We start from the raw sequence: 57,671 nt of genomic DNA on the forward strand, positions 1-57,671 counted from the left end.
GGATGGAACGTGGATTCGACCCCCCGGGCGGCGGCCCGGCGCGCCACGCTGTTGAGGTTGGCCACCAGGTTCTTTCGCCGGGCGGCGACATCGTGGCGGCCCGCCGGCTCGTGGACCAGGCACAGCAGGGCGCCCGGGAACTTCGAGGTTAATTCAATAATCTCGTCGGCTTTTTTTATTTCCTCCTCTGTTTCCTGCGGGTGGTTCCACGGCAGGGTCAGAGCGATGGCGGCCAGCTCAATGCCGTGCTCCTCCAGGGTGGCGGCCAGCTTCTGCGGGTCGGCCAGCTCCCCCATCCAGTAGGCGATCGGCTCGATCCCGTCAAACCCCGCCCGGGCCGTCACCTCGATCATATGGCCCAGTTCACCTTCGTGCGCCTCCCCGTTGCCATCCATAAACCACGTGTACACTTCCGCTCCAAATCGAAATGGTAGGTCTGTCATAATGTTAAAGTTTGGTTGAATTAAAAATAGTTTTACTCAGTTTCACTAATGATCTCTTCGTAAAAAGGTTTATTTATCGATATCTGTTAACTCATTATATGTCATGAGATATGTCATGAGCTGTTAATTAAAGCTTAAAATATGCCCGGGAGCTGTTCCTGAACAAAAAGCCGGGCAGTTCAACGTTTAAAAAATCAGAACCACTCAGGATAAAATTTGGAAAGGACAAGGTTATCCCCTGTCTCCTCCTGCAGTTCTGAAAGCTGCTTCATGAGCCGTTTAATAATTGGCGTTGAATCTTCCTGCCCAGCCAAATCCTCTGTTTCATATGGATCCTCTTCCAGATTATATAATCGGACCTTCGGAATATCGGGATACAAAATAAGCTTGTGAGGCCATTCAATGACGGATCGCTGCTTGTCCAGGTAAGCCCCGTATATCGCCGGATGAAGCTCCGTTTCTTCACCACGAATAAGTGGTAACAGAGATCGAAACTGATAGGAGTGGGGCACCGCGCCACCGGCCAGCTCAATCGTCGTGGGAACGGCATCCTGCAGGTATATAGATGCATCGAATACCTCTCCCGCGGGAAGACCCGGTCCCTTTATAATAAAAGGAACTTTCAGGGAATGCTCATACATATTCTGCTTTCCCATAAATCCATGCTGTCCTGCTGCAAGGCCGTGGTCCGAGGTAAACACGAAAATCGTTTGTTCCAACTCACCTCTCTTCTCCAGTTGGTCCAGAATATACCCGATCTGTTCATCCATATGTGAAATAATCGCGTAGTACTCCTGCCGGTGTACGCTGACGGCGTATTCGGTACGGGGAAACGGAGCCAGGCGTTCATCACGAAGGTATGGACTCGACTCTATCAATTCCCGTGGTGTTCCTGGAGGATGCGGGCGATTCCGTTCATTGACGCGTCCGGCTCCAATCGGATTTTTAAAAGGGTATTCCGGAAGATAGTTTTCAGGGATTTCCAATTCATCCGGATTGTAGGATTCAACAAATTTTTTGGGCGACTGCCGGGGATCATGCGGGGCGTTAAAGGCCAGGTACATGAAGAACGGCTTGTTGCGTTCTGAGGCGTCGTCGATAAAATTAATGGCATCATCGGCCAGTACCTCCGACCAGTGTTTGCCTCCCTCCCAGAATCCACCGAATGTTGTGTCATAAGGACTCCAGGGATCTTCTTCCCCCTCATGAGGACGGTCGTACCCGGCCTCGGTCTGATCCGGCATTCCCGGACGAACGTGGACCACATGGTCAAACAGATCCCCGGGATCAAGACCCGGGACGTGCCACTTCCCCGTAAAATAGGTCTCATAACCTGCCGCTTTCAGCCTTTGACTCCAAAAATCACCGGACTGGCGAATCTGCCGGTAATCTTCGCTACGCGCTTCTTCAGCGTTCCAAAGATATCGTCCGGTGTTGAGCATCGTGCGGCTGGGCATGCAAACGGCCGGGGACCATGATCCCATATTGTAGGCGCGGGTGAACCTGATGCCCTCTTTCGCCAGTGCATCAATATGAGGGGTTCGAACCTCGCTGTTTCCATAGGCGCCGACGTCATGATAGCTGAGATCATCCGCAAATATGAATACAATATTAGGCTGCTGTGCCTTCCCAACTTGTGTTAAGAGCAGCAGGCACAGCGCCATTACTATGTTAATGCCCCATGATCTCAACATATCTTGTTCGCCCAATTAAAACCCATGAATTTATCTGGTCATTTCATATCAATTATATCTTGGCGCGGCATCACTCCTCAAGAGGATGCTCGTTCAACAACTCCTCCGGGGTATAAAAACCCGATTTATCCTGAACGGAGGCCCGCACCTCTTTTACCTTTTCCGGGGAAACGGGCGCGGCCTCGTTCCCGAATGCATTCCTGACGTAGGTAAGCACGGCAGCGACCTCCTCGTCATTCAGCATGCCGCCAAAGGGTGTCATCGGGACCTGCCCGGGATATTCTTCGCCCAGCACCTCTATGGGACCCTGCAGTCCCTTCAACACCAGTTTTATCAGCCGCTCCTCGTCTCCAAGGACCCACTGCGTACCCGCGAGGGGCGGAAATCCGGAGGCAGCCAGCCCTTTGCCGTTGGGCTGGTGGCAGGTCTCGCAGCTGCCATCGCGGCTATAGATCTTCTCGCCCAACTCATACAGCTCCCGGTCGGCCCCTTCCAAGTCAGTCTGGGCCATCTCCTCACCTTGTTCGGCCGGGATGTAGGATTCGCCCTGGATATGGGCCATCGCCGCATTAAAGGTGGGGGCGATCCAGCGGTCGAGCGGTTTCTTGCTGGCTTCGGCCAGGATCGGCAGCCCTTCCTCTTCGTCCAGCCATGAGGCGGCCACAATCGCTTCCAGACGTACCCGCCCGTGATCATCGCCTGCGGCCTGCATCAGCAGTTCTTGCTGATCCTCAACCTGATGCCCAGAGTAGCGCAGTACGCGTACCGCTGCTGCGCGCACCCGATGGTCACTGGATTCCATCAGCTCCCGAAGCAGCGTTTCATCTACGTCGTTGAGTCCCCATGTGACCCACAGTGCCTCCAGCAGGTGATGCTCGTATTGCGGATCTTCCTGGTCCAGGTCCGCAGTCCATTCTGTAATATGCGAACGGACCTCGGCAGCGTCCCGGCCACGCAGTTCGCGGCGGGTGCGATAGCGCGTCCGGTACTCGGGCAGCTTGAGATTATCGAGCAGCTGTTCAATAGATGCACCGGCGATCTCGGCCGGTTCCACCAGCGGTCGTGATGGATAGGTGATGCGATAGATCCGCCCGTGCTTGTGGTCGCGCAGCGGGTCACGCGCATTATGCTGCATATGCCCGACCAACACGTTGTGCCAGTCGACCAGGTAGAGCGAACCGTCCGGGGCAAATTCCATATCCACCGGCCGAAAATTCCCGTCGGATGACTTTACCAGATCCAGGCGGTGCCGGGTGGTGTACCCGGTTCCGTCTTCCATCACCTGGTGCTGCTTGGTTCCCAGGAAACCGATGGTATTGTTGATCAGCATGTCGCCCTGAACCTCTTCGGGGAAGTGGCGGCTGGAGACAAATTCCAGGCCGGAGGTGGGCCGGACCATGTGATCCTGCTCGATCAGTTGCTCCGATTTGGGAGAAAACTCACCGTACAACGGTTTAATGCTACCGGGCATCATCCAGCGTACGTTCGGGCTGGAAGTCTCGGCAAAAAAGTTTTGTCCCCACCGGTCAAAGGCGATACCCCAGGGATTGGGAATCGAAAGCTGGGCGGTACGTTCCAGGTGGCGGCGTTGCGGGTTATAGCGGTAAAATCCGCCGTTGGTCCCCCGGACCGTTCCATACGAGGTCTCCACATTGGTCCGCAGGAAGACCCCTTCTCCCATATAGACTGCCCCGGAGGGATCGGCCGTATAGGCACTGTGGGCATGGTGAGTGTCGTGATCATCAAAACCGCTCAAGACGATCTCCACGCTGTCAGCCTGGCTGTCTCCGTCGGTGTCAAAATACTGTTTCAGGTTTGTTCCCTGAGAGACCAGCACGCCATCAGAGGTTATTTCAAAACCAACCGGCAGGTGCAGGCTGTCGGCAAAGGTAGTCTGTTTATCGGCACGTCCATCCCCATCCGTATCTTCAAGAATAAGCAGCTTATCGTTTGGCTTACCATCACCTGGTTTCCAATGCGGGTAGCTGGGCATAACCGCCACCCACAGCCGCCCCCGGTTGTCAAAGGAGAGCTGCACCGGGTTGGCCAGGTCAGCAAACTGCTCCTCGGAGGCAAACAGCTCAATTTCATATCCGGGGGCCATATCGAAGGTTTCTAGCGCCTCTTCCCCGTAAAGGTACCGGGTATCACCGGGTCCGTCCGGCTCATCTTCATAGTTGGTTTCTACCTCGGGGAGCTCCAGGGTATGGGCATCCGCGGCCGCCAGATCCGTCGTTTCTCCCCGAACTGCCTTCCAAATAGCCGTGTCCCGAATAGCGGTCATCTGGCGAATCTTCTCAATTTCGTAGGGATAATTGTCGGGTCCGAACGGCTTGTAACGCCGCCCGTATGCGTGGACCCCGTTGGGAATCTTGTAGTCGTTGTGCCAGGTCCAGTTTTTTTCCATCACCGCGTCATGGACCAACTCCTTGTGTTCTTCGGCCCTGGGCTCGACTTCGCCAAAGACCCGGTCGGCCAGCAGTTTTGAAAACCGCTTGTACCCCTCACCGGAGAGTTGGAACCCGTCGATCGTCAGGGGCTTTTCACTCTGTTCAAACCAGGCTTTCGTTGGCGTAAACGCATCTACAAAGTGCACATCGTCATACGCGGCGGTGACCTCTTCCATCGCTTCGGTGTACATCTGCAGGTTTGCGTTTTCCTGCTCCCCGTCGGGCAGGTCTTTACGGTCGGAAAGGTCTTCAAAGGCGATGGGAGAGACAATGGCCAGTTTGGGGGGCGTTTGCCCATTATAGGTCTGGCTCAGGGTGTGCTCGATAAACGCCTCGAGCTCCGCCTTGTAGGTTTCCAGTCCCTCTTCGCCCCGGAAAGACTCATTGTACCCAAAAAAAGCGATGATGATATCGGCTTCCAGCTGGGTCAGCCACTCGTCAGGTGTCGGGAAGTGGCCGATACTGGGAGCCTGGAATGCCCGGGCACTGTCCGCAATAAACGACAGATCATCAATAAACTGTTCGGCTCCCGGAAACGCCCACGGTGAATTTCGTGCCGCATGCGGCCTGAAAACGGGGGTATTTCCGGGATCCGACATATTCCGGATGTACAGCGTGCTGTCGGGATAGCGCAGATGCATCTCGGTTTCGAAATGACCGAAGTTTAACATACGCGAGCCGAGATTATTTCCCAGCAGGACAATATGGGAATCTTTATTTAAATCGACCCTGGGTTGATCCGAACAGCTGGCCAGAAATGTTGCCAGCCCGAGTGAAACTGCGAGCAAATGTATTATTCGCGATGAAAAATTATTCATAAAACGAACCTTTCGATAGTATTGATGGCTTTTAGTGATAGAATGAAAGATGGAGCCCACATTAAAGCAGACCCCATCCTGACATTCCTCATGTATTATAGTAGGTTATTATGATAAAGCCCAGAATTTTATCCCATTAATAACCGGGGTTTTGAGTGAGGTTCTCGTTGTTGCGTCGTTCGGGGGCCGGTATCGGAAACAGCAGCTCCCGCTCCGAAAGCGTCGGGCCATAAACAAAAGTATGTCCGACATAATCCTCGAATTTTTCTCCATTTCCCAGGTTATAGGCCTTGCGCAGGCGAACCATGTCGAACCATGCTTTATTTTCGAAGCTGAGTTCGTGGAATTTCTCCTCCCAGACCTCTTCCCTGAATTCCTCCTGGGAAAGCCCGGAAAGATCCGGGATATCGGCCCGGTCCCGAATGGCGTTCACCGCATCGTAGGCGTCCTGTGTAGGTCCGCCGTTGACCTCGTTTTCTGCTTCCGCAAAAATAAGCAATACTTCCGCGTAGCGAAACAGCGGCCAGTTCATCCCGGAGACGGCAGTCTCAACATTAGCCTCCTCGTCAAAGAATTTCCAGAGATACCAACCGCCCAGGTTCTTGGTCACACTGCGGTCGGATGCCGGTGAAAACTCACTATAGTAGAACCCTTTTTCTTCGGCTCGCTTGTCACCGGATTCGTATGACTCCACAAACTCTTCCTGTGCAAAGATACCCCCTGTCTCAGCAGAGAACACCGATATATCCTGGTTGTAGGGAAGGGTTACATACTGCAGACCGTTGTGATCAACAATATCGGCATCGAACTGCACCATAAAAATGTGCTCTCCCGTATTTTCCAGGCTCTCCTGTTTGAGTTCTTCATAGGTATCAAACAGGCGGTATTCGCCGGAATCGATAACCTCTTTTGCTTTGTCCCTGGCAAGCTGGTAATACTGGTCGCCCCCCTGTAACGGGTAACCCGCCATCGTCAGGTAGACGCTGGACAGCAGGGTTTTAACGGCTCCCATTGTAGCTCTTCCGGTTTCATTATTAAAAGGCAACCCGGAGTTAGACTCCACCCAGGTTAAATCACTGACTATTGCGTCGTACACGTCAGCAACCGGGGCCCGTTCCGGAGCCAGGTTTTCCGAATCTAAACCGACAGGCTCCAGAATAAGGGGGACATCCCCGAAAATCCTGACAAGATTATAATAGTAGTACGCACGCAGGAATCGTGCCTCTCCCAGCAACCTGTTTTCCGTGGCTTCATCCAGCTGCTCAATATTGGGAATATTGGCCAGGGCCTCGTTGGCATTGGCGATACCCCGATAATGGCTGTTCCAGTAGGTTTGGCCATAACCGTTATCGGCACTGTTGTCCAGGGCCCGGATATCAAGGCTATTCGTCGCCTGGCCGAGTTCCGTGTTTGCCAACCCGGTTTGAAACTCCGTCATAAGCCAGGGAGCGCCCCCGAACCCTCCTCCTCTGACTGCTCTCAAGTCTTCATAAATAGCATTGACTGCAGCTTCAGCGTGGGCCGGTTCGGTATAATAGTTGTTTTTTGTAAAGCTTGTAGGATCCGAATGCGACAAGAAGCTGTCACAGCCAGAAGCTACAAGTGCAATAAAACTACCAAGTATTAAATATGAAGTTAACTTTCTCATAGGTATGGAAATAAAATTTTATAGTTAAAAAGGCGCATCATTTTATAATCCAAGGTTGACACCCAAAATAAATGTTCTGGATTTTGGGTATTCAAAGTACTGTGCCCTACCTCTGGAAAATGGCGCACCTGAAGTCGATATTTCAGGATCATATCCCCGGAATTCCGTAATAGTGAACAGATTCTGCGCGGTGGCATAAACCCTCAGATTACGTATGCTCAGGGGACTCAAAATGTCCTGGGGAAGATTGTATGACAACGTAAAGTTTCTGCCCCGGATGAACGAACCGTCTTGCATCCTGTGGGTGTCGTTGTCGGTATCATACCCCGCCTGTGTAGGCCGCAACTGTGCAATCGGGGTGTCCTGGTTATCCGGCGTCCAGGCGTTCAGTACGGAGCCCAGGCTGTTGGCGATTCCCACCCGGTCTTCCGTTGAGTGCACTGCTTCCCACATAATATCGTTACCATACATGAATTGGATATCAGCGGAGAACTCAAAGTTTTTGTATGTAAAGGTGTTGATAAGGCTTCCGTACCCATCGGGCACACCGTTTCCGATCGGAACACGGTCGTCCTGGTTGATAGCCCCGTCGTTGTTTACATCTTTATATTTCACATCTCCCGGAAGGCGATTATACTGGGCTGCTTCCTGAGCTTCATCGGTATTCCAGGTACCCAGGGAGATATAGCCCATAAATGTATTTACAGGCAACCCTTCGCGGATAATGCTTCCCGCACCGCCGCCGTGCACGCCGCCGCCGGTCTCGATATCGGATCCACCGTGAAGCTTGAGGACCTCGTTTTCATTAATTGAGATGTTGAAGTCCGTGCTCCAGGAAAAGTCGTTGCCCTGGACATTATACGTTGTTAATGCCAGCTCAATACCCCTGTTTTCCATGCTGCCTATGTTTTCAAACACGGTAGCATACCCACTTGTGCGGGGCAGAGGTCGTTCCAGAAGCATATCCTCCGATTTTCTGCGGTACACATCCGCTTCAACCGAGATCCTGTCATTAAAGAGTCCCAGTTCAATTCCCAGGTCAATCTGTTTGTTAACCTCCCATTTCAGGTCGGGATTGGCCAACCGCTGAACACCGACACCGATATTCCGGCTTCCGCCAAATATAGCGGTATAGGTTCCCAGGCCAGCCTCATACTGGTAGTTGGAAATTTCCGAATTCCCGGTCAACCCGTAGCTGGTTCGAATCTTCAGGTTGGATATCACCGAGTTGTTCCGCAGGAAATCCTCCTCGGATACTCTCCATCCCAGTGCAGCTGAAGGGAAAAATGCGTATCGATTGTTTGAACCGAACTTTGAGGATCCGTCCACACGACCCGTCACCGTAAACAGGTACTTGTCGTTGTAGGTGTAGTTGATTCTGCTGAATACCGATGACATCGAGTATTCGCTGGTAGACGAATTGGGCGGGCGTGGATTGTCGGCTATGCCCAGGTTGTTGTATTCAAAATAATCATCGATAAAACCCCAGGCCTCAGCTGTGGAGCTGGAGCTGTGAGAAGTTTGAATCGACTGACCCAGCATGGCATTGAGTGAATGCACTTCACCAAAGTCATTACTGTAGTTCAGGATGTTTTCAAATTGCCAATTGGCATTTTGCGATGGCGAAATACTTGCAATACCGTTTTGGTCGCGTGACAGGAATGGAAGCGTGCGACCAGAATACCGATCCTGTTCCTGGGTAATCACATTTGTACCCAGCATCGTTCTCAGCTCCAAGTTGTCGGTAAAGGTGATATTGGTATGGATGTTGGCAAGTATATTCTGGGTATTCAGCAGGTGAATACTCTCCTCGGATACTCTCCGCTGGTTGGGTCCACCTTCCATCCCGGGATAATCTTCATTACCGGCCCATGTTCCGTCCGGGTATTTAACCGGTACAATCGGAATGGACTCATACAACATTCGCATGGACCAGGGATGAAGCTCTTTTTGTGATTGGTTGCTGTACGTGAGGCTACCTCCCGCGCTCAACCATCCTGCAATTTCTGTTTCCACATTAAATCGACCGGAATAGCGCTCTAACCAGGAATCCTTCATCACACCCTGCTCATCGTCATACGACAAGTAGAGTCCGTAGGTGGTTCCCTCGTCTCCCCCGGCAACCGAAAGGTTATGCCTGTGGGTTATCGCCTGTCGGAAGGCTTCATCCTGCCAGTCGGTATCATACAGCGGATTTCCACTTGAATCGAACAGGCGGGGATCGGTTCTCTTGTCCACCGGGTTGGTGTACTTGCCCGACGCAAAACCTGCGGGATCATATTTTTCCGCATTGGAGTAGGCGATCTCTTCAACCCTGAGAAACTCCTCGGCATTCAACACATCAATCTTTTTGGCTACCGTACCGGTACTGACAGATGCATCGTAATTCACACGCGGGCCTTCACGGGTTCCTTTTTTGGTCGTGATCAGAACGACACCATTGGCCCCCCGTGCCCCGTAAATTGCCGTAGCGGAAGCATCTTTGAGCACCTCAATGGACTCAATGCTGCTTGGAGGAATGGAATTGATTGCGTGTGTTCCACTCTGCATGCGTTCTACATTCAGCATCACTCCGTCAACAACATACAACGGGTCGTTCGTATTGCTTACTGAGCTGCTGCCGCGAATACGAATAGTGGGAGAACCACCTGGTTCACCGGAATTCAGAGAGACATCAACCCCGGAAACGCGACCTGCCAATGCCTGAGAGACGTTGGTGGAGGGCCGCTCCTGGAGAACCTCCTCATCTACCGTTCCCACGGAACCGGTCAAGTCGGATTTCTGCTGGGTACCATACCCCACGACCACGATATCCTCACCCATAATGGCTTCGCTGGTCATGCTTACATCAATGGTAGTACGACCATCGATCGGAACCTCCTGTATCTCAAATCCGATGAATGAGAACACCAACGTATCTTGGAGAGAAGGTACATTTAACGAATAGGTGCCATCACCAGCGGTGGCGGTTCCCGTCGAGGTTCCTTTTACCGTAACGTTCACGCCCGGCATGGTGTCGCCGGTCTCGGCGTCTGTTACCGTTCCGCTGACGGATTCAATTTGGGTGGTTTTCTTGAAATCGTTTCCTCGAAGCACAACATAACCACCATCGAAAGCAAAATACTTGATATTTGTCTGCTCAAATATCTTGTCGAGAGCCTCACCCAGCGATACCTGTTCGAGGTTCACCGTAACGCGGGGATTCTCAGCCAACAGCTGCTTGTTGTATGAAAATTGGATCTCTTTTTTTTGCTCCAGGTAAGCCAGAAGTTTCTCAACAGTAACCTCGTGATATTTCAGCGTTACCTTCTGTTGTAGCAGTTCTGAGCTCGAACGCTCCAGGTTCAACTCCTGGACCCGGGCATCAGTGTACAGGTTCATCCTGTCCTGTGCCTCTGCTGTTCCACTCAACCCAACCGTGAGTATGAAGCAAAAAATCATTGCCCATATCGGTCGTTCCGATATTCGCATATTCCTATGGTATTTTTTTGTCATTGGTTCTATCCCTTTAGTTAGAATTAAATACTACTGTGTTTTCGCGTATTTCATAATCTATATCGAGAGAGAAAGCAATAATTCCAAGCACCTTCTCCACTCGTTCTCTTTTAAAAGAAGCTTTTAGCCGTTTTGTCAGCAGCGTGGAATCCGCCACTTCAAAGTTCATATTATATGCCCGTTGCAACCGTTTCATAACGGTTCGCATCGGGGTCCCGTCAAATATCATCTCTCCATTTACCCAGGCCAGGTGCGGGGCAAGCGACACATTTTCGGGAGTGGCAGGCCGGCCTCCCGGGACAACCGTTGTGCGTTGTCCTTTGTTCAGAATAACGCGATCGTCTTCTGGGGCGACTTCCGGTACCTGCTGCCTGCCCGTTGATTCGCCATCAGTCCTTACGGAATTGACCGCTACCGTCCCGTCTCGCACCACTACTTCAACCGCTTCATTTTCCTGGTAGCTGTTGACATTAAACTCGGTGCCCAACACGTTGACCTCGACCCCATTGGCATGCACCACGAAGGGGCGCTCCACGTTGTGAGCAACCTGGAAAAAGGCTTCGCCCTCCAGGTACAACTCCCGGCTGGTTCCCTCAAAAGCTTTTGGGAAACGCAACGTACTCATGGAATTCAGCGTCACCTTGCTTCCGTCACTAAATTCCATGCTGGCGCGTTCTCCGCGGGCCGTCTGAATATTCTGCATGGCAACTTCGGTTTCAGCTGTAGTTTCCGGGACTGTACCTTCTGACGCGATAAAATAGTAGGCGGGTATTGCAATCAGCAACAAAATGGCCGCTACCCGCAGCAACTGGCGTACCGGGTGGCTTTTTGAACGTGGATGGGTACGAATTTTGGGGCGGGACGACTCAACTGACGAAGATGCCGTTTCTTCAAATTCTATTCCCAGGCGCTCGCTGAACCGCTTCCAGTCCTCGTCAAAATCGACCTCTACATTGTAGAGCGGGCTGATGCGCCATACTTTCTTTATTGCGTCAAAAAATTCCTGGTGAGCCGGATTTTCTGCCAGCCAGTTATGCAGCCGCCGCTCTTCCCGCGGTGAGCATTCCCCCGATAGATAGCGGTGAATCAAATTCCAAATTCTCTGATCTTGCATATAATAACAGCACGATTATGGGTTCTCAGTCTCTGCTTAGTCCTGCCAGGCAGATTATACATGATTTCCACTCAACAGAAACCGTTCAGTAACTAAGATCCACGCCAGTCCGGGCACCCTGTAATTTTTTTTGAAAAAAATTTTAAGAGACGACTGTTACCATTAAGTCATGGAAGGGATAGGCTGCAAAAAACACACTCACGCCGTTCAAACATACTTTTCAACAAAAAATATACTCTGCAACCGTCATCAAAAGAAGGGTGGGAAGGTAGTTGGCAAGCCGTTCACGCAGTATACGGAGAGCCCTGCTCATCTGAGATTCCACCGTTTTGTGCGAAACATCCATCACCTGGGCGATCTCCTTGTAGGTCAGCCCGTCCCTGCGGTGCAACTGATAGGTCATTCGGGCACGCTCGGGGAGCGACTGTATCGCCTGTTGGGCCGCCTCCTGGAATTCCCGCTCTTCACTAATCTCCATTTGTTCCGGGTATATTTTCGCCTCGCCCCTCTCTTCCAGGTAAGACTCAATATATTTGCGTTCGGTTTTGCGATTGCGCAACAATTTTAACGCTTCATTTTTAACCGATTGATACAGATACATTTTCAACGAACGGTCGGGTGACCAGCTGCTTCGCCTTTCCCAGATATTCGCAAATACATCCTGCACAACATCCTTGGCCAGGTACGACGATTTCACATAGTGATGGGCAAAATCAATCAGCTCGCGATAGTAGGTTCTCATCACATTCTTAAATGCCCGTACGTTGCCCTCCTGAATTTCCCGTACCAGCAGTTTTTCACTCTGATTCTCCGGACATCTCCCGTCACTGCTGTTATCCTTTTTACGTATGGAAAAACTGACTGTACCGTTGTCCATTCCTAAATTCATATTTAATTATTCCCATCCTGAAAAGTCAGTTTCATCAAGGCTTGCTCGTTAAGATGCAAAGCAAAGGATCTCGCATGCTAAAAATTCAGATTGGAGTTGGAATTTCGCGAGATCTACTGATCACTTCTAACTTGTAAGAGACGGCGGGGATTCAGTTCTACTGCTTTTTCTTTGTCAAAAGGAAAATTCTTTTCAGTTGCAACATTTAGAACGGAGAACTAAACTGGATGAAGGGCCACTTTGACAAATAATCAGGGCTTCTCTCAAAAAGCCGCGAATCTCTTTTCTTGCCGGGGGCTTGCGAGTCAGCTTGTCTTGTTCATTTTTTGTACGGCCAAAAAATGAACCAAAAAAGCCGCTGGGGAATGGAAGATATTCGCCTTACCGGGTCGGTTCCGGTCAGTTGCTTTCAAGCGCCGGTCACTTCTCTGCCGTTGCGTGCCGCCATTCCCCAGACCCCGACGGCGGCTTGCTACTGGCCAACCCTGTCCACTGATAACCAGTCAATCAATAACTCCCCCCTTCGTTGTGTTTGCCCGGGCGGGGCACAATTTCATCGACCGGGAGGAGAGCATCTAACTTCTCTGGTAACCCCAAGTCCTGAAAATTCCGGCAGCTGATCCCGGTGGGGATGGTACGAGTGGACGCCCTCAACAGTATTAGTTTCCCAGCGGATTGCGTTCAATGGGTTTGTCGCAGGCGCAGTTTAGTTATTTGAGGACTGGTTATTAGTTAATTGTTAAGTAATAAGGACATTGCTGACAACCAGTAACTAATTCCTAATAACAAATAACTAATCTCCTGCGGTGGTTGTTGCGGTTCATTTTTTTTATCACTCAAAATGAACTAGCCTGCTACGGAAAAAGAGTGACCATGATTTTTATAGAGGCCCTAAATAGTCGTTTCGTCCTTTGAACGTCTTGGACAGCCCCTTTTGGCATATCGGATTTACCGCACCTGTTCCCTCCACTGCTTCCATTTGTCGCGCATCTGTTGTAGCAGGTCTGCATGCTCCGGGTCACCGGCCAGGTTCTCCGACTCGTCCGGGTCCTCCCGCAGGTCATACAGCTCCTCGTACAGCGGCTCGCTGTCCAGGTAGCGCAGGTACTTGTAGTGTTCGGTGCGGACGCCCTCCGTGCGCGGGATCCGGTCCGGGAAGCTGTGGTGCTCGTAAAAGAACTCGCTGCGCCAGTCTTCGGGACTCTGTCCAGCCACGATAGGAGCAAATGATCGACCCTGCACCTTCTCCGGAACCGGCAGGCCCGCCCAGTCCAGGAATGTCGGCAACAGGTCGATCATTAGCACCATCTGCTGGCGTTCAGTACCCGTCTCGGCCGCCCGCAGGCCCGGATGCCGGACAACCAGTGGAATGCGTATTGAGGTATCGTGGCCCAGCCACTTGCCGGCAAACCCGCGATCCCCCAGGTACATCCCGTGATCGGCGGTAACCACAACAATGGTATTCTCCAGGCGACCGGTCTCGCGAAGTGCTTGCATTATCTTTCCTACCTGCCGGTCCACCCCGGTGACCATCCGGTAGTAGCGACGCATCGAGCGCTGGAAGTTCAGCGACTCCGGCGGCCCCAGCCGGTAGTCCCAGCGCACCCGGTTCAGCGACTGTTGTAAAAAGTCGGGCTGGGATTCAAAAAAACCGGGATCCGACAGTGGCGGGGCCGGTATTTCATCCCGCTCGTACAGCACTGCCGTGGCGGGAGAGGCCGGGTAGGGTTCGATCGGGTGGAACCCGTCCTGCACGTGCGGGGCCTTGAAGCCGACTGTCATCGCAAACGGCTTGCCGGCCGGCGCGTCGTGGATCATATCCACCGCCTGGTTGCCCAGCCGGTCGGTCAGGTGGGAGCCCCGCTCGGGGGGATACTCCTCCGACCAGAACTGCCCCTGTCCGTCATAGGCCCGGTCATCATCAAACAATCCCTCCCGGTACGTACCCAGGTGCCACTTGCCAACGTAGCCGGTGTGGTAGCCGTCCTGGCGCAACAGGGCCGGGAGGCTGGTGGATGCCTGCCCGGGGGTCAGCTGGTCGAACTGGTCAAAATAGATGCCGGTACGCGCCGCGTACTGTCCGGTCATCAGCGTCCCGCGGCTCGTAATACAGGTGGCCGTGGTGGCAAATGCGTTGCGGAAGACGACCCCGTCGGCCGCCAACTGGTCGATATGCGGGGTCTGAATGATTTCATTGCCCATAAACCCCAGCGGCTCATGGTCCAGGTCGTCCACAAACACCAACAGAATATTTGGCCGATCCTCTGCGCTGTCTTGAGCAGATACCGTAGCCCCTCCCGTGATATCGATTAATAGTAACGAAAACGTAAAAATATACAGGTATAGTAGTTGTCGCATCTCAGGTTAATTTATTGTTAACGAATATCTCCGGCTTTTCTCGCAATACTAAAATTCGGGGCTCCACCAGTTGTTTAATCGCTGAGTCAGTTCCCTGACAATTTCCGGGTGCTCCGAAGCCACATCATTCCGCTCATGCGGGTCGTTTACAATATGGTAGAGTTCCGGTTCTTCAATCATATCTATGAACCGCCCACCGCCGGATAGTTCTTCCTCCGGGGAGGTTCCCTCCTCTTTGGGTACGATCAGCTTCCAGGGCCGCTTCAAGACCACCCGGTGCTCCAGGCTTTTGGTGGGTTCATGAACATCGGCAATATCATGATTAAAATCCTCGCTATACACGGCCTCCCGTGCTTGAAGCTGCTCCTGGTCCAACACATTGATTCCCGGCAGGGTACGTTCCGGTTCAATATCAAGGATATCCAGCACTGTTGCGGCAATGTCGTTACTGCTGACAAACGTGCTCGTATCCATCCGGGCCGGTATTTCCCCCGGCCACTTGTAGGTGATGGGCGTGCGTATTCCGTCATCGTAGGGCGACTGCTTGGAAGGCCAGATAAACTGGTTCTCTGTCTCCGGGTTTTGAACCCATCCATTATCCGTTACATACACCACCAGGGTATTGTCCTCGAGGCCCCGGTCCTCAATCGAGCCCAGCAACTGCCCGACCGTTATATCGAACCAGTCAATCATGGCCCAATACTTTGCAATCGGTTCACTCGGTGCATCGGGCAGATATTTATTTAACAATGAATCAGGGGGGGTATGCGGGGTATGGGGCATAAAGGGGGCGTACCAAAGAAAAAAGGGCTTGTTTTCCTGTTGCGCCTGGTCCATGAAGTCCTCAATAGGCTGCATACCCTCCCGGCCTATGGTTAAACCCTCATCGCCGTGCCGGCCTCCGCGGGCCGGATCCCCGTGGGTCATCCCATGGGTAAAGCCGCCGTCTTTCCAGCTGCCTTCCCACCATTTGCCGGTTTGCAGGGAAAGGTAGCCCAGCTCCGACAGGTAATCGGTAAGAGAGGGCAGCTCATTAAACCGGTTGGTGACCACATCATTCACCTCTTTTCGCGCCTGCAGCCACTCCGTACGGGAATTCGATTCCCGGTCAAACTCGAACGCCGGATCGTTACCCGTAACCCCGTGTTGATGCGGGTACAGCCCGGTAATCAAAGAAGCCAGGGACGGCCGGCACACCGGGGCCGGCAGGTACCCGCGCGTAAACGTCAGCCCTTCCGATGCCAGGTTATCGATGTTGGGCGTTTCAATATGGGGATGTCCCATGAAACTATAATCGGTCCACGCCTGGTCGTCCGATATTATGAATACAATGTTGGGATGCCCTTGACTTGCATCCGCCGGCTCCTTCTCACCGGAACCCGAACAACCAATAAGTAAAACAACAATTAAGAGATAACTTTGACTAAAATATTTCATGATTCCTGATTTAAATAATCTTCAATTCTCCTACCAACCCGGATTCTGTGCCAAGTCTGCGTTTAATGTTCGTTCCCTTTCCGGTATTGGATAGAGTAATTTGTACTCTTCAATAATATATACCGGTTCAGTGAAGTGCGGCTGGATATCCTTAACATCCGGTGCATGCTGCTGCATAACCTCCATGGCTCTTCCCTGTCTTAACAGATTATACCACCGATGATTTTCAAAAGCCAATTCAACGCGTTGTTCATGGTAGACCGCGTCCCTGAAATCAGCCTTTGACAAACCGGCGGTCAAAGGATCAAGACCCGCTCTCTGGCGAACTTCATCGATATAACCGTACGCCTCACTGGTGGGACCCTCAATTTCATTAATGACTTCAGCCATCATCAATATCACGTGGGCATAACGATAAACCGGTATATTGTCATTGGTTCTTCCAAGAACCGAATGATCGGAGGCATATTTATTCACATACAGTATTGTATCCCCTATCGCAATACCAAATTCAGTATTACCCGGATCCACGTAATACCCTATGGAAGCGTCTTTTCTTAAATCGTCCTGCTCGTAGGCATTTAGGATATCCCTGGTGGGTATATTTAGCCCCTGGGGAGTGCCCCCGTTGTCACCGGTAACAGCGGACCCGGAATTATGGGGGGCAAATTGATAAATTAAATTATTACCCAGCTCCCTGTTACTTTCCAATTCCGCATAACTGACATCAAATATATACTCCTCGTGATACTTATTCGCCGGATCAAAAATATCTTCATAATTATCCACCAGCTCATAGCCAAGCTGCATTACGCTTTCCAGTTCAGTACGAGCGGAAGCATACTCTCCCTGGGTTAAGTACACCTCTGCCAATAATGTCCTGGCAGCTCCTTCCGTGGCCCTGCCGTTATTTTCACCAGAGTAGCTTTGGGGCAACACCTGGGCAGCATCGCTGGCATCCTGGATGATCTGGTCATAAACGGCCTGGGCATCAGCTCTGGATCCAATTACATCGAAGGCCTGCGACGGAGATTCTACCTGGTCCAACACAAGAGGGACTCCTCCAAACAGCCTTACCAGGTGGAAATAGTAAAAGGCTCTCAAAAATTTGACCTCGGCCGTAAGCTGTTCTTTAAGCCCATCGGTCTCAAACCCGGCCCTGTCAATATTATTTAGAACAGCGTTGCATTTTTGAATTCCCTGGTAAACATCGCCCCAATACGGTTCGATATTGGTATTTGTGGATGTCATCGTGAATTCATCTATTAACCAAATGGGGTGAGGACCAAAATTCCCAACATTATACTGAACGATGGTATTATCAGAACGCAACTCCGAAAATTTCCACTGGTTTCCATACATATCCTGCAGCTTGGAATAGGCCCCGATCACCGCCTGCTCAACCTGCCCTTCATTTTGGAAGAATTCTGTCGAGCTTATGGCGTCTTCCGGGGAAGTCGTCAAAATATTATCACAAGCCGCAAAAGCAATACACAGAAATAAAACTACGCCAGGTAATACTATACCTTTAAACTTTTTCATGATATAAAACATGTAATTACCCAATTAAAAATTAATATTGATACCCAATGTGAATACCCTGGAAATAGGATAATTTGAATTTCGTGTTTCACCCGGTCGAAGTGGATTACCGGATAACAGTTGCACTTCGGGATTCTGAAGATTTGTATTTGATATCCAGGCATTATGCACATTTACATAAAGTCTCGCTTCATTAGCTCCGACAGTACTTAAGAATCCATGATTAGCAGAACTGAAGGTATGTCCCAGCGTTACATCCCGGATCCAGATGTGTGAGTTATCAACGATCCAGGTACTTTGTGCATACCGGTGGATCACTCTGGACATGGCTCTCGGGATCAGTCCATCACCGGGATTTTCAGGCGACATCCATCGATCATTGGCTTCCGCGGATACGTTAAAAACGCCATCCAAATTCCAGAAATCCTCACGACCAGCCTGCATGGTTTCGCCTCCATGAGAACCCGTCATGGAGATGCTTAGATCAAAGCCTTTATAGTTCAGGGTATTGGTCAATCCCCAGGTGAAATCGGGATATGGATCCCCGATCCTGGCGAAATCGTCTATGGGCGTTATTTGACCGTCCCCATTAACATCCTTGTGCTTATAGGCACCAGGAATAAACAAACGATTGGTATTGGGAGCAGGACCATTCGGGATATGTTCAGCTATCTCTTCATTGCTGCTGTAAAGTCCTTCAACTACATACCCGTAGAATTGCCCAATGGGATACCCTTCCTCGGTAATGTGCTTAGCGACCGAGACGGGAGATATAATTGGGGCATCCAGTTCTGTAACTTTGTTGGCGTTATGATCGATATTAAAATTCAGATCCCAATTAAATAATGAATTACTGACAACGGTTGATTGTATGGCTAATTCAATTCCTTTATTGGTTACCTCCCCCCTGTTGACGAGGGCGTTACTAAAGCCGGAAGTAATGGGAGTTTCCACATTCAACAGCATGTTGCTGGTAACCTTGTTGTAGTAATCTACAGTGACATTTAACCGGTTCGCCAATAAACTGACGTCCAGCCCAACATTCAGCTGTTCAACTTCTTCCCATCCCAAATTGGGATTTCCCATGTTGGTAATGCTCCTGCCGGCAGCCTCTTGACTATTTAACGCGTAATCAGTTGATTCAACAACCCCCAAATGGGCATAATTGCCAATGTTGAAGTTTCCTGACTTCCCGTAACCCGCTCTTATCATCAGGTTGTCAATTTTATCTGCTCCGCTGAGGAACGCTTCCTCAGACAGCCGCCAGCCAAGAGAAAAGGAAGGGAAGGTCCCCCATCGATTATCGGATCCAAATCTTGAGGAGCCGTCTCTTCGTATCGTAGCTGTGACCAGGTACTTATCCTGGTAATCATAGTTGACCCTTGCCAGGGTAGACACCAGTCCCCACTCGGCCGTATTTGTTGCGCCGCTTTGGGTCGGGGCAGCTCCCAGCGTTCTAATTTCATCATCCGCAAATCCACGACCCGTGACGTTTGCAAAATCTGTAGTTTCCTGTTGAACCGAAAGCCCGAGGACGGCATCAACACTGTGGTTTCTCCCGAAATCCGCATTATAATTAAGGGTGTTTTCGCTTAGCCAGTTAATGGAATTCGATGAATTAACATATCCCACCGCCTCGGTTGGGGGATATGTGTTAAACGATCCAACAGTGGTGGGCTTGTAGTACTCAGTCCTTGTATCGGACCAGTCAAAGTTGATGGTGGAATTAAATTCAAGTCCGTCAATCAACTCATACTCTACAAACGCATTCCCAATAGCTCTGCCCCTTCGCAGGGTATTCTCCACCTGCTTTGCCTGTAAAACAGGGTTGGGGAATGCGAGCATGCCATCTCCGTCGACCATGGGATTCAAGTTCCCATTCTCATCTCTGACGTCGGCTATCGGATTTACGAGATAGGCACTTGCATAATCCCCTGTTCGATATCCATCCGTGTCTCCCAGTTCTTGTTTCTCCAGAGATGGCGCGAGACGTAATCCCACGTCCAGCTTGTCACTCAATGTGGCATTCACATTTACTCGAAAATTGTATCGTTTGTACCCTGTTTCCAACAGCGTTCCCTCCTGGTCCAGGAAGTTTACAGAAACCATCGATCTGATGGCCTCATTACCACCTCTTATGGTAATGTTTTGATTATGCATAAGCGCGTCCTCATGAATAAGGCTGGGCCAGTCGGTTCCCTCCCCATATTGTTCCGGGTTCCGATACATTTCAGGAATGTCTGACGGTTGGGGTTCCCTGTTTTCCCGCCATCGAATTAAATCCGAAGTCCTGTCATTCACAAGCTGAGCCCACTCCCGGGCATCAAGAACCTCGACCATGCCTCGCTCTCTTACACTTTGCAACCCGACAGAGCTGTTGATTTCAATCTGTGTCTCGGGAGTTCCACTTTTGGTAGTCACCAAAATCACGCCATTCGCTCCCCTGGAACCATAAATTGCTGTTGCTGAAGCATCTTTCAAGACTTCAATTGATTCAATCTGGTTTGGAGCAATGCTATTCAGCGGATTTGACTGTTGACTCGCTGAATTTGGAATGGGAAATCCATCTACTACATACAGCGGGTCATTCCCAGCACCAATTGAACCTATACCTCTGATGCGAATAGTGGGTCCCGCACCCGGGGTTCCGCTGTAATTATTTACCTGGACTCCTGCCACTTTTCCGGTAATCGCCTGGTCGAGGCCCGTTATCGGTTGTGAATCCAGATCCTCCATCGGTACTGAGGCTACAGAACCCGTCACATCTTTGCTCCTTTGGGTGCCATATCCCACGACCACCAATTCCTCCCCGCTCAATGCCTGCGGAGTTAATGCCACATCTAAACTCGTCCGACCATTAATTGGAACCTCATTCGTCTCGTAACCGATAAATGAAAACACCAGCGTGTCCTGCAGGCTCTCTACCGGCAGATCGTATTGGCCGTCAGAATTTGTGGCGGTTCCCTGGGTAGTGCCTTTAATTATGACGTTCACCCCGGGCAGCGGGTTCCCGGTTTGAGCTTCTGTCACCGTACCGCTGACACTTTCAAACGCTTTTTTAAAACTCTCCTCCAGCTTTTTACGAACGATTAAAACATCCCTGCTTGGAGGAAGCACAGCTTCCAAACTGGTTCCCTCAAGCAGTAAATCCAATGCTTCAAAAACAGATACTTCATTTACATTGACAGTAACTGTTTTATCGGGAATAGAACTCGTTTGCAGCGCCAGCCCGACATTGACCTCATCAGCCAGCATTTTGAGCGCAGTAACCAGTTTTACTCCGCTAAACTCAAGGGAAACGCTTTTTTCGTTTTCTGATGAAGATTCATTCGCTACCCACTGCTTGTCATAGCTATGTTCTTGTTTCTCTGCTACCTGTAGATGAAGAGCAGTCACATTACCCACCCAACATATTAAAAATGAACAAAGAACAAGTGCAGAAATACTTTTTTTCCCAATCCCTAACACTTTAAGTAGATTTGTAAGTTTATTAACCATATTCATAGGTTCTTAATTTTATTTAGGTGTGTTTTCCATTGTCTTTGCATTTTCTACCACTGTGGTCTTGTAAGTTACATTTCCCATCCATTGTCGCTGTCTCAAAACCAATTTTCAACCATTAAGAGCTTTGGAAAAAGATTTTCCCCGGTATATACATTCACCTTGACTCTGTCCTCTATTACTTAGTACGTATCTGAAGGAGAGAAGTATTAAAGTTTTTTTAAATCATTTTACTTTGGAACGTGAGTTCGATATAGCGATCTCAACCAAAATGCCTGTTTGTCTTGAAATGGCAAGAAAACAGTCCCTCCTCGAGGAGGGTGGGCCAATCGCGTGGGTTTCGCGATTGGGTCGGGAGGTGCAGGCCTAACATAGAATAACACCCCTCCCGCCTCCGGCGGGACTCCCCTCAAGGGGAGATTAAAGTCCAGCCCCCCAAGAAATTAAAAAACAATTTTAAAGTTGGACGTTATATTGAACTCAGGTTTTTGGAGGAAGCGTCATTCCGTGATTCCCCTTTTTTTTAAAAACATTTCACTTCTGGGAACCTTTGCAGAACCCTCTATATTTTGCTGGAAGATGGTTGTACCACCGACCTTGTTGATCGCTAAAACGGGAGTACAACTCCCTGAAAACGAAAAATTGAGGGTTTTGTAAAGCCATCTGTTAAATAATACCTCAAGGATGGAACATCCCTGTCTTGAAGAGAAAATGGACTCCTCCACTGTCCCGTTGACTGCACTGAAGAGATCAGCCCATTTGTTTATCAGGAAAAAACGGGTAACCCTTTGACCCGGATTATTCACGAAATAGAACAAATTACGGCTTAAGCCAATAATATTATTATATCTAGCGGAAGTACCCGGTAGCTCAAATTTGGGTATCCTCACAAATAGTTGCGAAATTTGGTGAATAATCCGGGTTAAATTAATCCTCTGGTTCCCACCACTGGTTAAGCCGGGCCTGCAGCCGGTCGACTAACTCAGGATGTTCGTCTGCCAGGTTTTGGGTTTCTCCCGGGTCATCCATCACGTTAAACAGTTCCAGTGGTTTGTCCGGCAACTGTTCATCGCCGGGAACAATCAATTTCCAGGGACGCTGAAGGATCACCCGATGCTCCAGGCTCTTTCCCGGGACTTTCGGATCAATCATATCATGGGTGAAATCTTCACTGTATACGGTAGTTCGGTCGCGGCGATCTGGGGAGTTAAGGATATTAATGCCGGGAAGGTTCGATGGTCCCTCCACTCCGGCAGCCGCGAGAATGGTGGGGACAATATCCGTGCTGCTGACGAAGCTCGTCGTGTCCATACGCGCGTTGGTATGGCCCGGCCATTTGTACATAATCGGGGTGCGGATGCCCAATTCGTAGGGTGCCTGCTTGGAACCGGTCAGGTACCGGTTGGCCTCCTCAGGATTCTGTGCCCAACCGTTATCGGCTACGTATACGATCAGCGTATTTTCAGTTAACCCGCGCTGATCCAGTATATTCTGCAGTTCACCAACGGTCTGGTCAAACCACTCACACATCGCCCAGTAGCGGGCTACCGGCTCACTGGGAGCCCTGTCTATATATTTTTCAAGGAGTGAATCCGGGGGCGTATGCGGTGTATGTGGCATAAACGGGGCATACCACAGGAAAAACGGCTGCTCCGCCTCCATGGATGTGTCTATAAAGTTGGAAATTGGCTCCATCCCCTCACGCCCGATGTCGAGGCCATCGTCCCCGTGGCGGCCACCCCGGGAGGGATCCCCGTGGGTCATCCCCTCGGTAAATCCTGCATCTTTCCAGCTTCCTTCCCACCACTTGCCGGTCTGGAACGAGCGGTACCCGGCCTGGCCCAGAAGGGTCGGCAGGTTAGGAATTTCCAAAAAATTTTGGGTGATCGGTTTATTTTGTTCTGCGCGCTCCAGCATCCACTCCTGGCCATATCGCTGCCCGTCAAAAGAGAATTCCGGGTCGTTGCCCGTTACCCTGTGCTGATGGGGAAACAGTCCTGTAGCCAGTGTTGCCAGCGAGGGACGGCACAACGGGGCCGCCAGGTATCCACGAGTAAAGGTCAGGCTCTCCTCGGCCAGCCCGTCGATGTTGGGGGTCTCGATGTGCGGATGCCCCATAAAGCTGTAATCCGTCCAAGACTGGTCGTCGGAGATGATGAGCACGATGTTGGGCGGCGTCTCATCAATCTCCTCCTGACTTCTGGACTCCTCATTTGAACTACATCCCACGAAAAGGAGCGAAAGTAAAACTACTCCCAAAAAGTTTTTTAACAGCATATAGTTAAGCTTCCCCATGCTAGTATCCCGGATTTTGTTCCATGTTGGGATTCAGAATTAACTCATTCTCCGGAATAGGATATAAGGTCATGTGAGATTCTACATTGAAAGCATTCTCATCCAGAGGGGTCGTTTCGGTAAAGGGCGTAGATGGATTTTCAACGGCCTCCTCACCATGGGCTCGCATGGTCTCCACCGCAGTGCCTGATCGAACCAGGTCATACCATCGTTTATTCTCAAACGCCAGTTCAAACCTCCTTTCGTTCAGTAATGCCTGCCGAAAGGATTCCTGGTCAGGTAAATCGACCGGTGTTAATGCCGACAATCCCGCCCGGTCTCTTATCTCGTTGAGCAGATCAAAGGGCTCTCCCGTGTCGTATCCTTGTTCATTAATAGCCTCTGCGAGCATGAGCTTAACATCGGCGTAGCGGATCAGCGGCCAGTTGTGATTGGTGCGGGGAAAATTCTCATCGGTGGCCTCATCCCATTTTTTGATATATGGAACATTGGCTCCACCGGGATCGAAATAACCAATTGAGACCTCCTTTCTCTCGTCATCTTCATCATAGGCATCAACCAATTGCCATGTAGGTAAATTTTTGCCCCATGTTCCATCGCCAACCAGGGTTGGAATTACTTCCGGAAATCCTCCCACGGGAGAGAACTGAAACAGAAAGTTACTGGATTCCCCTTCGGACCCCTCTTTAAACGGGACTTCATGAATCATTTCCGAATTAAATTTATTTTGGGGATCAAAAATATCAGAATAGTCAGCTAGCAGAGAATACCGATTTGAATTTATAATCTCTCTCAATTTTGTCTCGGCATCTGCGTAGTTACCTCGCCACAGGTGGACCTTGGCTAACACCGCTTTCGCTGCTCCACTTGTGGCCCGTCCCAGATTGGCGTTATCGTAGCCAGCCGGCAATAGCGATTCCGCATCCTGCAGGTCCTGAATTATAGCATCATACACTTCATCTGTTGGGCTTTGGGTAATCTCAAAGGTATTTAACCCACTGTTGAAAGGCTCTAAAATTAACGGAATATTGCCCCACAGCCGTACGGCTGTAAAATAGAAATAGGCTCTCAAAAATTTTAACTCGCCTTCCAGTCGCTGTCCCAGATCGGAATCAATGGCTCCATTTTGAATTCCATCCTCTAATTTTGACAACGGTAAATTCGCATCTTTTATGCCCGTAAACAGGGTATTCCACGCATTCTCGATTTCCGGTTCATCCGAGACCAACACGAACCAGTCTATACGAACCAGCGACCGCAACACGCCGCGATTTAGCCCGTTATCAAAATGGGTGTTGTCACTTCTCGCCTCCTCCAGTACATGGGCCTGGAGCACCCACTGTTGCAGCTGGTTATAGGCTGCATCGGTTGCCTGGATAAACTGGTCGTCATTCTGAAAAAAGGTTTCACTCGTTGCAATGGATTCAGGTTCCGGCTGCAAAAAATTCTCGCAACCCACCATTGAAACACCTGCCAGCCAAATTACTATTATCTTCAAATATATCATCCTTAAACCATCCATAATAAATCCCCTTTAAGTCTAAAACTTTAAGTTAATTCCAAGTGAATACGAGCGAGCCAACGGATTAACATAACTGTCAATTCCGGGTTGTACAGGATCACTGCTGGCCGAAACCTCAGGGTTAAACCCGGAATAATTATCGAACCGAGCAACATTGTCAATTGTAAATATGAAGCGAACCTGGCTCGTCCCTATTTTTTGTGAAATCTGGCTGGGCAAGCTGTAACTCAGCTTTATATTTTTAATCCAAAGATGATCGCCCGGCTCCAGCCAGTCATCCATCCATTCCCGAGAATTTGCATTAACCTCAGACCTTGGTACAAATCCGTTGCCCGGATTTTCAGGAGATTGCCATCTATCGAGAACCAATGTGCTGACATTCCAGCGAGCTACCTGGTTTAGGTCTACATCCCGGATTGTTGGCATAATTTGATATCCGAGCATGCTGGACAGCAATACGGAAAAGGAAAAATTCCGGTATGACAGTTGATTGTTAAAACCCAAAATCACATCTGGAGTCGGGTCTCCGATAACCGTCATATCATTTGTGCGATCGATAACTCCATCTCCATTCAAATCTTTATAATGGTTGGTTCCCGGCACTTTGGGGAGTCCTGCAAAATTAGCCGTATTTGGATCATTTGCTGTTTCCTCATTGAATAATCCCACACGCACCAGGCCCCACAGGGCTCCCACTTCGTCCCCTACTTGCACGACGTTGGTACCGCCACGTCCTCCAAAACGCAGCCGGTCGATTTGTGCCGGCATCTTGGTAACTTCGTTTGTAGTCCACGAAATGTTTAAATTACTATTCCACTGTACTCCCCCGTTAAAATCCTTAAAGGCATTAATGGAAGCGTCAACGCCTTTATTGACCATTTCACCGATATTAACTCTGGTACTTTGGAACCCTGAAGCTCCGGGTGTATTAACATTAAACAGCATGTTTTTTGTGGTCTTATTCCAGTATTCAACCTCCATGGTAATACTATTATTCAGCATGCGGAGGGTGGTCCCTATTTGCCACTGTTCGGCTGTTTCCCATTGCAGGTCTTCATTACTTATGGCCGATAGTGATTTGGCTTCGCGCACATTATCCCCAAATACCGCCCGCACGGAGGCAAGTCTTCCCAGGGCATCAAAATTGCCGATGGCATTGTTGCCCGTCTTGCCGTAACTCCCTCTCAACAGTATTTCATCAATGAAAGCGTCATCAGGATAAAAATTTTCATTGGAAATTCGCCATCCCAGGGCCCCCGACGGAAAATTTCCATACCTGTTGTTTGCCCCCAGCCGGGATGACCCCTCGCGTCTAAAATTAAGTTCTGCCAAATATTTGTCCTGATAGTCATATTTTATTTGGCCAAAGACCGCCAGCAGCGACCATTCATAATCACTGCTAAAACCATTCAGCTCTGCGGCCTCGGCAAAGTTTACGATCTCATCGGAGGGGAAGATGGCTCCATTCATTTGATCTGTAACGCCGGTCTCCTTTTGTGCGGTCTGTCCCAGTGTAACATTAAAGTCGTGCGCTCCCATAGATCTGGTGTAACGGAGTATGTTATCGATGCCCCAATTCTCTAATTTGAATATTTGGTTCGTCGCATTGTTATTCTGTGGAGGCCCGCCCCTGGAAAGATCACCCGGACCAGCGATACTGATTTGGCCTATGGTCGTAGGTTGGAATTGTTCGGTTTCACTGGTGAGCTGTCGCACATAAATGCGTGGCGCATAATGCAGGTTGTCCGTTATCCCCACATCAAAGTCTAAATTAGCTTGTAAGTCCCGGTTAATAACCCTGTCGAGTTCTTCTTTAGCCTGAAATATCGGGTTAGGTCTGGCAAAAAAGCCCGGAGCGTCTCCCGGAACGAAAGGGATAAGATTACCATCCTCGTCATATGGAGATATGAGTGGGCTCCCTGTTATTGCAGCCCATAATCCACTCCTGTGTCCATCTGAAGGGATCCTGTTATTTTCCGTTCGCATACCATTTAAATTTAGTCCCATTTGTATGCTTTCAGAGAGATCCGCATCGATATTTGAACGCAAAGAAAAACGTTGGAAATCATCTGAAGGCAGCAGGCTCTTTTCTTCCAGATAACCGCCCGAAATAAAGGCCCTCAGATTTTCATTACCCCCTCGATAATTGAAATTGTGATTATGAGAGAACGAAGAACGGCCTTCCTGGATAAATTCATCGAGCCAGTCGGTCCCTTCCGGACTTAACTCACCGCGTTCCAGGGCTTCCTGTGCGTCAAGAAACCGCTGAGGTATTGGTGTGGGAGTGGAAACATTATTAAACTCATCGAGCTCCCGGATACGCTCTATATTAAATTGAACAGCCTCTTCAGCGTTTAACATCTGAGGCCTCCAGCTCTCCGGAAGCTCTTTAATTAGAAGGGATGAGCTATAGGTAAATTCGCTCATCCCGGAAGCAGCATTTTTAGTTTCAACAAGAACAACTCCATTGGATCCTCTGGCACCATAGATAGCCGTTGCTGCCGCATCCTTCAAGACTGTAATACTCCCAATGTCATCAGGATTCAGCGTCTGCGGGAAACCTGTTCCTACGGGAAACCCATCAACCACAATTAATGGTTCTACTCCGGCATTGACCGAGCTCGTTCCCCGAACTCTAATAATTGGAGGAGAACCGGCAGCACCGGTACCATCCTGAATACGAACACCGGAAACGCGGCCTTTTAATAAATCTCCCGCTTGTGGAGTATTTTGATCACTCAAATTCAAATTATCCGTATTAACCGTGGAAATACCTGAAACTACATCTTCCCTTCTCTGCGTGCCGTAACCCACAACCACCAGCTCTTCACCGGAAATGGCCTGGGATTGCAACGCCACATCAATATCCGTGCGTCCATTTATTGGCACTTCCTGTGTCTGGTACCCGATAAAGGAAAACACGAGCGTATCCTGCAGCGAAGGTACATTCAGCTCAAATCCCCCCTCACTGTCGGTAGAAGTTCCCGTGGTGGTTCCTTTGACCAGTACATTCACCCCGGGCAATGTCTCCCCGGTACCGGCATCCGTCACCGTTCCCCGTACCGTTTCCATCTGTTTTACCCTCTTGTTGTCAAGTATCCGTCGAATTACCAGGACATCACGGCTGGAGGGAAGCACGGCCTCCAATCCCGTTCCGGAGAGCAGGGTATGCAACGCTTTAAAAACGGAAACGTTCTCAAAGTCAGCGTTGACCTTTTTGTTCGGTACATGTCGAACTTCAAGCGCCAATCCCACATTTACCTCGTCCGCCAACAACTGAAGTGCCGAAACAAGCGTAACCTCATGCAGTTTTAGCGAAACCTTTCGTTGTGAATTGGAGGCAGGTTCATTCGCGACCAGCTGTGGCTGATGACGTTCATCCTCATCCGAAGTCTGCAGATAGGAACCTGAGGCAAAGCCCGCTTGGGCGAGCATGCAGAAACAAAGCAAAAACAGGGCCATCTCTTTGATCCAAATTCCAAGCCTGTCCAGTACTGTCACCGTTCTATTATATCTATCCATATCATCCCGTTATTTTTATTTACAGATCAAGATTTTACGTTATCTTTTACCCAAATTACGCTGTTGTCTTTTCTCTCATAATCTATGTGAAGCGTCATGGAGACCACCTCCAATACCTTTTCTACAGACCCATACTGGAAATCCGTCGAGAGAGTCAGCCTTTTCAACTCTTCATCCGAATAGTTAAATGAAAGGTCAAATATTCGACTCAACTGCAGGCTTACCTTGTCAAGCGGGGCCTCATTAAACTCGAGTCGTTTGTTCATCCAGCTCAAATAGTTGTTCACGCCAAATTCATCAACCTGGATCGTGCGCTGTTCCAGATCGATATAGCCAAATTGTCCCGGTACCAGCTCGGTGGCCTCCTCCTCATTCTGTCGCTCTGTCCACATCGAAACTTTTCCTTCTGTTACAGCTACTTGCACGTTATCTTCATCAGGATCCGCTTTGACGTTAAATGCGGTACCTAAATCCTTGATGGAAGCACCCGGCGTGTGAATTACAAAAGGCCGTGTTTCATCATGAATCACTTCAAAGTACGCTTCACCAGTCAGTGTCACCTCTCGCTCGGATCGCCCGTAGCCCTCTGATATTTGAATCTGGGCATTGCTGTTTAACCGGATCTTCGTCCCATCACTTAAGGAGAGAAGCTTGTGCTGATCTTCTCCCGCCTTATACAGTACAGGTTGTTCGGCGACCTGGGATTGCTGATTCATATCTGCCCAGTTGCTAAAAACTACAACGCTTGAGACCAGTACTACGAGAGCGACGGCTGCGACTTGCCAGTAGTAATTCGATTTTCTGCCCGAAGGAGTAAGATATCTGTCAGCTGGAGGGGCTTCGATTCCACTTTCAATTGTATCCCACATCTTCTCCGACCGTATTTCTGACATCAGCGGCGTAATACGTTCATCCTTGAGGAGATCAATATCCTGGTCCAATTTCTTTTTCAGAAATGCTTTACCCTCCGGCTTGCTGAACCAGTCCAGAACCTTCCCGGCCTCCTCGGCAGAACAAGTATTCCTAAAAAATCTTTCTACTTTTTCAAGATCCATATTAATTGTTACTTGGCTCTTTATTACTTAGTACGTTTTCACAAAGGGAAAGTATTAGATCGATTTCAAATAAATTTTAAAACGGGCTGCAGCTTACTTCTCTATGTTCCATACATTTCCGCTTCTGTTCTGTATCCTATCATAAATTCATGAGGGAGGGGAGATCAACTGGGAGAAGCCCGACAAGAGGGCAAAACAAGTTTAGGATGTCTCCTCGTTAAAGGCTGGGCTATTCTTGGCGATAGAATTGTTTAAATCCTTTTTTAAAAGCCATGAACGGCTTTTTGTATGAACACAAACGAATCCTAACCACGGGCGATTAGGTATCGGTTATCGGGAATTAGTTATTGGTTTTTACCAATTAACGAAACACGCCTGCGTTGTGTTTGTTGGTACAGCTTGCATACGAATCAATGTAGTTTGGGAAGAATGCAGACTAGGAGTCCGACAGACTCCTAGATTATGTCTCTCTTTCCCAGGTATTCCCGAATAAATTTTGAGCTGCGATAATATTGTGTTTTTACCGTATGGATTGACACGTTGTTTTTTTCAGCTATTTCAGCATTTGTAAGTCCCTCAAAACTGCGCATTTTGAACACTTTCCGTTGAGCGGGGGTCAGTTTTTTGAGAGCTTGAATCACCAAGTCTTTATATTCGGCCAGGATGAGTTCTTCAATAGTGGAATTGCGAAGGCGATTATCTTCTGAGAGCTTTTTATACCCGTCTTTGACTTTATTTCTGGTCTTTCTCTTTCGAATCATGTCAATAACATGATTTTTCAACATGGAAAAAAGCAGTCCCTTGATGGAGCGAGCCGGATCCAGCTCTTTCCTCTTTTTCCATAATTTCAGGAAAATATCCTGTATTGCGTCCTCGGCAAAGGCTTCATCCTTCAGGTAGCGTTTTGCCACGTAATAGAGCTGCTCATGATATCGTTCATAGATTTCTCTAAGTGCATGTTTCTTACCCTTCCGAATTTTTTTGACCAGTTCGCTGTCACTCATATTATTGATACTCATCCCATTCACCTTAACCAAATGAGTTCATCTCGAAAAATTCGGCAAGTCCCATTTATCTTCTGGAAAGACATGGAATCGCAAAATCCCCACCTACCTCTACACTGTATAAGAGACGACAGAGATGGGCTTCTACTCCTTTTACCGAATACAGCAGGACAAATAGCGGGATAAGCCTCTCTTGATGGCTTACTTAGAAGCACTCAACAAGTTACTATCTGAGGACGTTGCAAAACCCTTAATTCCTTGTTCTGAGGGAGTTGAACTCCCGTTTACAAGGGCGTTGGCAAATCCCCTCCCAACAAAATAGCAGGTTCTGCAAAGATCCCTGTCATTTAGTTCAACCTCTTAATCCTGAAATTTCGGTATTCCACCTTCATGGGAGGGCCAACATGTACCTGGACGCCAAGCCGACCATCAAACCGGCGGTTAACCGTATCCCGATCGGTCGCGTCGCTCATCAACGCGCCATTGACGTAATGTTGCAGATGATTTCCCCTTGCTATTATGTGGTACTCATTCCAGTTGCCATTATTTATATTGGCCTTCAGAGAATCCACATTTCCCAAAGAGCCAACGACATTTCTTGCAGTCCACTGATTATTCTGAATGTAGGTCTCCAGGGAGTCTGTTTCGGGCATCGGCGGGAGGATCACCTTTTCACCAATCGCCGCCAGTGTGGTACGCCTGCGCTCTTCATAATTCATCCCGGTGTACCGGTTCTGGCCGTCCAGGTCTGCCTGGTATCCTCGCAGGGCATAGGGCACTCCCTCAACCCGTTCACTCCGGTAATTGATTCCGCTGTTTCCATCCGCCGAGATCCGGTACTCAACCTTAAGCTCAAAGTCAGATGGCATATCTCCCTGCCAGATGATAAAGCTGTTTCGGTCAAGTAGTGTACTGGGGGTCACCTCTCCGACCAATGCGCCATCTTCGACACGCCAGTAGGTTGGATCACCTTCCCATCCATCTAGCGTTTTTCCGTTGAATATTTTCTTAAATCCGTCTTCTGCTGGAGTTGCCTCATCGGGTTCGCCGCAACCAACAACAGCAGTAAGCAATATGGTCCAAAGGAAGCAATGAGCAAACATATTATGAGCGAACTTCGATATCTCTTCATTAATTCTTGTATACATGAGCTTCCTCAATCAAAAATTTCAATTAAAACAATTGTCTTGGGTAAAAAAATAGGGAGAGCTTTTGCAAGCCCTCCCTTTAAAAGATCTACATGTTAATTATTGGTTTAGATCACTTATTGATAGAAACTATTTTGTGTGATCTGACCCTGGGTATTCTGAATCTCACCTACTGGTATAGGCAGAACCAGTTCAGCTGGAGAAGAAATATCAATGTTGCTAATTCCTTCAACATTGCCCTCTTTTGCTATACGATCATCATGGAAGGTAACCAAAACATCATGAGCAAAGGAGAGCGTACCATCATTATAATGTGAAAATCGGAACAGGTCCATTATACTATGCCCCTCGGCCAACAGCTCCACAGTCCGTTCCATAAAGATAGCTCGGCCCAAATTATCACTATCCAAAAAGGTTCCTTCAAGGATAAATGGTACAGGATAATCGGTATCAAGTGTCGCAATACTGGTAGGAGCCATACCTGCACGCTCACGGATATCATTGATATACCCAATAGCAGCAACGTCATCGCCCCCATCTCCTCGCTGCCAGTGCGCCTCTGCCAAAGCTAACAAAGCATCAGCATACCGAAATATTACAAGATTACCATCCTGTTCACCGTCACTAGCAATCTGACTCGGCCAATAGTACTTTTTAATTGTGGCAATAGAGTCACTTGACACAGAAAAAGGCGTGTGTGCTACACCTCCGAATGTTGCATTGGACGGGTCAGCTGTCCAATAGAACATATCCGTGTATCGTTCATCATTGGCGGTATCAAAGAAATCCCAAACCTGGTATGAAGGATATATCCCCTCGTTAGATCCATCTACCGTTGTTGGCATACCGGGAAAATTATCCTGCATAATGCCGTTGTCAGCGTAATGATGAGGAATAACCATATCCAAAAAATCTGCATCAGGCTGACCGGCCACACTATTTGAGTACTCGAGCTCAAAAATGGACTCGTCGTTATAATTATTATCAGGATTAAAGATATCGATATATTCACCCTGTGGCAGAAGCGAATATTCGCCAGCCAATGATTCCAGGGCAGAAATCGCACCTGTATAATCACCTGTTAATAACCGTGTTTTACCCAATAGGAAGTTTGCCGCCCCGGCAGTAGCACGTCCAAGATCGGTGCTACCTTTAGAGGGTAGTGAAGTAGCATCCTCAAGGTCACTGATAATTTGTGCATATACTTCACTTTCTGAAGCACGCACTTTATCAAGAGCTGCTGCAGGAGAAGAAGTCTCCTCCGTCACAAGCGGTACGCCTGTGCCGTCTACATCACTCCAGAGCTGAACCAGGTTGAAATATGATACAGCACGAATAAATTTGGCTTCGTTCAAGATCCGATCACGCTGATTGCTATTTTCCCATTCTATATCATCTATTCGGGTAATAACAGTGTTTGCAGTATTGACCGTCTCGTAAAATCCCCCCCAAATTTGTTCGGGTATGGTATTACTGGGGTTTACAAACCAGCCCATTACGTTCTGGGCATCAATACCCGGAAGATTGGGATCAAACATCCGGTTGGTCGCATAGCCACGGGTCTCTTTCAACAGTAAATTTGTGTTAACACCATCACCAAGTCCCAACACTCCTCTCAAATCAGTATAAGCAGCTGCTAAGGCCGCCTCAAAGTGAGAGGGTTGTTCAAAATAATTGGCTGTGGTAGTAAACGAAGCCGGGTCCGGACTTAAATAGTTGTCTGTATCGCACCCGGTCCAAAGGAACATGACCGCGCAGAGCATCACAGCCGCTGGCCACACCCTCAGAATTCGGTATCGAACTTTATTAGTTTTATTAGATAATTCCATAGTGATTATTCCATAATTTTTTTTGCAATTAGAAAACACCCTCTTACAGGCCTATTTCTAGACCTAATGAAAACGTTGTTGCAAGCGGATAAGAAGAAAAATCTCGTCCGAGAGAAAGGTTTCCGGTCTGCCCATTATCCTGTGCTTCGGGATTACCCGGATATGAGGTTATGATCCAGGGGTTATCCACCGACATGTACACATTAGAGTTTTTGGTGCCGGCAAATCCAGATGGCAGGTTATACCGGAGCGTTACATTACGCACCCACACATTCGTACCATCATAAATGTTGAGCGTATGCTGACCACGATAGCGCGTACGAGCCTCTGACGGTCCTAGAGGAGTTGGATGCCTTCCATCACCAGGTTCTGCTTCAGAACGGTAGAAATTATTGGCATAATCCGCGGCTACATTGAACAATCCATCGATGTTAAGAGCAGTACGGAAGTACTCTCTGCGATTGATATCATGGCCTATGCTACCGGTAACATTAAAACGGAAATCCCAGTTTTTATATCGTATGGTATTCACCATTCCAAATGTCCAATCGGGATGTGGATTACCAATCACAGCAAAATCACCTTCAGGAGGTGGACCAGGGGTAATCTGACCGTCCCCATTTACATCCAAAAATATCAAGTTCCCCGGAATCGCTCCTGAATATTTGGGCACATTGGAATCTGCTATCTGCTCTGGAGTGTACAGGGCATATCCATCGGGTACTACATGTCCGAGGTGTAACGCCATAGGATCACCCACGCGTGTAATGTGGGCAGGCTGTCCTTCTGCTCCTGCACCATAAATTGGAGCTCCATTTGGCAATGAAGTAATCTCATTGCGATACATTGACCAGTTCAGGTCTGTTAACCATGAAAAATCATCGCGTTCGACGTTAACAGTATTGAGAGTAACCTCAAGCCCCCAGGTTTCCATATCACCCAGGTTCTCGGTTACTGAGCCAAATCCGGAACTTGTCGGCAGGTTGCGGTTCAAAAGCATATCGGAGTTAGTCCGATTGAAATATTCGACGGTAAGATTCATCCGATAATTCAGTAAAGAAGCATCCACACCAACATTAACCTCCTTTAAACGCTCCCACGTCAGGTTGGGATTGGCAAGTGAAACAATTTTCCGTCCACCTGCAACCGAGCCATTGTTAAACATATAGTCCGCTTGCTCAACGGTTCCCAACGCAGAGTAATTACCTATTTGGTTATTACCACTGAATCCGTATGAACCACGCATACGCAATTCATCGAAGGTCTCGGAATTAAAAAATTCCTCGTTGTGCACATTCCATGCAACCGCAGCTGAAGGGAAATTGCCCCAGCGATTTTCACTACCAAAGCGTGAAGAACCGTCAGCGCGGAAGGTGGCAGTAAATATGTACCGGTCTAACAGGTTATAGTTTGCCCGCCCCAGCCAAGACATCATTGACCACTCTGATTCTAAACTATTACCGGTAAGATCAGAAGCAACGTTCAATGTACGTATCTCATCATCGGGAAACTCTCCATTAAATTGGGAGGTGTATCTGTATCCAGTCTGAACACTATATCCTGCTAATGCGTCCAATGTACCGGGACCAAGTTCCCTGTTAAAGTTGACGGTTATTTCACCCAACAGGCTGTTGTCTCTAGAATCGTTGATATATCCTATAGGCGTTACCGGTGGGTTACTATTAATTCCACCAAAAGTTGATGGCCTGAAGTACTCTTCTGTAGAAAGACCCCAATCCACGTTCCCACTGGCACGTGCGGTCAGCCCTTCCATAAACTCATAGTTCATAAAGGCGGTACCAATTCCTCGTATACCATCAAAGCTTTGATCAAGATTTTCAAGTACGTAGAGTGGGTTCGGATGTTGCCAGGTTCCCGGACTTCGTACATGTTGCTGAGGATAAACAGTAAGTTCACCGTCGACATAAGCAGGTCCAAGAGGACTCATCATCATAGGAGAACCTTGTACTGAACCACGGCCCTCTTCAGCGACATCGGGAAGATTTCTTTTCGTATAACTGGGAGCTAGTTTTAGTCCAACAGTAAGTTTGTCTGACAGCGATGCCTCCAGGTTCGCACGAAGGCTTACCCTGTCAAACGAAGTATGTTTAATAACACCTTGGTCGCTACGAACATTAGCAGAAAAATAGGAGCGAATGGATTCGTTACCGCCACTGATAGAAACGTTAGCATCATAACTTATTGCATTGTCCTGGCGGACGGTCTCAAACCATTCGGTATCATTGTAGTTCTGCGGATTGGCATACACATCAGGTAAAGGCGTACCTGCACCCATTCTATCTTCCCAGATAAAACGCCAAAAGGATGCGTACTCTTCAGCATTGGCCATATCGAATTTCATCCGTTCAATATCTTGTGAAACTGAAGTAGAGACATTCACATTGACCTGTCGTGCACCGGCAGATCCGCCTTTCGTTTCAATTACAACTACCCCATTGGAAGCACGAGAACCATATATAGCGGTAGCAGAAGCATCTTTTAATACCGTAATAGATTCTATATCCGAAGCTGGAATATCAGAGAGCGGGCTCCTGTAGTTCGCTGCTTGTTCTTGGTCTGGATTGGGTTGCGGCAGCGCAAAACCATCAACTACATACAGAGGAACCACTCCTGAGCCAGCACTACTGACACCACGAATCCGAACCTGAGCTCCAGACCCGGGAACACCCGTGGTCTTCTGAACGGTAACTCCGGCAATCTGTCCTTGCAGGACCTGTTCCGGACTGCTTACAGACAAACTCGATATATTTGCATTGTCTACAACTCCTACTGATCCAGTTACATCCTCACTTCGCTGGGTACCATATCCAACTACTACGACATCTTCACCCATCACAGCCGCTGGAGTCATTTCTATATTGACGGTTTGACGACCGTTAATCGGTTCATTGACGGTTTCATACCCCACAAATGAAAAGACGAGTGTAGCGTCCAGTGAAGGTACATCTAGTGAATACTCACCATCTGCATCGCTAGAAGTACCAATCTGGGTGCCCTGAACTGAAATATTTACTCCCGGCATAGTGACACCGGTTTCAGCGTCTGTGACTGTTCCGGTAACTGTCTGGCCAAATGCAACAGAGGTCAAGAACATCAGTGATATCCCCAACATCCAGAAAGCCTTCAGCCTTATCCTGAATTGATTTAACATATATAACATGTTTATTTCCCTATTTTTTATGTTAATAGTATATAAAAAAGAATACGGTATTAGATTAGGCCTTTATCCCCCCCTTACCCCTTTGATTTGTTATTATTTAAAATGAATCTACACTTTTTAAATCCTATTAAGTGCAAGCAGATTTCCCTAATTAACCTTATTATCTATATAGATAGAGGGCCCCATTATTAATTACTACTCTTTTTAAAAAAATTATTTTTTCCCGTCAATACCTTCCCTACTTAATTTGTTTACGACACGTTTAGAGAGTAGCCTTTAAATACAAGGGGCCATTCAAGCTAGTGGTATACCAGGTAAAGGGGGGGCTTTAAAAAGCCTGACTATCCATGACACTAAAACCGACTTCGACAAAATTTTATCATCCGTAAAAATATTCCAACCAATCAGCTTACTGTTTAGGGCAAGCTACATTTTCTCTGTGAACAACTTTAACGGTTATCACATTATTGGCTTAGTCCTGTTCTGGGCATCGACAGCGAATCCTGGTTATAGAGTAAGCTTAACGCGGATTACGAGGCTGACTTTTCCAACCTTTCTACCTGAACTGCATTACCTGCTGCGGAGTATATCAGAACATAGATCTGGCCAAAGCCAGTATACATAACGTCTATTTTTGCAAGGTGTGAAACAGAGCTGGCACCCCAAATCGGTATTTTTAAATTTATTCAATCCTAAACACCTGGAGTCTATCATCATTGTTGGCAACCAATAACAGTTTATATTCAGGTGTATTAATAATTTTCAAAGTTTTCACATCTCCCGAGGCCCACAACCCACTTCTAAAGGGAGGAATGGATTCAAAATTGCCATCTCCATCTCCTTTTAATAATAACCCATTACCGGCATCAGCTCTTGAAATATCAGGATGGGTGGCAAAAATATTGCCAGCTATAATCAAATCAAGGTTTCCGTCCTGGTCAACATCTTCTGATACAATTCCGTTAATCGGAGAGATCTGAGCATAATCCGGGAGTGTATTCATCGAGTACCCGCCTTCTTCTTTACTCAGGAGCACCATGCTGGCAAAGGTATCAGCCTGAAATTTTAGTGATTCATTTAAATCCCGCTCTTCGAAAATATCGGACATTGACTCTCCTTTCATTGATGAAAAAGTTGGATATTGCTCATGTATAAATCTCTGTTTCCCAAGCAATAATCTGCCCTTCCCAAAAAAAGGATAGTAAAGGCTATCTCTCTGTACAGTATAAATTAGATCTGTCGTCAGATCATTATTAAAATCGTTTGCAAACAGCCCGAACTTCTGTTCTCTTGAGGTACTAAAAGTGTGATTAAGCCCCAGATTACCCGCTACGATGTCCGGTTTTCCATCCTTGTTAAAGTCACCGGTTTCCAGGCTATACCACCAACCCCTAAGTGGCTGTTCTATGACTTCATCTGTTACTTCCTCCAGCTGGCCACTGCTACTCATTTGATAAAACTGAATCGGGAGCCAGGTACCGGCCATAACCAGATCTAGCTGACCGTCTCCATTGAAATCTATCCACTCTGCGTCGGTAATCATACCCGGTTCAACTAAACCGGGAGCCACATCTTTCGTTACATCCCGAAAAGTCCCCCCCTCGTTTAGAAGGAGGTAACTTCGTGCTGGGTAAGGATACTTTTGGGGGAATAGTCTCCCTCCGACAAATAGGTCCATCGACCCATCCCCGTTGAAATCTCCCGGAGTTACCACTGAACTGCTCGTATACATTCTGGGGAGTGCGGATTCATCTTTAATGAAGCGCCCCTCTCCCGTGTTGATATATAGGCGGTCGAGCATGTTATCTTCATGGGAAAAAAATTCATATCCACCACTTGCCACGTACAGATCGAGCGAGCCATCTCCATTTGCATCAAAGAAAACTGCTCCCATATCTTCGCTAGATGCATCCGCCAACCAAGGCTGATTGTCATTCGCTTCTTCAAACTGCCCCGGTGCCTGCTGCAAATATAATACGCCGGCCGAATTAGCTGCCCCTCCCACATATAGATCTTCCAGTCCGTCACCATTTACATCACCGGTAGCTATCCTGGGCCCCAATCTTGACATTTGCTGCATAAGTAACGGCTGTACCTGGTAATCAATAAAATTATTTTCATTGTGTTCATAGACCAAACCCGTTTCACTTGTCACTTCTTTAAATAAATAGTCAATATTCTCTAGTGGCCTGTCAGGATCTCCAGGATCTGATGCGTTATTATAATCAAGGGTTAATTGTTGATTTGCCTCTATCCCGGTCAACAACTGATAACTTCCATCCGGCCAAAACACTTCAAGTGAATCAATAAGGTTCTCTTTCTCTAATCCGAAATGAAGACGAGTATCAACAGATGACTGGTATCCACGGTAAGGCGATTGGTACAAATACTGTTTTTCTTCTCCTAATGTGATAACAACCTCCGTTCCAATCCCTATACTATTTTGTCTTGGCCCATTCAATTGAATAGTCAGGTAATGATTACCGGATTGTTCTATGGTATTATTCTTGTAAATCGAGGCGGGTTCATTCAGATTGTTAATTATCAGTTCAAGATCACCATCGTTATCCAGGTCGCCATGGGCCGCTCCATAAGAATAGGTGGAATCACCAAAGCCCCAAGATTTGGTTACATCACTGAACTGCATTGTACCATTGTTTTGAAACAGATAGTTGGGTATCCGAATATTCTTTAGATTTTCTAAAACCTGGGATCGTTTGTCTTGGTCTGATGTATTGTGCATTTCGACGATGAAATCGAAATCGTTGGTCGCTTTCGGATACCCATTCGTTACCATGAGATCTTTATGGCCATCATTGTCATAATCACCAAAGAGTGTTGCCCAGCTCCAGTCGGTGTATGCCACTCCAGCTATACGAGCCACTTCACTAAATTTGAGATGTCCAGAAGGATCGATCCCATTGTTCAACTGTAATGCATTGAGGTTATAGGAATAGTTATAGCCCTGGTCAATTACCAGGTTGTTAAATTGCTCAAAGCTGGTACCGTAACTCATTCCCTTTCTTTCTTCAAGATCCTCCGGCATCATTCCGGTCTGAAAAATATCGGGCCATCCATCGTTATTAAAATCAGCTATATCCACCCCCATCCCGGCATAGGTAGTATGCTTTAAATACGACCTTGATTGATCGGTGAACGTTCCGTCTCCATTATTCATATACAGCACATCGTCCGGTGCAATATCGTTTGATATATATATGTCAGGCCATCCATCACGATTAAGATCTCCTACAGCTACCCCGAGTCCATATCCCTTTCTTTCCAGGATACCCGCTTCCCTGGATACTTCGGTAAAGGTACCATTCCCATTATTCCTGTATAACTGATCAAAACTTATATTCAAGCTATCCGCTGAAGGGTTTTGGGAGATGGCAATGCTCTGGCCCATTTCCCTCGAAAATGTGCCCGGAGAGTGATTCAACAAAAATAAATCCAACAAACCATCCCGATTATAATCTAAAAAAGCTGCATGTGTTGTAAATCGGGTAGATGCAATACCATATTCCACAGCCGCCTCTGTAAATGTATTGTCCCCATTATTTAAGTAGAGTAAATTGGCTCTCTGGTTTTCCGGGTCTTCTTCCCTGCTGGCTACTGAAAGATAGATATCAATATAACCGTTGCCATCAATATCTACCATAGAGGCCCCAGTAATCCATCTCTCTGTCGTGATCCCTGCTGATTCTGTGATATCTTCAAATTCCAGTTCACCTTTGTTCAGATACAATCTGCTGGAAACCATATTACCCGTGAAAAAAATATCGGATAGCCCATCATTATTAATATCTGCTATAGCAACACCGCCTCCATTATACAACAAAGAAAAATCCAGCACATTTTCTCCGTCTCTTTCATCAATAACGTTGGAAAAGGTGATCCCGGTCTCAGAGGAGGGCAGTTTACTGAAAATACCGGTAACAGGTTCACTATCGGCCGAGGTTGACGAGTTTGGTGCAGGCTGTTTTTGCTGCTCCCCTGAGCAACTGCCCAGGCACACCAATACCAACAGTGCCACCAAAAGTTTCCTGCCATCCATCATATAGCCTGCCGTTTAAAATCCCGGGTCCGATTTAGAATTGTAGAAGGCTTTGAAATTCGCACACATTATTAATGTATTCGAGTTAAGTTGGTAAATTACGGTTTATGCATCTGTAGACCAATATTGCTGTCCAACAAAATCAGAGGCCGTTGTAAAACCGTTGTTTTGGCAAAACCCGGCATTGTTGCAAATTCGAAATCCTCATTAATGGGATAGAAACTGCGGTTTCGAATGCACTCAGGGGTTGGCCCTGGACAAAATCCCTGGTTTTTCAAAGGCTTCTATAAGAACTCAAGGATTTGACCTGCCGGCCCGGCCTAGTCTAACAACTTGAGTTCCACGTTTCGAATCTCCACCCGCATCGGAGGGCCGACATGCAGCTGAAATGCGAGCACGCCCTTCTCCAGGTTTTCTCCCGAATGATCGATCACTTCGTGCATTAACTGATTATTGATGGAGGCGCGCATGGTGTCGCCGTTGGCATACACGTGATACTTGTTCCACTCGTCGTGGACAATGTACTTTCCGAGCTCCGCCTCTTCAGCAAACCGTTCCTCTTCTTTTTCGCCCTCGCTGTCGATCACAACCCGCTGTCCGCGGCGTGCCAGGATACCCCGTTTTTTCTCCTCGTAGTGCAGGCCCGGAATCCAGTCGCTGACTGCAAAATCTCCCTGGTTCCCGCGGACTCTATACTTAAGATCGGGCTTGTCTTCGGTTGTAAACCGTTCCGAACGATACTGGAAACCGGAATTCCCCGACAATTCGCCCCCCGTTTCAACAAAACGATATTCAAAACGGGCTTCAAAATTAGCCGGTTCCCCCTCTTCCCAGATAAGGAAGGTATTCTCTTCAATGTTATTTTCTTCGGAGGTCTCTCCGACGATAACGCCCTCTTCAACGCTCCACAAACGGGGATCGCCCTCCCACCCGTCCAGGTTTTCACCGTTGAATATGGATTTGAAGCCAGATTCAGCATTTTCCTGCACGGCAGCTGTTTCGGAGTCCGCCTGCTCTGCTTCTTGACCTTCTTGTGCACAACCCATAACCAAACCCAGTATCAATACTGTTAAGAGCTTTTTAGATAATGAAGTACCTGTCTGCATCGAGATCATATTTTCTTCCATAAGATTGAATATTGAATGATTCTTTTTTACTGCTTCCATATCCCTGCCTACTTATTCTCTAAAATAGCAGAGCCCGTCCCATGCAGCCAACAGTGCCGGCAGATGGAACGGGCGGGGCTATTATCTGCTACCTCATGTGTAATGAGTTTTTTTAATTATTCCGCGCTTTCTTCAGTGTTCTCCTCCGATTCCTCTTCACTTTCATAGATCTCGTCTTCCGGATTTCCTCCCGATTCAATATATCCCATCAGGTCGCGAAGCTCAGCGGGATTCAGCGTATTGATCAGGCCCGGCGGCATCTGTGAGATATCGACCGGCTCTATCGAAACCACTTCAGAACTGTTCACAACCGTGGGTGGTTCGTCCGGGTCGCGGGTATAAATTTTGATGCTTTCTCCCTCTTCGACGACCAGTCCCGTAACGGATTCTCCATTTTCAAGCGTAACTTCGGAGCTGCTGTACTGGTCGGAGATCAGCGTGTTTGGATTGATCGTTTTTTCAATCACCCCGTCGATACCGAAGCGCCGGGCCACGCTGTTCAGATCGGGACCGATGTTTCCACCGTAACCACCGAGCCGGTGACAGGATGCACAGCCTATTGCGTGAAACAGGCTGCGTCCGCGTTCGAAATCCAGCTCGCCCTGGATCTCTCGTCCCCATCCCTCCTGGTCGCCGTAGATCGCGTCCAGCGCACCGTTAACCGTCCACTCGCGCCCGGGACCTTCCGGGGGATGGATCTCGAAATCAGGTTCCTGTGCAAGGCTGACCCCCGTCAGGTCTGATACGGCTTCAATCTCTTCTTCACTGGCATTGGCCAGCGCCTCGGTGCGCATCCGCTCGAGGAAGCCGGTATAGCTGGCACCCCCCATAGCATCGGAGGCATTATTGATAAAAGTAAAGTATTCGCGCCGTTGCTCTATCGTCCAACCGTTTTCCATATTCCTGAGCATAAACGCATACTCAAGCTTGTTGGTAGGCGGCGGATTTTCAATCATGTCGTTAATCGTTCCGCCGTAGCGCTCGTTCCGCTCCAACAGGCTTTTATTCCAGTTCAGCGGCGTCGGCTCGGTGTCACTCTGCATCAGCGTAAGCGCCTTTCCGATCACGCGTGGGTCTTCAAGGTAGACCAGGACCCGGATAAGCTCTGTGTTTACCCGCGGGTCGTCGTCCGGCAACACCTCCTGCAGGCGATCCGTAATTTTGGCGTGTTGCTCATCACTGGGATCGCCGAGCCGCATGAAGATGAGTGACAACGCCCGCAGATATCCGAGCTTCTGCTCCGCATCGAGGGCATGGACATTCAGCTCCAGCAGTGATTTAATGGCGCCGTCCCGGTGACTTTCGGACCCTGTGCGGGCCAGTGCCACCATAGAGGTTATGCGCGCCTGCGGATTCATTTCAGCCATCGCTTTTCCGGCCCAGCTATCTACCGGTTGAGCCTCAATCGCGACCCGGGCTGCATGACGAATAAAACGGTCTTCGTTTGAGAGATAGGGCCATGCCGTTTCAACGGCTTCCGGATCCTGCTGCCCGTGATAAGCTTCCAGCATGCGCCGGGTTTCACGTGCTTCCTGCGCCTCGGGGTTGTCCACCGCCTCAGCGGGTGCGGTCGATTCATCTCCGGTATAGATTACGCGATACAGGTACGACTGCTGATTACGGCCTCCCGTGGCAAAATAGAGGGCCCCGTCCGGTCCGATCACGGCATCTGTCAGGGGAAGTGGACTTCCCGACAAAAACTCTTCTACTTCAGCCGTATAACTGGCTCCTTCCGGTTCCAGGTGAAATGCATACATGGTACCGAAGGTCCAGTCCAGGCCAAACAGCGCCCGCTGGTATCGGGCCGGGAACTCGGCGCCCGTACCGAATAGCAGCCCCGTCGGAGAACCCGGGCCGATATTTACAATGGGTGGAAGACTGTCTTCATAATATTGCTTCCATTTACCACTGCCGCTTCTCCAGCCGTAATCACTCCCGCTCACCGAATGAATCAGGCGGGTGGGGCGGTACCAGGGCATCCCCATATCCCATTCCATATCGGAATCATAGGCAAAAAGATCACCGTGGGCGTTAGTGGCTATATCATATGTATTTCGATAGCCCATACTTATCATTTCCCACTCGGTGGCTTCCGGATTGATGCGAACGATGTACCCTCCGGGCGCAAATATTCCACGCGCATGACCGCGGGCATCCCAGTTGCGGGGCAACAGAATATCCTCTTCCCAGCCAGAGAGCCGATTGGCTGTCAACGAAGGAGGCGGAGTGTGGTTTCCATTGACGATATATAATCCCTCTCCATCTTCCGTTGGGATAACCGAATGGTTGCCGTGCTCGCCACCAAACTTGGGACCGCCCATGTACTCCATCACATCAAACTCACTGTCCCCTTTTGTGTTTCGCAACCGGAACAATCCTTCCCCATTCAGGTTGGTGTAGAGATGATCAAATTGCCATAGCAATCCCTGCGCTCCATAAACGGGCATCACCATCTCCTCGACGGTCACCTCGGGATTTTCTCTTGAACCCTCAACTTTTACACGGAACAGCCCCTCATCCTCCTGGTCGGAAGCGATCAGGTTGCCGTCAGGTCCCACAGCCAGCGCAACCCAGGATCCCTGTTCTTCCCGCGGCACTTCATACAGCAGCTGTACTTCAAAACCGGGCAAGGTGTTAATATTGTCTGTCAGTGTATCCTCATCTGCTGTTGATCTCTCCTGAGTCAACGGCGCCTGTTCACTGTTGATGCCTGTATGTGGAATATTGTTCGCGATAAGAAAAAGAGGAATGAGCAGCACTATCAGCAGATACCCAAATCCCATTTTTGTATGATTTCTGTCCATGTCGGAATCCATTATGATTGTTTACGAGTGTACGATATTCAGTGTGTTCGAGGGCTTTGCAAAACCGTAGTTTTGCTCAATTACGGCATTTTCGCCTTCTACGAAACTCCTGGTTTTTCAAAAGCCCTCCGGTATGTTATGTCTGTGAGTTGGCATGAGTTTAAGCACAAAAAACTTCGGCCGAGGATCAGTATTAAATACTGATTGACCTATGGAATCTTCAGAATCTCCATTTAAATTTCCCACCCCGTATCTTGCTATTTCAATTTTTGTAATCCCTACAGTATCTAAAGAGTTGGTCATATCCTAAATCTACTGAAAAGAATCTCCATTTTTTAACCCGTTTAACAGGAAACATTTTTTAGAAACTATCCTGTAAATACTATCTTCACTGATCATTCTAAAACCAACAAACTAACTTATTACACAATGAAATTCTTACCTATAACCGGTTCACTGCTACTTTTATTTTTATTTCCCGTTATCGCCCTTCACGCCCAGAATTCTTCAGAGGAGATCAGGACGATTGAAATAATAGGATCAGACCAAATGCAATTTGATGTAACGGAGATCAATGCATCGCCCGGTGAAGAAATTAAAATTGTTCTCACTACCGAAAGTAATCTTCCCAAGGTGGCCATGGCCCATAATGTGGTCGTCCTGAAGCAGGATGTGGATGCGAAAGCCTTCGCTTCTGCGGCTGCCACGGCCAGAAACAACGATTTTATCCCCCCCAAATTGACTGACCAAATCATTGCCTACACAGGCCTTGCCGGCGGTGGCGAAACGGTTGAAGTCACATTTACCGTCCCGGAAGAGACCGGAAGCTATACCTACATCTGTTCTTTTCCCGGACACTTTGCGGCGGGCATGAAAGGGACGATCGTGGTTGAATAGTTACCAATCGTACCCTCTTATAGATAAAGAGCGCTGGCGATAACGCCCGCGCTCTTTATTTTTCAGTGCTTCCATCTATTCAGCACTCCCATTGAATAGAGCATAATCCCGGCAAGATTAATCAATTTTCCTGCGCCCAGTAGTCAATTACGAGTGCATCCTCCATATGAGGCTCCAGAATATCGACAAAAGCCTTGTGGTCGGGGTGTGGCAAGTAGGTGGCGCGATCCTCTTCACTTTCGAATGTTACCAGGAAACAGTGGGTGAATCCCTTGTCAAGCCCTTCGGGACTGTTGTTCGTACCCCACTCATATCCCTTGATGGCAGAAATCTTGTCCGGCAGGGCGGAAAACGCTTTTTCAACTTTTGCTATCTCCTGCTCCGTGGCGCTCTCCTTAAACTTGAGCAGTACCACATGGCGTAACAGTTTTTCATCCATAGTGTCGGTGTCTTCCTCGTTTATATTTACTGTTTCCTCCGGGGTCGAACTTCCCGTTAGGGAGATCGGTGTATAATTTAGGACCAGTGCCATTATTGTGGCAGCAAATATTGAATATTTCATTGGTAATTATTTTTGAAAATTAAATGGTTGGTTTGCATTAGTGTTTACGGGAAAATCGCCAACAGGCTACAATCCCACTTTTTCGGACATCTCTTCATCATTCACCTCACGAATTTTGATTCATACTTCTCCAAAATCCGTGCGACTCATTCCTGTAAAAATTGGTCGACATTTTCCCGGGTTACCGTTTGAAACGGTATTAGCACCTCTTCTTGGTATGTACTATCTTCAGCAATAATCTTTAGCGCCGTTTGTACTGCGGTTGATCCCTGCCCGCGGGCATCCTGGAATACCGTCGCATCCAGCCGTCCATCCCGAACTGCCTGCAGGGCATCCCGGATGCCGTCAATACTTATGATAATGACATCCTCGCTCAACCCGGCATTTTCAAGGGCTTCAAGGGCTCCCAGTCCCATTTCATCGTTGTGGGCAAACACCGCGTCAATATCGTCACCATAAGACTGTATCCAGTTTTCCATCAGTGACATCGCCTCGGCACGGTCCCATTCTGCGGTTTGGGACGCCAGCAATGTAAGTCCCGGCGTCTGCTCCAGCACATTTTGGGCTCCCTGTTCCCGCTTAATCTGGGCGGCCTGCCCCATATAACCCTGCAGCATCAACACGTTACCCGACCCTCCCAGGCTTTCCGCGATAAATTCCATTGCCATCTCCCCGGCCCTTACATCGTCCGACCCCACAAATGCGGTAGGTTCCGACCTGGTTTCCGAGTTCACATTTATTATCGGGATGCCCGATCGCCGGGCCAGGTCTACTGCCGGAGAGCTGGCCTCCACCTCCACCGGATTCAATATGATGGCATCAACCCCCTGTGAGATGAAGCGCTCAACATGCTCCAGCTGTGTCAGTGCAGAGCGTTGGGCATCATTCACGAGCAGCGTAACCCCCTGTTGCTCCGCCTCGGTGGCCATCGCATCCCGCACGTTTACCACAAATTCATTCTGCATGCTCAGCATCGACGCCCCGAGGGTAATTTCCGGCTGCCCGTCGCCTTCCCGATCTCCCGATTGACTACAAGCCGATAACAGCAACATTCCGGACAGGACTGCCATAGTCACTGCCGCACTCATATAATTGCAAACAGAACACTTTTGTGCCATGAATCTCAAGATATAAAAATTAGTTGTCCAGGTTATTTCTCCGCAGGTTGTCCAGCAGAACCGCTCCAATGATAATCAATCCCATCACCACCTGCTGGTAATAGGAAGAAACATTCATTAAATCAAGTCCATTGCCGATTACCCCGATCAGCAATGCGCCGATCAGCGTACCGGTCATCGTCCCCACCCCGCCCGACAGACTGGTACCACCGATCACCACCGCCGCAATGGCATCCAGCTCGAAGGCGACACCAACATTGGGTTGCCCCGTACTGATACGGGAAGCCAGGATAATTCCTCCCACGGCAGACAGTGCGCCACAAAGGGTATAAACGGTTATTTTAATTTTCTTTACGTCGATGCCGGAAGCCCGCGCGGCCTCTTCATTGCCTCCCACCGCGTAGATATACCGGCCAAGCACCGTTTTTTTCAGAAGCAGCACGCAGGCGGCAAAGGTAACTCCCAATATCACGATTGGAAAGGGAATTCCCAACAGGTTTCCCCCGCCGATATAGCCGAACGATTCCGAAAGGTTTGAAATCGGGCGACCGTCACTGATAATCAAAGCCAGTCCCCGGCCGATGGTCATCGTGCCCAGCGTTACGATGAATGGTGGCACGTTTCCCTTCGTAATTACAATACCGTTGAACGCCCCGATGAGCACCCCGGCCGCCAGTCCGGCCATCAGTGGCACAATAAGCGGATATGTTCCCGGATGAGCAAAAGAGGCGGCCACCACTCCTGCAACCGCCACCACCGATCCCATGGAGAGATCAATTCCGCCGGAAATAATCACAAACGTCACTCCAAACGCCAGCATCGCGTTAATCGTAATCTGCCGTACAACAATTAGAAGGTTGGTTACGGTCAAGAAATTGGGACTCATGACGGAGATGCCGATACATATGAGTACAAATGCGATTAGTACGCCATATTTCTGCAATTTTTCGGAGTATGTTGACCGTTTCCCCATCGCTTCTGAAATTCTCTGTATACCTGACTCCATCCGCTCCTTCACCTGTTTGCTATTGCATATTTCATGATTATTTCCTGTGTCGCTTCGGCTGCGGGCAGTTCTGCCGTCACTTCCCCTCTTGAGAGCACCAAAATGCGGTGACTCAGTCCCAGCAGTTCCGGCAGTTCCGAAGATATCAAAATAACAGCTTTTCCCGCTCTTGCCAGTTTGTCGATCAGCTGGTAGATCTCAAATTTAGCCCCTACGTCGATACCGCGGGTCGGCTCATCCAGTATGAGCACCTCCGGCTCTGTCAGCAGAGATTTTCCGATGATAACCTTCTGCTGATTACCGCCGCTCAAAAACCGTACTTTCTGATGCATATCGGGCGTTTTGATACTCAGCCTGTTTATCATACCCGTGGCGGCTTTTTTCTCCGCCCTCTCATTTATCAGGATTCCTGAAACGAAAGAACGCAGATTTGAAAGCGTCAGGTTGGCCCGGACTGACAGATCCCCGATAATGCCAGACTCTTTCCGGTCTTCCGTAACATAGGAGATCCCCCGCCGGATTGCGTGCCGGGGAGAATTGATCGTCACCGCCCGTCCATGCAGCTCAATTGTGCCCTTGTCGTGGGGTTCAAGTCCCATAATCGCCTTTACGATATCGGTACGCCCCGCACCCATCAGGCCCGCCAGCCCGAGTACCTCTCCGCGCCGAACCTCGAAATTGATATCTTTGTAGCGATCTTCTCTGCTAAATCCTTTCACAGAAAACACGACCTCTCCGAGTTCGCTGTTTTTCTCGGGAAAAACAGTTTCAAGGGACCGTCCCACCATCATCTCGATCAGCTGATCTTCATCAAGGGCTTTTGCGGGATGGGTGCCCATATGGCGGCCGTCTCTCAATACAGTGATTCGGTCACATATCTGGAAAATCTCCTCCATCCGGTGAGAAATGTAGATGACCGTGACGCCCTGTTTTTTCTGTCCCCGGATTACGCTGAACAGCTGCCGCACCTCCCTGTTGGAGAGCGAAGAGGTCGGCTCGTCCATAATGATAACTTTTGCATCATTGGAGAGTGCCTTGGCGATCTCCACCATCTGCATCTCGGCAATACTCAGCTGCTTCATCGGACGGGTTACGTCGATCTCGACGTCGAGTTCTTCCAGCTGTCGACGCGCTTTTTTAATCAGCGTTTGCTCATCGATCCAGCCCGGAAATGCCCGGGTATTTTCTTGTCCCAGGAAGATGTTCTGGGCGACGGTCAGCTCAGGAACAGGCATAATCTCCTGGTGAACCATGGATATGCCCCGGTCCAGCGCGCTTTTGACGTCGGTGTGATCCAGCGACTCTCCCTGGAAAATAATCTGACCCGCATCTGGTTGGACCAGTCCCATCAGGCTATTCATCAGCGTCGATTTACCGGCCCCGTTCTCCCCCATCACGCCGTGTACTTCTCCCGCGCGGATCCTGAAATGAACGTTCTCAAGGGCTTGAACGCCGCCAAAGGCTTTGGAAATGTTCTTTATCTGCAGTACAACGTTGGGATCTTCCTCCATATATCACACATAATTAAAGGTGCAGCCCACCAACTGGTTGACTGCACCAAAATGCCATCGATCACAGATACAGCGGCCTGGATTGGGCCAAGCCGGCGCTGGTATCCCTGATCTTCCAATTTGCTTACTGCTGAAATATCGTGCGTTACAGATCCAAATCCGGGTTTTCCGGCCCGAAATGCTTGAGCATCACGATGGGATCGGTGCTGGAGTGGTTGACAATCTTCACCCCTTCCCTGGCGGCCTGTTCGCTTACGAAATATTCATCGTGAGTAAGCTGGCCAAACCGGATAAGGGAGGGCGTTTCGATATCCCATTCGCCCATCGTACCGTGGCCCTGCATCATGATCATCCCGTAGGCGCCGGAGTCCTTGATCGTAACCGTTTCTCCGGGCAGTACGGTCAGTTCCTTGGCACTAAACGCTTCCGATTTATAGCAGATCCATTTTTCGATATATCCCTCCTGTTTCATCTGCTCTACAGGATGTACCGGAATCGGTTCCATGTAGCATTTTTCCTGCAGGTTTCCATCCACATTCAGGTCCCAGTCCAGTACTTCAATAAGAAAATCAAAATCGCCTTTCCGGTCTTCCGGAGTATCCTTCCAGAGCAGCTCCTCGTCAACGATTGAGTCTCCCACCAGCGATTGATACATCGCAAATACATCGGAGGCTTTTTGTGGTTCGTAGGTACAGAGACTGCCCGGTGCGTGCAACAGTCCGGGAGGTACGTTCCAGCCGGTTCCCGGTTGCAGGCGCTGGGCGCTGGAGAGGTTCGTTATCTTGTTATCGCCTTCTGTAAAATTCTTCAGGCACTCCAGCAGCTGTTCCCTGGTCGTACCCGGATTCAGCCCAAAAAACGTATATGGAAAATCGCCGCCGTGGTTGTTAACCTGGGGAGGGAAGTAATACGCTTCCGGCTTCCCGTTCTGGCCGGTTAACCGGGCATGCTCGTCCCGGTGATGGACATGGTGCGGCAGGGCTCCCTTGTTGTCAAAAAACTTCGAATACATTGGCCACGATTCATGCTCATCCCAGATACGGTCCCCGATCAGATCTCCCTTCAGGGCCTGAACGGCATCCCGCAGCAACACCCGTTCCGTGGAGCCGTTATCCTCAAACACCACTTCGCTCAACCCTTCGATCTCGCCGGTCAGCGGACCGTTATCAGCCGGGGTGGTAGAGGAAAACCAGCGCTCGTCGATACCGCCGCGCTCTCCACCAAGTGCGTAATAATCATCCGGGTGCAGCTTTATCCGTCTACCAGGCACACAAAATGACCGTGGTACCCAGTTTGGGGCCAGCCGTAAAATTCCTTTGCCTTGATCAAAGGCTTTTTTCGCAATATTCAGATCGTTGCTCATTGAACTACTATTTAAATGTTAATATTGATATTCTGAAATAGATTCTGCAATTACATTCTATTGATCCGGATTTCCGTATCATACGACCGGGTTTCTCCTACATCAAGTGTGATAAGATCCCCGTTTTCCCGCGCCGTCGACTGCCCGATCGGCGGATGGGTACCGGGTTCCAGGGCCGTTACATATTCGTTGCGTCCCCAGTGCTGCCAGTTGGTCACCCACGGCATCTGGGATTTGGGAAATGACAGCTCCAGATCCAGCCCAATGGTGGAATTCCTGATCCCGCAGTGGCAGATCCCCGCTTCATCGGCATCCAGGTCGAGGAAGGCGGCCGCCTCGCCGGGTCCGCTGTGAGCGTCCATCGGGGGCGGACAGCGCTTAAAATCGGTTCCTTCATTAAAAATTTTACTGCTCTCCTCATCGCGGGATTTCCATTTGCCCTCCCATACGATCTCGGCGCCTTCATCCACCAGGGGCCAGCCAAAATTCACATGATACAACAACATATGGGGTGCGGGGGTATTGCCCACATTCGTCACTTCGTCGTGTATCGCAATCGCCGCTTTTCCGAGCGTAGCAGATATCGTCCTTTTCAATTCCAGATGGGGACCGAAGACCGAGGATTGCAGCATCTTGCCGGTAATGCTCATCTCCAGGTTTTTATTTACAAGATCCGGCTGTATCACCGACTCTATCGTAGCGGGTATATTGCTTATACGATCGTGCAGCCCCCGTTTTCCATGCTCGTCCTCTTCCGGTCCGCCGACATGTGTCAGCCCGCAGGTGGTGACCAAACCGCCGGGAAATGAATCGAGCCATTTGATTCCTTCAGTAGCCGCCGGATTGGCCGGTGTTGTTCCCGAATGACTCAGCCAAGACAGGCTGTACTCGTTATAAAACGCCTCGGCGATATCCATCGCGCGGTCCAGCACTACGTTAAATCGCAACCCGGCGCCGGTGTCAACCCGTGCCACACGGATTCCATGCCCGTGGCCGTTGTCCAGTACCGCCGTTTCGATACCTCCCAGCTGCCTGTGGTTAGATACTTTTCCAGCCCACTGTTCAGAACTAATATGTTGATTTTCGGTTGTAGAATTACTCGGCATCAGATATGGTAAAATTAAATGTTGTAGCCAATTATCGATTTAATAATTGGCTACAACGAAATGATATACGTGATTCAATTGAGCACCGCCGATCGCAAGACCGGCGATGAACCCTCAATTTTTCTACTGTCCGGAAGCTACCAGTCAACGCCGGTATCTTTCCAGCTTCTTGAAGAAGCGGAATCAAGCACAGATTCACAAACTTTCTGTGTCTCCAGTGCTTCCTGGAAGGTGGGAGAACAAGGTTCGCCCGTTTCGATAGATTCAAGAAAAGCAGCTACCTGGTGCAAAAAGGTATGCTCGTACCCGATGGAAGTTCCCGGTATCCACCAGCGATCCATGTAAGGCTGTTCGCTTTCAGACACATGAATTCTACGCCATCCCCGAACGTTTGGATCATCTGAGTGATCAAAGAATTCGAGCCAGTTCATGTCATGCAGGTCCCACCGGATTGACGCATGTTCTCCGTTTATTTCAAACGTATACAGCGCTTTGTGTCCACGGGCATAGCGGGTAGCTTCAAATAGACCCAGTGATCCATTGTCAAAATGGCAATGGAACGTGCAGGCATCATCAATGGTGACCTCTTCCTTTTCACCCGTTTCCTGATGAACCCGCTCCTTCACAAAGGTCTCCGTCATAGCAGAGACATCCTTGATTCCACCGTTCAGCCACATTGCCGTATCAATACAGTGGGCCAGGAGGTCCCCGGTCACACCAGATCCGGCGACATCCTTGTCCAAACGCCACAACGCTTCTCCGCCCTGAGGCACATCCGGATTAATTGTGAAATCCTGCAGGAAGTTCGCCCTGTAATGGAATATTTTACCGAGCTTTCCCGAATCAATGATCTGCTTGGCCAGCGTTACCGCAGGCACGCGGCGGTAATTGTACCAGACTGTATTTGCGACTCCTGCTTTTTCCACCGCTTCCACCATCGGCCTGGCTTCGGCGACTGTGCGGGCCAGCGGCTTTTCACACAGAATCATTTTCCCGGCCTCGGCCGCTGCAATGGCTATTTCAGCATGCGTATCGTTGGGAGTACAGATATCGATGGCATCGATGTCATCTCGTTCAACGAGTGCCCTCCAATCTGTCTCATACGATTCGTATTCCCACTGGTCGGCAAATTTCTTCACCTTTTCTTCGGTACGACCCGAAACAGCTTTTAAGACGGGTCGATGTTCCAGTTCGGGGAAGAAATCATTCACTCGTTTATACCCATTGGTATGGATCCTTCCCATGAGTCCATACCCAACCATACCAATTCTTAATTCTTTTTTATCCGACATGTTACTTCTGCTTTTTTATTGCAATTTATTACGCTGTTCTTGCCTATTCGCTCCAGCCATGCTGGTTACGAACTTCGATCATAGCCTCAAGGATATCGTTCCAGGTCTGCTGCTTGGTCATCACCTCATTCGGGAACATGCAGCCATCCCAGCAGATATGCTTGAACGCCTTGGTAAGCTCTCCATTTTCGTCGCGCAGCCAGTGCCCGGCATCTTCCGCGATGTTCAGCTTTCCGTCCGGATCGTTTGGCAGGCAATGACGTCCCGTTTTTTCGTGGGTACCTGACCCAAATACGGTTGCGTCGTTTTGCGCAACATGGAAATCGATCGTCCAGGGGCGCAGTGCGGCCGTCATCTCTTTCAGGCCTTCCGTGAGCGTCTCGCGATCGTCCCAATCAAAATCTTCCGGAAGAATACGATCGTCCGGCGCATTATACCCGAGCAGGTACAGCAGGGTATGTGCCATATCCGCCTGGAACCCGATATTGTCGCGATCGACCAGCTCCAGCGTATTGACCATCGTTTTCCAGCTGTGCATTCCGCCCCAGCAAATCTCGCCCTCGGCAGCGAGGTCTTCACCGTAATCGGCGGCAACATCACAGGCTTCGCGCCATGTCTGGGCGATCAGCTTGGTATTTTCTTCCGGGTTTTCTGCCCAGGTACCGGGGTCCACCGCTGAGTCGATGCGGATAACGCCGTATGAGCGCACCCCGTGCTCGCGCAATGTCTTCCCGATCTCGCAGGATTTTTTAACCTGCGTTACAAAATTCTTGCGATCTTCCTCGCTTCCCATGGCGGAGCCTCCACCGATATCCGGCCATACCGGGGCCACCAGACTCCCGACATTCAACCCGAGATCGGCAATTTTATCGCCCAGGGCTTTGATCTCATCTTCCGAGCTGTCAATATCAATATGCGGATCGTATAGAAACAGGTCGATCCCATCGAATTTGGTACCGTTGACTTCAGCCGCGGCTGTCATCTCCAGCATTTTATCGAGGCCGATTGGCGGTTCCGAATCCGGCCCTTTTCCGACGACACCGGGCCACGCAGCGTTATGAAGTTTTGGATATGTATTACTCATAAGCAAAGGTTTAAGAATTGAATATATAGTTTACTTTATAGAGGACTTTGCAAAACCGTTGTTTTGCCCAATTTCGGCATGTACACATCTAAATACTCATTTAACGGGATATCCACTGCATACAGGATTGATCCTGAGCAAAATCCCTGGTTTTTCAACGTTCTCCACTTATTACATGGATTGAGTTCCATCTCCTAACATTAATTGCCTTACTATATATAGAGACGGCCGGTTTGGATATCTACTGATTTTCCACAGAAAAATCCCGGGACTTGTTGCTCTTGTTTTTAACAAAATCCCACATCCTAAATGGATAATTTTTGAAACTATGTCAAATAAATATCGGGGTGGGCTCCTTAAAAAAATGTAAATGTTTCCTGTCGTAGAATGGATCGGTTTTCCGTACTCTGTCATCCCCAAAGGGAGGTTCTGCAAACAACTTCTCGGTGAAATCCAACAAGATCAGCTTATAAATTTTTCAAGCCCGCGCAACTGTGTTTCATGCAGCGGGTTTGCTCCGCCCATAACCAGGGCATCAATGGCTGAGCGTGCACCAAATTCAGCGATCTCCAGCCGATCGAACGCCTCCTGCAGCGTTCGGCCCGTAACGAGCAGCAGCTCATTCCGGATCAGCAACATCGGCGTTTCGTATGAGATCATGCCGCTCAGTCTCCCTGCCTCTTCCGGATCGTTCAGCTCGCGGCTGCATGAAACCAGCGGAATATCGCGCAAAAAGACATAGCTTTCCGGAATCGTGCGGGTGTCCAGCGTGCGGCCTGTGATCCCCAGTGCAGAAAGACAGGGCGGACGCGCCGTAATTACTGTTCGCACACCCGGATGTTGCAGGTAGATCTGCTGATGCAACGTTGCCAGGCGGTCGGGCACCTTGCCTTTTTCGCTCTGTCCCTGGCGAAGCAGCACCAGCTCTTCCGGTTCCAGCAGCCGTTTGTTTATATTTTCGGGGGTGATCCAGCAGCTTTCCACGCCGGTACGAACAGACAGGCAGCCCCCGCTACTGGTCATAAGGCGCTGCCGGCAGACTCTTTTTGCGATTTCGGTAACAGCGCTTCGCAGATCCAGTTGTTCAGAGTGGTCTGGCGTATGATCCCCAGACGGCATCGATCTCGTTTGTAATCGGCGTTTCTCTATCTCTTCAATACTCAACCCCCGCCAGTTCCCTATTCGATTCGCATGAATGATGGTCTGGCAACACGCTTCAAGCAACTCAAACCGCCGGTATGCCTCGTCAAGATCCTTTCCTCCTACTGCCACCCCGTGATTTTCCATGACCACCGCTTGATGGCCCCGGGCAAACTGCCCTGCAATACTGCGGCCCAGCGCCTCGCTTCCGGGAATGCGATAAGGCGCAAATCCCACGTTCCCGCAAACCTCCCGCATGCGGGGAATGATATTGGTATCCGGTATTTCACCTGCTATGCTGAACGTAATGAGTCCCGGCGGATGGGCATGAATGACCGCCCCGATATCCGGCCGCTCCCGGTAGATGCAATAGTGCGAGGGCAGCTCGGAAGAGGGGTTTCCTTCAGAAATTACTTTTGCATCGGGATCAAGATGGACGATGTCATCGGCTCCGACTATCCCCTTGTCCATTCCGGAGGGGGTAACCCAGATATCCCCGCCAGGCTCTTTTAGTGAAATATTCCCTCCCGTTGAGGTAGTCATTCCCCCTTCATAGATCCATTTCATCGTCGTTACAATCTGTTGCGGGGGAGAAAGAGTGTGAAAGTGCATTGTCCGTGAGGAGTGTGTTTAGTAATCTATAACGAGCCTGCAATGGCTCCGAAGAAAAGCAGGCTGATCAAAAAGGAATTAGGAAATCGTGCTTTTGCACATCCCGGTCTCTAAACGTGCTCAAAAAAATACTGGCCTGACGTAATCAGGTCAGGCCAGAGGAAAGGACTGTAGATACTAAGGGAATATGGGTTATTCTACCTACAGTTAATCAGTAAGTGCTACTGATGTATTCATTTATAAAGAGCGGGTGCATCTGCAAATCTACTCCTACTTTTTTGAATTATTTGAAAAATGTTCAAAGAGAAAGACTTACGGCATGCGGCGGAAGGGAATCAACCATAACGGGAACTTTTTTCAGTGAGCGGTCGCTACCCGTCGTCAGTCTTGATGAGCTTCAAATTTCCGGTTTTATTAAGTACGTTCATTAACCTTTCGAGTTGTTGCTGTTTGTCGGACTCGCTGCCCCAATCTTTAAACGGCATCGAAACAACTATCTGGGCCCGGGCAACAAGTTTGCGCCGCTCAGGTGACCGCGCAACCCACCGGTTCCATTTAATTGACTGGCGCCGGGGAGCCTTATCTTCGAGCCAGCGTAAAAAGGATTCGTCATTAAGCAGGTCTGCCAATGTATAGTTCTGTTCCAAAACGTTACTTTAGTCTAGCTTGACTTTATTTGAAGATAAGCCAAATTAGAAGTTTTTGAAAACAGGTCCGAAAAAACAGTGACAATAAGCTGCCAAAACAGAGAATGCGGAACCAGGCATATCCCCCGGCCTGAAGAACTACCGGTTCACCTGTATGTAATTTTGCATGTTGGATATCGCCTCCGAGACGTGGTTGTACACGCTTTGCTTGTTGACCTCCATCACGTGAGAAATCTCGTCGGTTGTCAATCCCTGGTAAAATTTCAGGTAAATCGACTCTTTCTGCCTTTTGCTCAGTGAGTTGAGCGCCTCTTTCAGCTTCCGTTTCAGCTCCCGTTCCGTTTCAAAGTGTACCATCAGC

At 49.0% G+C, this 57,671-nt stretch carries 34 protein-coding genes (1 of these 34 running past the window's edge); 1 reads left to right on the forward strand and 33 read right to left on the reverse strand.

Annotated features, from left to right (window positions below; genetic code table 11):
• From ACG2F4_RS04730 to ACG2F4_RS04835, 22 genes are all read right to left on the reverse strand, one after another.
• Positions 1–443 (reverse strand): sugar phosphate isomerase/epimerase family protein (locus ACG2F4_RS04730; protein ID WP_395259016.1); only part of this gene is annotated, 443 nt, incomplete at its 3' end.
• 194 nt (positions 444–637) lie between these two features.
• Positions 638–2,137: a sulfatase-like hydrolase/transferase gene (locus ACG2F4_RS04735; RefSeq protein ID WP_395259018.1), complete on the reverse strand. Its 1,500-nt coding sequence runs from the start codon at positions 2,135–2,137 to the stop codon at positions 638–640.
• A 70-nt stretch (positions 2,138–2,207) separates the two neighbouring features.
• On the reverse strand, positions 2,208–5,405 hold the full coding sequence (locus tag ACG2F4_RS04740; RefSeq protein WP_395259022.1) for a PVC-type heme-binding CxxCH protein: 3,198 nt from the start codon (positions 5,403–5,405) through the stop codon (positions 2,208–2,210).
• Between the two features lie 136 nt (positions 5,406–5,541).
• Positions 5,542–7,053, reverse strand: a complete 1,512-nt coding sequence (locus ACG2F4_RS04745) for a RagB/SusD family nutrient uptake outer membrane protein (RefSeq protein WP_395259024.1) — start codon at positions 7,051–7,053, stop codon at positions 5,542–5,544.
• Positions 7,054–7,095: 42 nt separating this feature from the next.
• Positions 7,096–10,434, reverse strand: coding sequence for a SusC/RagA family TonB-linked outer membrane protein (locus tag ACG2F4_RS04750; protein ID WP_395259027.1), 3,339 nt, complete (start codon positions 10,432–10,434; stop codon positions 7,096–7,098).
• 127 nt (positions 10,435–10,561) lie between these two features.
• Complete coding sequence (locus ACG2F4_RS04755) at positions 10,562–11,662, reverse strand: FecR domain-containing protein (RefSeq protein WP_395259029.1); 1,101 nt, start codon at positions 11,660–11,662, stop codon at positions 10,562–10,564.
• Positions 11,663–11,882: 220 nt separating this feature from the next.
• Positions 11,883–12,539, reverse strand: a complete 657-nt coding sequence (locus tag ACG2F4_RS04760; protein ID WP_395259032.1) for an RNA polymerase sigma factor — start codon at positions 12,537–12,539, stop codon at positions 11,883–11,885.
• 960 nt (positions 12,540–13,499) lie between these two features.
• Positions 13,500–14,909 (reverse strand): sulfatase, encoded by a 1,410-nt coding sequence (locus tag ACG2F4_RS04765; RefSeq protein ID WP_395259035.1) that lies wholly within the window; start codon positions 14,907–14,909, stop codon positions 13,500–13,502.
• A gap of 48 nt (positions 14,910–14,957) precedes the next feature.
• A complete protein-coding gene (locus ACG2F4_RS04770) occupies positions 14,958–16,346 on the reverse strand; it encodes a sulfatase (protein WP_395259039.1) in 1,389 nt (462 codons plus the stop codon).
• A 30-nt stretch (positions 16,347–16,376) separates the two neighbouring features.
• Positions 16,377–17,888: a RagB/SusD family nutrient uptake outer membrane protein gene (locus ACG2F4_RS04775; protein ID WP_395259042.1), complete on the reverse strand. Its 1,512-nt coding sequence runs from the start codon at positions 17,886–17,888 to the stop codon at positions 16,377–16,379.
• Positions 17,889–17,912: 24 nt separating this feature from the next.
• A complete protein-coding gene (locus ACG2F4_RS04780; protein ID WP_395259045.1) occupies positions 17,913–21,284 on the reverse strand; it encodes a SusC/RagA family TonB-linked outer membrane protein in 3,372 nt (1,123 codons plus the stop codon).
• Between the two features lie 1,032 nt (positions 21,285–22,316).
• A complete protein-coding gene (locus ACG2F4_RS04785) occupies positions 22,317–23,684 on the reverse strand; it encodes a sulfatase (RefSeq protein ID WP_395259048.1) in 1,368 nt (455 codons plus the stop codon).
• 1 nt (position 23,685) lies between these two features.
• On the reverse strand, positions 23,686–25,182 hold the full coding sequence (locus ACG2F4_RS04790; RefSeq protein ID WP_395259051.1) for a RagB/SusD family nutrient uptake outer membrane protein: 1,497 nt from the start codon (positions 25,180–25,182) through the stop codon (positions 23,686–23,688).
• 42 nt (positions 25,183–25,224) lie between these two features.
• Positions 25,225–28,728, reverse strand: a complete 3,504-nt coding sequence (locus tag ACG2F4_RS04795; protein WP_395259054.1) for a SusC/RagA family TonB-linked outer membrane protein — start codon at positions 28,726–28,728, stop codon at positions 25,225–25,227.
• Positions 28,729–28,754: 26 nt separating this feature from the next.
• Positions 28,755–29,783 (reverse strand): FecR family protein, encoded by a 1,029-nt coding sequence (locus ACG2F4_RS04800; protein WP_395259057.1) that lies wholly within the window; start codon positions 29,781–29,783, stop codon positions 28,755–28,757.
• A gap of 455 nt (positions 29,784–30,238) precedes the next feature.
• Positions 30,239–30,802, reverse strand: a complete 564-nt coding sequence (locus ACG2F4_RS04805; protein ID WP_395259060.1) for an RNA polymerase sigma factor — start codon at positions 30,800–30,802, stop codon at positions 30,239–30,241.
• Between the two features lie 332 nt (positions 30,803–31,134).
• Positions 31,135–31,935: a DUF1080 domain-containing protein gene (locus ACG2F4_RS04810; protein WP_395259063.1), complete on the reverse strand. Its 801-nt coding sequence runs from the start codon at positions 31,933–31,935 to the stop codon at positions 31,135–31,137.
• Between the two features lie 116 nt (positions 31,936–32,051).
• A complete protein-coding gene (locus ACG2F4_RS04815) occupies positions 32,052–33,764 on the reverse strand; it encodes a RagB/SusD family nutrient uptake outer membrane protein (protein WP_395259065.1) in 1,713 nt (570 codons plus the stop codon).
• Positions 33,765–33,807: 43 nt separating this feature from the next.
• The gene (locus ACG2F4_RS04820; RefSeq protein WP_395259067.1) at positions 33,808–36,936 is read right to left on the reverse strand and encodes a SusC/RagA family TonB-linked outer membrane protein; all 3,129 of its coding nucleotides are present in this window, start codon (positions 36,934–36,936) and stop codon (positions 33,808–33,810) included.
• 691 nt (positions 36,937–37,627) lie between these two features.
• Positions 37,628–41,005 carry a VCBS repeat-containing protein gene (locus ACG2F4_RS04825; protein WP_395259069.1) on the reverse strand — a complete coding sequence of 1,126 codons (3,378 nt, stop codon included), beginning with the start codon at positions 41,003–41,005 and terminating at the stop codon, positions 37,628–37,630.
• Positions 41,006–41,322: 317 nt separating this feature from the next.
• Positions 41,323–42,168 carry a DUF1080 domain-containing protein gene (locus ACG2F4_RS04830; RefSeq protein ID WP_395259072.1) on the reverse strand — a complete coding sequence of 282 codons (846 nt, stop codon included), beginning with the start codon at positions 42,166–42,168 and terminating at the stop codon, positions 41,323–41,325.
• Positions 42,169–42,284: 116 nt separating this feature from the next.
• Entirely contained in the window at positions 42,285–44,972 is a 2,688-nt protein-coding gene (locus ACG2F4_RS04835; protein WP_395259075.1) for a heme-binding protein, read from the reverse strand.
• 429 nt (positions 44,973–45,401) lie between these two features.
• On the opposite strand from ACG2F4_RS04835, the gene ACG2F4_RS04840 reads away from it, so the two are divergent.
• The gene (locus ACG2F4_RS04840; protein WP_395259078.1) at positions 45,402–45,869 is read left to right on the forward strand and encodes a plastocyanin/azurin family copper-binding protein; all 468 of its coding nucleotides are present in this window, start codon (positions 45,402–45,404) and stop codon (positions 45,867–45,869) included.
• Positions 45,870–45,990: 121 nt separating this feature from the next.
• Here the strand turns inward: ACG2F4_RS04840 and ACG2F4_RS04845 are convergent, their stop codons facing one another.
• The 11 genes from ACG2F4_RS04845 to ACG2F4_RS04895 all read right to left on the reverse strand — a co-directional run.
• Positions 45,991–46,431, reverse strand: coding sequence for a Dabb family protein (locus tag ACG2F4_RS04845; RefSeq protein ID WP_395259081.1), 441 nt, complete (start codon positions 46,429–46,431; stop codon positions 45,991–45,993).
• Between the two features lie 146 nt (positions 46,432–46,577).
• On the reverse strand, positions 46,578–47,501 hold the full coding sequence (locus ACG2F4_RS04850) for a sugar ABC transporter substrate-binding protein (RefSeq protein WP_395259083.1): 924 nt from the start codon (positions 47,499–47,501) through the stop codon (positions 46,578–46,580).
• 67 nt (positions 47,502–47,568) lie between these two features.
• Complete coding sequence (locus ACG2F4_RS04855) at positions 47,569–48,555, reverse strand: ABC transporter permease (protein ID WP_395259085.1); 987 nt, start codon at positions 48,553–48,555, stop codon at positions 47,569–47,571.
• Positions 48,556–48,563: 8 nt separating this feature from the next.
• A complete protein-coding gene (locus ACG2F4_RS04860; RefSeq protein WP_395259086.1) occupies positions 48,564–50,066 on the reverse strand; it encodes a sugar ABC transporter ATP-binding protein in 1,503 nt (500 codons plus the stop codon).
• Between the two features lie 145 nt (positions 50,067–50,211).
• Positions 50,212–51,429 carry a hypothetical protein gene (locus tag ACG2F4_RS04865; RefSeq protein ID WP_395259087.1) on the reverse strand — a complete coding sequence of 406 codons (1,218 nt, stop codon included), beginning with the start codon at positions 51,427–51,429 and terminating at the stop codon, positions 50,212–50,214.
• A 50-nt stretch (positions 51,430–51,479) separates the two neighbouring features.
• Positions 51,480–52,535 carry an aldose 1-epimerase family protein gene (locus ACG2F4_RS04870; protein ID WP_395259088.1) on the reverse strand — a complete coding sequence of 352 codons (1,056 nt, stop codon included), beginning with the start codon at positions 52,533–52,535 and terminating at the stop codon, positions 51,480–51,482.
• A gap of 137 nt (positions 52,536–52,672) precedes the next feature.
• Positions 52,673–53,827 carry a Gfo/Idh/MocA family protein gene (locus ACG2F4_RS04875; RefSeq protein WP_395259089.1) on the reverse strand — a complete coding sequence of 385 codons (1,155 nt, stop codon included), beginning with the start codon at positions 53,825–53,827 and terminating at the stop codon, positions 52,673–52,675.
• 43 nt (positions 53,828–53,870) lie between these two features.
• On the reverse strand, positions 53,871–54,911 hold the full coding sequence (locus ACG2F4_RS04880) for a sugar phosphate isomerase/epimerase family protein (RefSeq protein ID WP_395259090.1): 1,041 nt from the start codon (positions 54,909–54,911) through the stop codon (positions 53,871–53,873).
• Positions 54,912–55,373: 462 nt separating this feature from the next.
• Complete coding sequence (locus ACG2F4_RS04885) at positions 55,374–56,663, reverse strand: class II aldolase/adducin family protein (protein WP_395259091.1); 1,290 nt, start codon at positions 56,661–56,663, stop codon at positions 55,374–55,376.
• Positions 56,664–57,034: 371 nt separating this feature from the next.
• Positions 57,035–57,292 carry a hypothetical protein gene (locus tag ACG2F4_RS04890; RefSeq protein ID WP_395259092.1) on the reverse strand — a complete coding sequence of 86 codons (258 nt, stop codon included), beginning with the start codon at positions 57,290–57,292 and terminating at the stop codon, positions 57,035–57,037.
• A 156-nt stretch (positions 57,293–57,448) separates the two neighbouring features.
• Positions 57,449–57,671 carry the final stretch of an RNA polymerase sigma factor gene (locus ACG2F4_RS04895; RefSeq protein ID WP_395259093.1) on the reverse strand. The gene runs 374 nt beyond the window's last position, so 223 of the gene's 597 nt are visible here — the last part of the coding sequence; its start codon lies off the right edge, out of view — the gene reads right to left on this strand; the stop codon is at positions 57,449–57,451.

This window comes from Halalkalibaculum sp. DA3122 (genome assembly GCF_043951865.1).
Lineage (GTDB): Bacteria > Bacteroidota > Rhodothermia > Balneolales > Balneolaceae > JAMQKA01.

What these genes read in the sequence shown, in the direction of transcription:
- ACG2F4_RS04735 (WP_395259018.1), bottom strand. Translation starts at nt 2,137, where the DNA reads ATGTTGAGATCATGGGGCATTAACATAGTAATGGCGCTGTGCCTGCTG.
- ACG2F4_RS04740 (WP_395259022.1), bottom strand. Translation starts at nt 5,405, where the DNA reads ATGAATAATTTTTCATCGCGAATAATACATTTGCTCGCAGTTTCACTC.
- ACG2F4_RS04745 (WP_395259024.1), bottom strand. Translation starts at nt 7,053, where the DNA reads ATGAGAAAGTTAACTTCATATTTAATACTTGGTAGTTTTATTGCACTT.
- ACG2F4_RS04750 (WP_395259027.1), bottom strand. Translation starts at nt 10,434, where the DNA reads ATGAACCTGTACACTGATGCCCGGGTCCAGGAGTTGAACCTGGAGCGT.
- ACG2F4_RS04755 (WP_395259029.1), bottom strand. Translation starts at nt 11,662, where the DNA reads ATGCAAGATCAGAGAATTTGGAATTTGATTCACCGCTATCTATCGGGG.
- ACG2F4_RS04760 (WP_395259032.1), bottom strand. Translation starts at nt 12,539, where the DNA reads ATGGACAACGGTACAGTCAGTTTTTCCATACGTAAAAAGGATAACAGC.
- ACG2F4_RS04765 (WP_395259035.1), bottom strand. Translation starts at nt 14,909, where the DNA reads ATGCGACAACTACTATACCTGTATATTTTTACGTTTTCGTTACTATTA.
- ACG2F4_RS04770 (WP_395259039.1), bottom strand. Translation starts at nt 16,346, where the DNA reads ATGAAATATTTTAGTCAAAGTTATCTCTTAATTGTTGTTTTACTTATT.
- ACG2F4_RS04775 (WP_395259042.1), bottom strand. Translation starts at nt 17,888, where the DNA reads ATGAAAAAGTTTAAAGGTATAGTATTACCTGGCGTAGTTTTATTTCTG.
- ACG2F4_RS04785 (WP_395259048.1), bottom strand. Translation starts at nt 23,684, where the DNA reads ATGGGGAAGCTTAACTATATGCTGTTAAAAAACTTTTTGGGAGTAGTT.
- ACG2F4_RS04795 (WP_395259054.1), bottom strand. Translation starts at nt 28,728, where the DNA reads ATGGATAGATATAATAGAACGGTGACAGTACTGGACAGGCTTGGAATT.
- ACG2F4_RS04800 (WP_395259057.1), bottom strand. Translation starts at nt 29,783, where the DNA reads ATGGATCTTGAAAAAGTAGAAAGATTTTTTAGGAATACTTGTTCTGCC.
- ACG2F4_RS04805 (WP_395259060.1), bottom strand. Translation starts at nt 30,802, where the DNA reads ATGAGTATCAATAATATGAGTGACAGCGAACTGGTCAAAAAAATTCGG.
- ACG2F4_RS04810 (WP_395259063.1), bottom strand. Translation starts at nt 31,935, where the DNA reads ATGTATACAAGAATTAATGAAGAGATATCGAAGTTCGCTCATAATATG.
- ACG2F4_RS04815 (WP_395259065.1), bottom strand. Translation starts at nt 33,764, where the DNA reads ATGGAATTATCTAATAAAACTAATAAAGTTCGATACCGAATTCTGAGG.
- ACG2F4_RS04820 (WP_395259067.1), bottom strand. Translation starts at nt 36,936, where the DNA reads ATGTTAAATCAATTCAGGATAAGGCTGAAGGCTTTCTGGATGTTGGGG.
- ACG2F4_RS04825 (WP_395259069.1), bottom strand. Translation starts at nt 41,005, where the DNA reads ATGATGGATGGCAGGAAACTTTTGGTGGCACTGTTGGTATTGGTGTGC.
- ACG2F4_RS04830 (WP_395259072.1), bottom strand. Translation starts at nt 42,168, where the DNA reads ATGGAAGCAGTAAAAAAGAATCATTCAATATTCAATCTTATGGAAGAA.
- ACG2F4_RS04835 (WP_395259075.1), bottom strand. Translation starts at nt 44,972, where the DNA reads ATGGACAGAAATCATACAAAAATGGGATTTGGGTATCTGCTGATAGTG.
- ACG2F4_RS04840 (WP_395259078.1), top strand. Translation starts at nt 45,402, where the DNA reads ATGAAATTCTTACCTATAACCGGTTCACTGCTACTTTTATTTTTATTT.
- ACG2F4_RS04845 (WP_395259081.1), bottom strand. Translation starts at nt 46,431, where the DNA reads ATGAAATATTCAATATTTGCTGCCACAATAATGGCACTGGTCCTAAAT.
- ACG2F4_RS04850 (WP_395259083.1), bottom strand. Translation starts at nt 47,501, where the DNA reads ATGGCAGTCCTGTCCGGAATGTTGCTGTTATCGGCTTGTAGTCAATCG.
- ACG2F4_RS04855 (WP_395259085.1), bottom strand. Translation starts at nt 48,555, where the DNA reads ATGGAGTCAGGTATACAGAGAATTTCAGAAGCGATGGGGAAACGGTCA.
- ACG2F4_RS04860 (WP_395259086.1), bottom strand. Translation starts at nt 50,066, where the DNA reads ATGGAGGAAGATCCCAACGTTGTACTGCAGATAAAGAACATTTCCAAA.
- ACG2F4_RS04865 (WP_395259087.1), bottom strand. Translation starts at nt 51,429, where the DNA reads ATGAGCAACGATCTGAATATTGCGAAAAAAGCCTTTGATCAAGGCAAA.
- ACG2F4_RS04870 (WP_395259088.1), bottom strand. Translation starts at nt 52,535, where the DNA reads ATGCCGAGTAATTCTACAACCGAAAATCAACATATTAGTTCTGAACAG.
- ACG2F4_RS04875 (WP_395259089.1), bottom strand. Translation starts at nt 53,827, where the DNA reads ATGTCGGATAAAAAAGAATTAAGAATTGGTATGGTTGGGTATGGACTC.
- ACG2F4_RS04880 (WP_395259090.1), bottom strand. Translation starts at nt 54,911, where the DNA reads ATGAGTAATACATATCCAAAACTTCATAACGCTGCGTGGCCCGGTGTC.
- ACG2F4_RS04885 (WP_395259091.1), bottom strand. Translation starts at nt 56,663, where the DNA reads ATGCACTTTCACACTCTTTCTCCCCCGCAACAGATTGTAACGACGATG.